Here is a 53,895-nt window from a genome sequence, read left to right as displayed (position 1 = left end):
GCCACGTCGCCCTTGTTCTGCCGCAGCTCGCACGGGTCCATGCCGTCCGGCGCGACCGCGATGTAGGTCTGCGCGGAGAACTGCTGCTCCCCCTCGAACGCCTTCAGCGCGGCCTTCTGGCCCGCCTCGTCGCCGTCGAAGGTGAAGATGACCTCGCCGTTCACGTCGTCGTCGATCAGCAGCCTGCGCAGCACGTTCATGTGGTCCGAGCCGAACGCCGTGCCGCACGACGCGACCGCCGTCGGCACGCCCGCGAGGTGCATCGCCATCACGTCGGTGTAGCCCTCGACGATGACCGCCTGCTTGCGCTTGGCGATCTCCCGCTTGGCCTGGTCGAGCCCGAACAGCACCTGCGACTTCTTGTAGATCATCGACTCGCTGGTGTTGAGGTACTTCGCCTGGATCGGGTCGTCGTCGAAGATCCGGCGGGCACCGAACCCGACGACGTCGCCGCTGATCTCCTTGATGGGCCACAGCAGCCGCCGGTGGAACCGGTCGATCGGCCCCTGCTTGCCCTCCTTGACCAGCTGCGACTTGATCAGCTCCGCCAGCTCGAAACCACGTCCGAGCAGGTGTTTCGTCAGCTTGTCCCAGCCGCCGGGCGCGAAGCCGCAGCCGAACTGGCGCGCTGCCGCCTCGTCGAACCCGCGCTCGGCCAGGAACTCCCGCGCCGCCTGCGCGTCCGGCGTCTTGAGCTGCTCGGCGTAGAACTCCTGGGCCGCCTTGTGCGCCTCGATGAGCCTGCTGCGGGTGCCCCGGTCGCGCTGGATCGTCGCGCCGCCGCCCTCGTAGACGAGCTGGATGCCCGCGCGGTCCGCCAGCCGCTCGACGGCCTCGACGAACGACAGGTGCTCGACCTTCATCACGAAGGCGATCACGTCACCGCCCTCGCCGCAGCCGAAGCAGTGGTACGTGCCGTGCGACGGGCGCACGTTGAAGGACGGCGACTTCTCGTCGTGGAACGGGCACAGCCCCTTGAGTGCGCCGCCGCCCGCCCGTTTCAGCGAAACGTGGTCACCCACGACCTCGTCGATGCGGCTGCGCTCACGCACCAACGCGATGTCGCTCTCCCTGATGCGTCCTGCCACGTCCCCGAGTCTAATCCCCTGGCAAACTGCCGACCGTGACCACCGCTGACGTCTTCGGACTCCACCGGACGCACCTGATCGGCGTCGCGTACCGGCTGACCGGCAGCATCGCCGACGCCGAGGACGCCGTGCAGGAGGCCTGGCCGCGGTTCGCGAAGGCCGAAGGCGTCAACGACGCGCGGGGCTGGCTCACGACCGTCGTCAGCCGCATCTGCCTCGACCGGCTGCGCTCCGCCGCCGTGCGCCGCGAGACGTACGTGGGCTCGTGGCTGCCCGAGCCGTTGCTCACGACCGGCGAGGAGGACGACCCGCTGGCGAGCGTGGTGCGGTCCGACGGCGTGCGTATGGCGGCGCTGGTGGTGCTCGACCGGCTCACCCCCGACCAGCGGGTGGCGTTCGTGCTGCACGACGCGTTCTCGTTGCCGTTCAACGAGATCGCGCAGGTGCTGGGCGTCTCGGAGGCCTCCGCGCGCCAGCACGCGTCCCGGGCGCGCAAGGCCGTCGCGGACGCCGACCCGCCACCCCGCGCGGCGCTGGCCGAGCAGCAGGAGGTGCTGGAGAAGTTCATGCGGGCCATGGCGAGCGGCGACCTCGACGGCGTGCTGGCGTTGCTGCACCCGGACGCGGTGATGATCGGAGACGGCGGCGGCAAGGTGCGCACGGCCGTCAACACGGTCTCCGGCGCGGACAGGGTCGCCCGCTTCTTCTTCGGTCTCATGCAGAAGTACGGCTTCCCGGAGGTGCACCGGCCGGTGTTCGTCAACGGCGAACTCGGTTTCGCGATGCCGGCGTACGGCGAGGTGACCGCGCGTGTGACGACGTTCACCGTGCACGAGGGCAAGGTCGCGGCCGTCTACGACATCGCGAACCCGGACAAGCTGACGCACGTGGCGTTCTGACGCGGGCTTTTGGTCTGGACCGTAACTGGAGCCGGGAACGGCGTGCTGGCTAACGTCACCCGGCGTCGGTCCAGCCCAAGCCCCCTGCCGCGGGTTGCAACCACCACCCGGAGTCCGCTCATGCCCGAACAAGACGTCCCCTCGCGCCGGTCGTTCCTCGCGACCACCGGCGCGGCCGCCGTGGTCGCCCTGACCGCCGCCGGCACCACCACCGCCCGCAGTGCCCCGCTCCCGCTCACCCCGACCTGCGTCGATGACGACGACACCCCGTCGAACATCGAGGGTCCCTACTTCAAGCGGAACTCACCGCAGCGCACGAACCTGCGCACGCCCGGCGTCACCGGGATCGTGCTCAGCATCACCGGCTTCGTCTACACGATGAAGTGCCAGCCGATTCCCGGAGCACTGCTGGACTTCTGGCAGGCGGACGACCGGGGCGTGTACGACAACACGACGTTCAAGATGCGCGGCCACCAGTTCACCAACGCCTCCGGCGCGTACGTGCTGGAGACGATCGTGCCGAAGGACTACCCCGGCCGCACCCCGCACATCCACGTCAAGGCGCAGCCCCGCAACGGCCGGATCCTGACCACGCAGCTGTTCTTCCCGGACAACCTCAGGGCGTACGGGATGAACGTGGCCTACCTGAACCGGCGCGACGCCTACCTCGACCGCGAGTGCGAGATGGAGCTCGGCCCGCTCGTCGGCAACCGCTACACCGCGAGGTTCGACTTCGTGCTGGAAGCCTGACTCACCACCGCATCCGGAGCAGTTTGCCGACGTCGCGGAGCTTCGGCACCGCGCTGACGACCTTCATCTGGATCCTGCCGGACCTGGGCAACGCGTCCAGGTGCGGCAGGTCCACGCTGCGCCAGGAGTCCACTGTGGTCAGTCCGGCGCGCAACTCCTCGATCTCACGTGGATCGTCGACGCCCCAGTGCAACGTCGCGCCCGCGTTCTTCACGGCGGGCACGAGCTTCTGCAGCTTGATCCCCCACGGCCCGTAGACGTCGAACAGCAGCTCACCACTGGCGAACTTGCTCGTGATGCGCCTGATCAGCGCGTGCCCCTCCGCCTGCGTCAGGTACATCGACAGGCCTTCGAACACCGCGGCCACCGGCCGGTCCGCGGGCACCTCGGCGAGCCACGCGTCCTCCGTGACCGACGACGCCACCAGCCGGTAGTCGCCTTGGGGCTCGGGCAAGAGCTTGCGCCGCAACGCAACGACGTCCGGCATGTCGACGTCGACCCACCGCACGGTGTCCGGCCGTTCGAGACGATGCGCGCGCGTGTCCAGGCCACAGGCCAGATGCAGCACGGTGCACGTCGGTTCGCGCTGGAGGAACTCGCGCGTCCAGTCGTCGAGCACCCGGCCGCGGATGGCGACGCCGACCGCGCTGGTCGTGTTCATCCCGGTCTTGCCGAAGTCGTAGTCGATGCGGTCGACGGCGCGCTTGGCCTCGTCGTCGTGCAGCACGGACGCCGGCCGCACGCTGTCGAGGGCCCGCCCGTAGAGCGTGGCGAGCATGGTCTCCTGCGCACCCGTCAGGGTGATCTTCTCCACTCCCCTAGTGTGTCGGGACGCGGCAGGCGTCACCACTGGTGAATCCCTGGTCCTTGATGTCGAACGCGCTGTTGAACCGGGCCCGCTGGTTCTCCAGCGCGATCTGGTAGGTCAGCGCGATGAGCTGCTTGCGTCCCATCAGCTGCTCCAGCTCGGTGACCTGCGCGTCCGTGACAGCGACCGGCGTCTCCGTCATGGCGTCGGCGTAGGCGAGCGCCTTGCGTTCGAGGTCGGTGAACAACGACGAGGTGGCGTACTCGTCGATGTGCTTCAACCGCTCGATGTCCAGGCCGCCGTGCTTCATCAGCATGGCGCCGAAGTCGACGCACCACGAGCACCCGAGCTTCACCGCCGTCCGGTAGACGACGAGCTCGAACAACGGCCCGTGCACGGCCTTCTTGACCGCCAGCTCGTGCCGTCCACTCGCGATGAGCACCTTCGGGTGATGCGCCATCACGGTGAGCGGCTCCGGCACGGCCCCGAACTCACGCCGCGCGAACCAGTACACGGCCCTGAGCAGCAGGCCCGCGTCCTTCTTGGCAACTCCCTGAATCCTCGTCATGCCCACTGGACGAGGCAGCCCGCCAGAACGTGACACCTTTGGGTGACTGGGGCCCGAGCCGCTCTACTCATAGGGTCCCTGCATGAGCAACGACTTCGTGCTGGACATCGACCACGAGTCGGCCGGCCTGCTGGCGGGAACGCTGCTGGCAGGCGACTCGTGTGCGGTTCCGGTGCGACACCAGAACGTCAAACTGCTGCTGTGCGCGCTCCCCGGCGAGGACGGCATGCGCCTCTTCCTCCGCCGCAACACGCCCTAGCGGTCGTACCGCGCCACGTACTCCATGAGCACGTCCCGGGACCGTTCGTTGTCGAGCGCCACGGCGTGCATGCGCTGGAAGATGGCCACGGCCCGTTCGACGGTCTCGGTGTCACTGGCGAGCGTCCAGTTCGCGAGGTAGACGAGCGGCGGCTCGTGCTCGTACTGGATGAGCGCGTAGTCGAGCCCCACCGCGGCCGCCCCACCCGCACTGGCCGGCACGATCCTGATCGACGGCGCGTGGAACAGCAGGTGCAGCACCTGGTCCTCCATCAACCGATCGCCCCCGACCACCGTGTTCAGCGCGTACTCGTGGATGAAGAACACGCACTGCGGCAGCACACCGTCGCGTTGCAGCTCCGGCGACGGCGCGAGCCCCAGCGCCCCTGCCAGCGCCTTCGCGTAGCACTCGGTCCTGAGCAGGACCGGGATGGTGACGCCGCTGAAGCAGGTGATGCGCGTGGCTCCCGCCGCGGCGAGCACGACGAGCTGCTCGCCGGCACCGTGCTGGGTCATGCGCAGAACGGTAAGGCCATGATCATGATCTCGCCGCGCGAAACGCTCGCCCATCAGGGCGAACGGTTCACGGACGGGCGACTTGCGCGAGGAAGTAGATCGCCTTCGAGGTGGTGTGCCGCACGGCCGGCAGGAACGGCCGGTCGACCCGCACGACGACCGGGTCCGGCGAGAGGCCGCCGAGGTCAGCGGCTGCTCCAGCGAGGAGTCCGGTAGCAGCACCAGCGCCTCCGGTCCGCCGTCTCCCAGGCGATCTTGAGGTAGTGGGCGTTGACGATGACCGCGCCCTCGTACCGCAGGCCGGCGGGGAGCAGTTGGGGATCAGGCCGCGAGTCGTGTCGGCGACGTCGGCGTTGATGATCCAGCGCGCCGCGGTGGAGTCCGAGAAGTCCGTCCGGCGCACCGAGGACGCCAGCGCGAAGCCGGGGTCCTTCGTCGGCCCACAACGTGTTCGTGTTCGCGACAGCGAGGTCCCGGAGCCGGCGAGCGGCCGTCGGGTCGAACCCTGCGACCGGCAGGCGTTCACGTCCGGCGCGGGCACGGCGGTTCGGTGCAGGTCGAGCGCGATCGCGGTCTGGTCGGTCACGGGCGGGCGACCTGCGCGAGGAAGTAGATCTCGCCCGACCGCGCGTGCCGCACCGCGAGCAGGAACGGCCGGTCGACGGTCACCACCACCGGGTCCGTCGGGATCTCGAACGACACCGTGCGGAACGTGATGGCCGTGGCCGCCGCGCCTTCGAGGCCCTCCTCGTCGAGGCGCAGCACGGCCTCGTGCACCACGTCGTCGACGAACATCCGCTCGTCCGGCGACAAGCCGCTGAAGTCGGCGTCGCGCCGGAACATGCGCTCGACGCCGAGCCGCCGCAACGTGCTCTTGAGGTTGAAGCGCGCTCGAACGTCCACTGTGGGCAGTGAGAGTTCGAGCCGGGTGAGGGTGCGGGCGTCGAGTGCGGACGGGGGAAGCGGCTGGTCCAGCGAGGTGTCCGGCAGCAGGATCACGGCCTCGACGCCGGAGTCGGCGGGCAGCACGATCGTCTGCCAGCCGTCCTGATGCGCGTAGCGGAACTTCTCGGTGACGGTCATCGTCGGCACGTCGACGTCGCCGCCGGGCGCGTGGAACGGCTTCGGCGCGGTCTCGCCGGCGAGGAAGGGGTTGAGCCAGCCGACCTTGAGGTACAGGGCGTTCACGATGATCGCGGCGGCGTCCGGGGGCGGCGGGTCCGTCAGCAGTTCGGGGATGAGGCCGCGGGTGGTCTCGGCGACGTCGGTGTTGACGAGCTTGCGGACCGTCGCGGGGTCGGAGAACGCCGTGCGGCGCACGGAGGCCGCCAGCGAGAAGTCCGGGTTGATCGTCAGGTCGTCGTCGGCCCACAGCGTGTTCGCGACGGCCAGTTCGGGCACGTCGCGGGCGGCGGTGGGGTCGAAGCCGCCGAGCAGCGCGTCGAGTTCGGCTCTGGTCTCGCCGCGGGCGGCCTCGCGGGCCAGGGCCAGCGCCGAGGCCACGGAGAACGGCGACCAGCACGCGTTCGCGGTGTGGTCCGGGACGGCGACGCGGTGCAGGGTCAGGGCGAAGTCGTGGGCTGCCACGCCCCCGAACCTACGCCGATGCGCGGTGCCAGGCCACGGCTTGCGCGTCGGTGAGCAGAGCCACCTGGTCGACGACGACGCGAAGTCGTGCGGCGTAAGAGGAAGCGGCCGCGAACACCGGGCGGAACGCCGGGTCGAGCAGCGTCGGGCGTTCCATCAGGCGGGTGACGAGGTCGGTGATCAGGTCGCGCTGCCTGGCCTGCATGGCGAGGCGCGCGGGGTCGCTCATGACGTACCGGACGGCCATCGCCTTGAGCAGCGCCACCTCCGCGGCGACCTGCCTCGGGACCTCCAGCGACGCGCTGTACCTGGTCAGCGTGCCGTCGCCGTGCACGGCGCGGGTGGCGGTGACGGCGGCGGAGGCGAAGCGGCCGACCAGTTCGCTGGTGAGGTTCTTCAACGCCACCTGCGCGCCGAGCGAGCCGTCGTACTCGTGGTCGGTCCAGTAGCCGATCACCGGCAGTGCGAGCAGGTCCTCCGCGGTGGCCTCCAGCGTCGCCACGGACTCGTCGGAGAACGTCTTCGCGGCGAGCGAGGCGATGGCGGCGCGTTCGTCGGGACGGGCCAGCGCGCCGAGGCTGATGCGATGGGCCAGCACGCCGTCCTCGACGTCGTGCACCGAGTACGCGACGTCGTCGGCCCAGTCCATCACCTGCGCCTCGATGCACCGCTCACGGTCCGGTGCGCCCGCACGCATCCACTCGAACACTTCGACGTCGTCGTCGTCGTACACGCCGAACTTCACCATGCCCGGCGTGCGCGTCCACGGGTACTTCGTTGACGCGTCCAGCACGGCGCGGGTGAGGTTCAGGCCGTGCGCGGTCTTGGGTTCGAGGCGGGCGAGGATGCGGAACGTCTGCGCGTTGCCCTCGAAACCGCCGCACGGGCCCGCGAGCTCGTTGAGCGCCCTCTCGCCGTTGTGCCCGAACGGCGGGTGGCCGATGTCGTGCGCGAGCCCGGCCGTGTCGACGATGTCCGGGTCGCAGCCGAGCTCCTCGCCGATGCCGCGGCCGATCTGGGCGACCTCCAGCGAGTGCGTCAGACGCGTGCGCGGCACACCGGTGACCTCGGAACCCTCACCGGGACCCACGACCTGGGTCTTGCCCGCGAGCCTGCGCAGCGCCGCCGAGTGCAGCACGCGGGCCCGGTCGCGGGAGAACGGGGTGCGCGCCTCCGTGCGGGAACCCGGCAGCGCGGCGCTCTTGGGTTCCTCGGGGAGCAGGCGCTCCGCGTCGTGGCCGGTGTATCCCATCACCCGATTTTAGGGAGGTTGAGCTCCTCGAACACGCCGGCGTGCGCCTTCATCAGGCGGTAGTAGAGCAGGGCTCCGGTCTCGCGCTTGATGTAGAACCACTGCGTCTCGCGCGTCTGCACGTTCGGGCCGACGCGCGTCGGGGACGTCCAGGCCGTCAGCCCGGCGTCCTCGGCCATCGTGCGGGCGCGCAGCGAGTGCCACGGGTCGCTGACGATCACGGCGGTGCTCAGGCTGCGTTCCTTCGCGACGGACGCGACGGCGCGCAACGACCCGAGCGTGTCCGCGCCCTCGCCGACCTGGAGCACCTTGTCCTCCGGCACCCCGCGCTTGACCAGCCACAACTTGCCGACCTGGCCCTCGGTGAAGTTGTCACCGGGCTGGCGGCCGCCGGTCGTCGCGATGTAGCTGACGACGCCCTCCTGGTAGAGGCCGAGCGCGTGTTCCAGGCGGGCCGCGAGCACGTCGGACGGGACGCCGTTGTACTGCGCGGCGCCGAGGACGATCGCCATGTCGGCCTTCGTCCAGTCGTCCACGCGCGCGACCTGCCACACACGGAACGCGGTGCCGCCGCCGACGAGCACGGCGATGGCCAGCGCCCCGAACACGAGGCGCAACACGATCCGGCGAATCCTGGCGAGTGGTTTGAGGGGCGTGGTGCGCACACCCTGCATGGTTCCAGACCCACCGGGTGCCGCGTTGACGCCCCTGCGAGGATCATCGTCATGCCTGCTGAGCAGCCCACCATCCTCGCCACGTCGGGAGGTCTGCGCTCAGGGCGCAGGACCTACGTCGAGTTCAACAAGCTGATCCACTTCGCACTGGACCTCGCCGGCGTGGACGGCCGCGCACCCCGGTTGTGCCACGTCGGGACAGCGGGCGGCGACCAGCGGGCCATGAACGCGAACATGGCGGAGGCGGGCAGGGTCGCGGGCGTCGAGGTGTCACCGCTGAACCTCTTCACGATGCCGCCGACGGACGACCTGGAGGACTACGTCCTGTCCCACGACGTCGTGTGGGTCGGCGGCGGCTCGGTCGCGAACCTCCTCGCGGTCTGGGACGTGCACGGCCTCGGCGCCGTCTTCCGCAAGGCGTGGGAGTCCGGCGTGGTGCTCAGCGGCGTGTCGGCCGGATCGATCTGCTGGCACGCGGGCGGCGCGACCGACTCGTTCGGCCCCGACCTCCGGATCGTCACCAACGGCCTGGGCTTCCTCCCCTACGGCAACGGCGTGCACTACGACTCCGAGGAGCAGCGCCGCCCGAAGATCCACGAGGCCGTGGCCGCTGGAGTGCTGCCGACGACCTACTGCACCGACGACGGCGCGGGCCTGCTCTACCGCGGCACCGAACTCGTCGAGGCGGTGACGGAACGCCAGGGCGCCGGCGCATACGTGGTGGTCAGAGAGGATTCTTCAGCAACCGCACAGGAGGAAAAGCTCGACACCAGGGCGCTCTGACGCGGACCTTGGAAGTGTGCGCTGGGCCCTGATCGTCTTCCTCGTCGCGGCGGTGTTCGTCATCCCGGACGCGTCGCCGTGCCTCGCGCACGGCAAGCCTTCAGCTGATATATCGCGCGGCCCTGATGTGTTGGATACCGGCGACGGCACCACCTCCGACGCCGCCGTCGACAGCGACGGCGGCGATATATCGGATACGGGATCCAACACATCGGATATCGGTCCGACCTCGGCCATATCCGATATATCAGCCGCTGATATATCGGATATGGCGGCGGCCGGCGGCGCGTCCGACGTCGGGCTCGCGGTGCTCGACCTGCAAACCGACCAGTTGGTGGCTTCCCAAGGCGACAAGCCGTTCTACTCGGCGTCGCTGTCGAAGCTGATCCTCGCCGTCGACGCGTTGCAACAGCCGTTGTCCGACAGCGACGTCAACCTCATCGACCGCGCGCTGAGCCTGAGCGACGACAACGCCATGGACGTGCTGTGGACGAAGTTCGACGGCATGGACGCGATCGGCCGGGTCGCCGCAGAAGCAGGACTTACAGGTACTCACGCACCTGAGGACCCCTCGCAGTGGGGAGAGGTCGTCATCACCGCGAACGACATGGTGCGGCTCTACCACTACATCCTCGGCTCACCGCAGCGCGACGCGATCGTCGGCGCCCTCTCCAAGGCGTCCGCCACCGCGGCCGACGGCTTCGACCAGGCGTTCGGCCTGCTCGGCGTCACCGGCGCGTACGCCAAGCAGGGCTGGATGTACTACCTGCCCTCCGAGGTCTACCTGCACAGCGCGGGCGTGCTCGACGGCCGGTACGCCGTCGCCGTCCTGACGACGAACCCGACCGGGTCGTGGACCACGGCCAGGACCTCGATCAACGCCGTCAGCACGGCCGTCCTCGCGAAGCTGGGCGTCAAGGGCTGACCTTGCGCTCCTGTCCCGCCCGCACGGGCCGGTCCCACACGGCGCTGTACTCCCGCACCACGAGGATGGCGACCACGAGCAGCACGATCGCCCCGAAGACCACCGCGCTGAACAACATCCCGGCGGCACCGCCGATCACGGCGACCTTCGCGGCGGCCCACCCCACGGCCGCGGGCACCACGATGTACGCGACGGCGTTCCGCCGCCGCGCCGTGTAGACGTTCTTCTCGCGCGCCAGCGACAGCCCGAGCGCCACCGGCATGAGCGTCACCAGCAGGCCGGACACCTCGAGGAACAACAACCTCGTCGGCACCGCGAACGCCAGCGCCACCACGGCGACCGTCAGCGCGGCTCCCACCACCACGAGCACGGCGCCGAGCACCCTGATCCGCTGCACCGACTCGGGCTCGGCGGACGCGGGCACGAGCGGCCCGAACTCGTCCACGACGACCTTGTGCACGACGAAGCTGATCCACAACACGAGCACCAGCGCGATCGCCACGGCGACCACGAGCGCCGACGCGACCCCCAGCGCGAAGTCGCCCGGCTTCCCCACGGGTTCGACGCTCGACGCGAACCAGTAGAACGGGAAGAAGATCGCCAGCGCGGTGCCCTCCAGCACCACGACCACGTGCCGCACCCGAGCCGCCGACGCCGCGTCCGTGATCCGCGCCGCCACCAGCCCGGTGACAGCCGCGCACAGGCACACCAGCCCGCCGCTCACCGCCGTCGCCCCGAGCACCTGCGGAGTCCCGACCTCCGCCAGTGCCGCGACGACCGCCACCCACGCCATCAGCACGGCACCGGCCACGGCCGGCACCACACCACGCTTGCGGACCTGCTCCCCCGTCACGTTCTTTACACGCGTGCACGGCCGGGAATGTTGCTCAGGTCAGAGGAACTCGGTACCGGGTTGCCCGGCGGTCCCCACCTTGACGACGCGCTCCACCCGGTGCGCGAGGACCATCGTCAACCCGATCGACGCCACCACCACGAGGGTGAGGACGATCGAGCTCAGGCTCGTCAGCAGGCCGTCGACCTCGGGATAGTCCGTGTAGAGGATGTTCAGCGTGACCACGCCCAGGCTGATCGGGACGCCGAGGCAGTAGCGCAGGAGCTTGTTCACCCGCGCCAGGTCCGGCACCCGGAGCACGAGCAGTCCGCTGAGCACGCACCCGAGCGCCGCCACCGCACCCGGCCACGCCAGCCACGGGCGGACGTAGGAGTACACCGGCAACGTCATGCCCGCCACGAACGCCGCGAGCGCCATCCCCGGCCCTGCCGCCACGAGAGCGACGCCCCACCGCTTGATCTCCTCGGGGATCATCGCCCGGTCCCTGCGCGCATGCCTTCATCACGCACGGGCCGGGCGATCTGTTGCCTGCCGGGCCGAAACCTGGACGGGAAACGGCGCCTCGGCCCTCTCGAACCCGCCCGCCGCGCTGTGACGAACCGACTCACAACGCGGCGGGCGGGCCGAAAGAAGCAACGGCTAGCAGCCCACCAGGCGTGCCGCGAGGTAGGACTCCAGCTGGTCCATCGCCACGCGCTCCTGCGACATCGTGTCGCGTTCCCGCACCGTCACGGCGAGGTCGGTGAGCGTGTCGAAGTCGACCGTCACGCAGAACGGCGTGCCGATCTCGTCCTGGCGGCGGTAGCGGCGGCCGATGGCACCGGCGTCGTCGAAGTCGACGTTCCAGTTGCGGCGCAGGGCCGTCGCGAGGTCGCGGGCCTTGGGCGAGAGGTCGGCGTTGCGCGACAGAGGCAGCACCGCGACCTTGACCGGCGCCAACCGCCTGTCGAGCTTCAGCACGACGCGCTTGTCCACGCCGCCCTTGGCGTTCGGGGCCTCGTCCTCGGTGTAGGCCTCCAGCAGGAACGCCATCATCGGGCGGCCGACGCCGGCCGCCGGTTCGATGACGAACGGCTTGAAGCGCGAGTTCGTCGCCTGGTCGAAGTACGACAGGTCGACACCCGAGTGGTTCGAGTGCGTCGTGAGGTCGAAGTCGGTGCGGTTCGCGATGCCTTCGAGCTCACCCCACTCCTGGCCGCCGAACTGGAAGCGGTACTCGACGTCGACGGTCCGCTTCGAGTAGTGCGACAGCTTCTCCTTCGGGTGCTCGTAGTGGCGCAGGTTCTCCTTGGAGATGCCCAGGTCCGTGTACCAGCGGGTGCGCTCGTCGATCCAGTACTGGTGCCATTCCTCGTCCGTCCCGGGCTCGACGAAGAACTCCATCTCCATCTGCTCGAACTCGCGGGTGCGGAAGATGAAGTTGCCCGGCGTGATCTCGTTGCGGAACGACTTGCCGATCTGACCGATGCCGAACGGCGGCTTCTTGCGCGACGTCGTCTGCACGTTCAGGAAGTTCGTGAAGATGCCCTGCGCGGTCTCGGGGCGCAGGTAGTGCAGGCCCTCCTCGGTCTCGATCGGACCGAGGTGCGTCTTCAAGAGCCCGTTGAACATCTTCGGCTCGGTGTAGGAGCCGCGCACGCCGCAGTTCGGGCACGGCACGTCGGAGACGTCGCCCTCGGCGACCTCCTTGCCGGTGCGCTCCGCGTACTCCTCGGACAGCGTGTCGGCGCGGAACCGCTTGTGGCACGACTCGCACTCGACCAGCGGGTCGACGAACGCCTCGACGTGACCGGAGGCGACCCACACGTCCCGCGGCAGGATGACCGACGAGTCCAGACCCACGACGTCCTCACGGCCGCGGACCATGAAGTTCCACCACTGGCGCTTGATGTTGTCCTTGAGCTCGACGCCGAGAGGTCCGTAGTCCCATGCCGAGCGGGTACCGCCGTAGATCTCCCCGCACGGGTAGACGAACCCCCTGCGCTTGCAGAGGCTGACAACGGTTTCGATGCGATCGGCGGGCAAGGGGAACTCCATCGGGGGAATGAGAATCGGGGGCTCAAGCCTAGCCCGTCACGTTGCGCCCCGAACGGGCGACCGGAGCCTTACCCTGCAGGAATGGAAGACCGGCTGCGAGAGCTGTGGGACTTCGCCGATCTGGACGGCACCGAGGCGAGGTTCCGCGCGTTCCTGGGCGACGTGGAGACGGACGACGAGCGCGCCGAGGTGCTGACGCAGCTCGCCCGCGTCGAGGGCCTGCGCGAGAACTTCGCCGCAGGTCACACGTTGGTCGACGAGGCGGAGGTGCTCGTCGCGCCCGACTCGACGGGCCGGGTGCGGGCGTTGCTCGAACGGGGCAGGCTGCACCGCTCGGCGGGCGATCCCGAGGCCGCGCAACCGCTGTTCGTGGCGGCGTTCATCTTGGCGAAGACGCGCGGTGACCTGTCGCTCGCCGTGGACGCCGCGCACATGGCGTCGCTGGTGGACGACCCGGAGAAGTGGACCAGGCAGGGCCTCGAGATCGTGGTCGCGCACCCGGAGCTGGTGCGCTGGCTCGGCCCGCTGCACAACAACCTCGGCTGGTTCTACTTCGAGAACGGCCGCTTCGAGGAGGCGCTGGACGCCTTCGAGAAGACCCCCGAGGCGTACGCGGAGAGCGGCAAGGCCAAGACGCTGCACGCCCTGGGCCGGTCCGAGGAGGCCGCGGCGGCCGCGCGCAGGGCCCTGGAGCTCCTCCCCCACGACTCGCAGGAGGAGTGGGTCAAGGAGATGGAAGCTATCGCCGCGGGGTCGTAGGCCCGGCGGCCTCGCCGAGCCGCACCGTGAACGCGTCCTCGGCGAGCACGCTCGTGTGCGTCTCGACCTCGCCGCCCTCGCTGGTCAACGCCGGCTCGTACATCGCGGGCTCGTCGGTCAGCGCCTCGGACAGCAACGGGATGACGTGTTCGCGCACGGGGAACGGCGACATCGCGCGCCTGTAGGCCACGACGGACTCGAACTCGACCGTGAGCACCCACCGGTCGTCCTCGTCGGTCGACCGCGCCAGCGTCCCCCTGTGACACCCGGGCTGAGCCGTGAGCAGCCGCAACGCCTGCTCGACGCGCGCGGTGAACATCTCGGGGTCGGACACGCGGAAGCGGCACACCAGCAGCACGGTGCAAGGATGGCACGGTGACCTCCAAGCGTCCCCTCCTGCCCGGCGACGGCCCGCTGGCGCGCGTCCGCCCGGCAGTGGCGTTCGTGCTCGTGCTCGGCCTGTTCATCACCGGCGTCTGGGTCGGCGGAACGGTCGGCGCGGTGCTGCTCGGCGTCCTGATCGTGGCCGCCGCGACCCTGCTGGCGGCCACCTGGAAGGTACTTTCCCCAGCTCAACGCACATTGCGCGTGGTGGTCCTGCTGGTACTGCTCATCATCACCGTAGAATTGGTTGTGAAAATCCCTACCAGGTGAGGTGCGCCGCCATGACCGCTCAGCTGCACGGCGAGCACTCCCCCGAACGCGAGGCCCCCGCGCCGGCGCCACCCCGCCCCGCGCACACCCTCGTCGAGGCGGGCGACCTGCTCCGAGCCCTCGCCGCCCCCGTCCGCATCGCCATCGTGCTGCAACTGCGGGAGCACGACCGCTGCGTGCACGAGCTGGTCGAGGCGCTGGGCGTGGCCCAGCCGCTGATCAGCCAGCACCTGCGGGTGCTGAAGTCGGCGGGCGTGGTGCACGGCGAAAGGCACGGCCGCGAGGTCGTGTACAGACTGGTGGACGAACACCTGGCGCACATCGTGGTGGACGCTGTGACGCACGTCGAGGAGAAGTTGTGACCGGACTGAGGTCCACCAAGCAGCGCACCGCGGTGTCGAACCTGCTCGACCAGCTCGACGACTTCCGCAGCGCCCAGGAGCTGCACGAGGAACTGCGCCGCCGCGGCGAGGGCATCGGCCTGACCACGGTCTACCGCACCCTGCAGTCGCTGGCGGACGCCGGCCAGGTCGACGTCCTGCGCACCGACTCGGGCGAGGCCATCTACCGCCGTTGCTCGGCCCACCACCACCATCACCTCGTGTGCCGCCACTGCGGCCGCACGGTCGAGGTGGAGGGCCCCGCCGTCGAGAAGTGGGCGGACCGGGTCGCGGCCGAGAACGGCTTCTCCCAGGTCAGCCACACCGTCGAGATCTTCGGCACGTGCGCGGAGTGCACGGCCAAGGGCCTGAAGTAGCAGCGAAAGCCGCCGATATCCAATATATCGGCGGCTCGACGCTCAGCTCTCGTAGGGCTCGACCGGTTCGGCCACCGGCGTGAACGACTCCACGGTGAAGCTCGGCACCCACGAGTTCTTCTCGTTGGCCGACTTCGGCACGACCTGCCCGGTCACCTCGACCCACTGCTCGTCCGGCAGCGCGGGCACGTCCCCGCCCAGCCGCACCTTCAACGGCCGCGCGTCCGCCGCGCAGCAGGAGATGGCGAGCCGCGCGACGTAGGTCTCGCCCTCGGCGCGCAGCAGGAAGCCGGTCAGCTTCACCCGCCGGTTGTCGAGCGTGCCCGACTCGTCCCACGCCGTGCGCGTCACGAACTCCGTCATCGACAGCGGGATGACGTCGCCGGACGGCAGTTCGCCGAGCAGGTTGCGGGAGCGCTGGGTCTGGTTGGTGTCGGCGGCCGAGTTCACGACGTCGCCGCCCAGCGCGGGAGGCGAGATCAGGAACACCGCGAGCACCGGCAGCAGCATCAGCCACGTCGAGCGCGACGAGTGCGAGTGCTCGTGGTCGTGCTCGTCGGCGGCCTTGCCGCGGCGGACGTCCTGGACGATCGAGAACAGCGCCAAGCCGATCATGATCACGCCGGCCGCGATGAGCAGCGGCAGCAGCGACTTCTGGACGTACCGCAGGTACAGGCCGGAGAAGCTGATCTTCAGCAGGGCCCCGCCGAGCAGGACCAGCAGGATGTTCTGGGTCTCGCGCCTCACAGCAGCACCACTCCCGACACGACGGCGCACAGGATCGCCACCACGAAGGTGGCGGGTGCGAAGCGGAAGGCGAAGGACTTGCCAAAAGCACCGGCCTGCAGCGCGATGAGCTTCACGTCGACGGCCGGGCCGACGACGAGGAACACCAGGCGCGGCAGCAGCGGCAGTGCGGAGAACGCGACGGCCACGAAGGCGTCGGCCTCCGAGCACAGCGCCAGCACGACGGCGAGCACGGCCATCACGAGGACGCCGAGCACGATCTGACCGCCGAGCGTCTGCATCCACGCGACCGGCACGAACGTCTTGAACGCCGCCGCGAAGAGGCCGCCCAGCACCAGGAACCCGCCGGCGTCGACCAGGTCGTGCCGCGAGCTCTCGGCGAACACGGCCCACTTGGACCGTCCGGTGTGGTCGGCCATGCGCGCCAGCGCGCGTTCGGCGATCCACTCCATCTTGCCGAACCGCACCCACAGCCAGCCCATGACCATCGCGGTCAGCAGCGAGCCGACGAACCGGGCGACGACCATCATCGGGGCGTCGTTGAACGCCACCGCCGTCGACACCAGCACGATCGGGTTCACGGCGGGCGCGGCCAGCAGGAACGTCAACGCGACGGCGGGCGCGACGCCCTGTTGCATCAACCGCCGGGCGACCGGCACCGAAGCGCACTCACACCCCGGCAGCGCGATGCCCGCGACACCCGCCACGGGCACGGCCAGCGCGGTCTTCGAAGGTAGCAACCGACGCAACGCCGAGGCGGGCACGAACGCCGCGATGGCGCCCGAGATCAGCACGCCCAGCACGAGGAACGGCATGGCCTGCACGCAGATCGCCACGAACACGGTCGACGCCGTGCGCAGCTTCGGCACGTCGAGCAGGTCGACCAGCCGGGACTGGAAGAGCAGTGCGAGAACGAGGATCCCGCACAGCACCTCCAACGACGTGATCTTCAGCCGAGGCGGGCCGGTGCGCCGCTTCGGCGAGCGGATCTCGCCGGTGATCGTCATTCCGAGTCCAGGTCCAGGAGACGGCGGTACTGGCGCGCCATGCCCTCGCGGATCTCCTCGGGCGAGGGCGGCTCAGCGAACTCCGCCTCCTCCTCCACGAGGTCGTCGTCGTCGAAGTCGACGGGAGTGCCGTTGACGGTCTCCTCCTCGTCCTCCTCCTCTTCGAGGGCGGCTTCACGCAGCTCCTCGATGGTGGCGGAGACGTCCTCGGCGGACAGCGCGGGCAGCATCGGCTTCACGATCGCCAGCACGCCGCCCTCCTCGTCCTCCAGCGCCACGGCCTCCGCCAGCGCGACGGCGTGGTCACGCTCGTACGGGCCGCAGATGAACGAGTCCCAGTCGTCGCCACCGGACGGCTCGAACGTGACCGTCCAGGGGAACTCGTTGACGTCCGAGTCCTCTTCCGGCTCGTAAATGATCACGCCACCCATCGAAGGGTCCTTTCTCAAGAAAACCGGGAGAGGAGCTCGCCGCGCACCTGCGACGCGGTCGAGACGACGAGCATGAGCAGCGTGCTCAACGGCTCGGGCTTGAGGCCGTCCGCGGGGAACGCGTACCGCAGCATCACGTCCGTGCCGCGCTCGGAGTGGATCACGCCGAGCGTACCGAACAGGCCCTGACCAGCGCGTTCAGCGACCCACCCGGCCGCTTCCGCCGGCAGGTCCCACGCGACCACGACGGTCAGCGACAGGACGGTCAGGCCCTCGGCCAGCTCCATGCCCTGCACCGCGCACGGCACGTCGCCGTGGCGGAAGCTCAGCGCGCCGTCGTCGTCCACCGACACGTCGTGGAACAGCTCCAACGCCTTGCGCGCGGCCTCCAGGGCCTCTCCGCTCGCGTTCACGACGACACCACCTCCTCGCCGGGCTTGTCGACGGCACCACCGAAGCGACGGTCGCGCCCGGCGAACTTCTCGCAGGCGCGCCACAGGTCGCGGCGGTCGAAGTCGGGCCAGAGGATGTCCTGGAACACCATCTCGGCGTACGCGGACTGCCACAGCAGGAAGTTCGAGATCCGCTGCTCACCGGACGGCCTGATGAACAGGTCGACGTCCGGCATCTCCGGCTTGTACATGTACTTCGCGAGCATGCGCTCGTCGACCTTGTCCGGGTTGACCTGCCCGGCGGCGACCAGCCGCGCGATCTCCCGCGCCGCGTCACCGATCTCGGCGCGGCCGCCGTAGTTCACGCACATCACGAGGTTCAGCACGTCGTTCTCGGCCGTGCGGACCTCGGCCTCCTGGAGCTGCTTGATGACGCTGCCCCACAGCTTCGGCGAGCGGCCGGCCCAGTGGATGCGGACGCCCATCTCGTCGAGCTCGTCGGTGCGGCGCGCGATCACGTCGCGGTTGAAGTTCATCAGGAAGCGGACCTCTTCAGGGCTGCGCTTCCAGTTCTCCGTGGAGAACGCGTACAGCGAGAGCCACTTCACGCCCAGCTCGATGGAGCCCTTCGCGACGTCGAGCACGACCTGCTCGCCGCGCTTGTGCCCCTCGACCCGCGACAAGCCGCGCTGGTTCGCCCACCGGCCGTTGCCGTCCATCACGATCGCGATGTGCTTGGGCACCAGGTCGGCGGGGATGTCCGGGGGCGTCGCACCGGACTCGTGCGGCTCCGGCGGGCGCGGGACGCGCTTCTCACGCTCAGAGCGGCGGCGACGCAGCATTAGGCCAGACATCCTTTCGAGCGAAAACCATTGTCGGTACGAGCCACATTAGCCGTCCGCCGGCTGTGCCTTGCGTTCGACCAACGGCAACGAGCGGAGCTGCCGTTCGAGGTGCCACTGCAGATGTGCCGCGACCAGGCCACTCGCATCTCGGCGGGCGAGGTGCGGAATCTCGTCCACCACGTGCCACTGCCCGTGCAGCAACGCCGAGAGCAGCGCCAACGTGTCCTGCGAGGGCGAAGAGGCACCTGCGGGACGGCAATTAGGGCAACAGGAGCCGCCCGCCTGGATGCTGAACGCCCGGTGCGGCCCCGGATCACCGCATTTCGCGCACTCGTTCACCGCGGGAGCCCACCCGGCGAACGCCATCGCACGCATGAGGAACGCGTCCAACAACAACGACGGGTCACGTTCCGCGGCCGCCAACGCCCTGAGTGCCCCCACGACGATCATGTAGAGGCGCAGCACGGGCTCGCCCTCTTCGGCCGCGAGGCGGTCCGCGGTCTCGGCGATCGCGCACGCCGCCGTGTAGCGCTGGTAGTCGCTCACGATCTGCACGCCGAACGCGTCCAGCGTCTGCACCTGCGTGATGATGTCGAGCGTCCGGCCGGGGTAGAACTGCACGTCGACGTGGCAGAACGGCTCGAGCCGTGCGCCGAACTTCGACGACGTCTTGCGCACGCCCTTCGCCACCGCCCGCAGCTTGCCGTGCTTCTGGGTCAGGAAGGTGATGATCCGGTCCGCTTCACCGAGCTTCTGCACGCGAAGCACGATGCCGGTGTCGCGGTACAGGTTCGCCATCTAGAACCCCAGTCGGCGCAGCTGCTTCGGGTCGCGCTGCCAGTCCTTGGCGATCTTGATGTGCAGGTCCAGGTACACGCGGCTGCCCAGCAGGCGTTCGATCTGCTTGCGCGCGGCCATGCCGACCTGCTTGAGCCGCTCGCCCCGGTGCCCCAGGATGATCGCCTTCTGCGACGGCCGCTCCACGAACACGAACGCGTGGATGTCGATCAGGTCGTCCCGGCCCTCACGCGGCGCCATCTCCTCCACCACCACGGCGATGGAGTGCGGCAGCTCGTCGCGCACGCCTTCCAGCGCGGCCTCGCGGATGAGCTCGGCGACCAGGGTCTGCTCCGGCTCGTCGGTGAGGTCGCCGTCCGGGAACAGCTGCGGCCCCTCGGGCAGCTTCTTCAGCAGCAGGTCGCCCAGCGCGCCGACCTGGAAGCCGTTGACCGCGGAGACCGGGATGATCTCCGCGAACTCCATGACCTTCTGCAGCGAGAGCAGCTGTTCCATCACCTGCTGCTGCGAGACCAGGTCCGTCTTGGTGACGATGCCGATCACGGGCGTGCGCTTGGCGACCTTCTCCAGCTCGGCCGCGATGAACTTGTCACCGGGCCCGACCTTCTGGTCCGCGGGCACGCAGAAGCCGACGACGTCGACCTCCGACCACGTCTCGCGCACCAGGTCGTTGAGGCGCTGGCCGAGCAGCGTGCGCGGCCGGTGCAGACCGGGTGTGTCGACCAGCACGAGCTGGCCGTCCTCGCGGTGCACGATGCCGCGGATCGTGTGGCGGGTGGTCTGCGGCTTGCTGGACGTGATGGCGACCTTGGTGCCCACCAGTGCGTTCGTCAGCGTCGACTTCCCTGCGTTCGGGCGGCCGACGAAGCACGCGAACCCGGAGCGGTAACCATCCATCCGTCCATTGTCCCCGGCCGTCGCAAATGGGCTCTTCCAGGTCCCTCAGAACTGCTTGCGCACCTCGCCCGCGGCGTTCGCGAGGTGCACCGGGCCGGACGGCGTGAGGTCGCGGACGGCCGCCAGCGACTCCCCGTCCACGCGCGAGTCCTCGGTCACGACCGCGGCCGCCTCCAGGCCCTCGGCGCCGCTCGCCACCGCCATCGCGACGGCGGCCTGCAACGCCGTCAGCTTCAGCGACGGCAGCGAGACCGTGGACGCGTTGTACGTGCGGCCGTCGAGATCACGCACGGCCGCACCCTCCGCAGCGTTGTTACGCGCACGCACGGACCGTGCGAGCGTCACGAGCTTGGCGTCCTCGGGGTCCAGGTCACTCATCTTCTTCGCTCTCCTTCTGCACAGGGCGCACGAGCACCGTGGTGACCCGGATGCGGCCGCGTTCGTCCTTGCCGCCCTCGGCCCGCATGCGCAGGCCGGCGATCTCCGCCTCGGTGCCCGGCAGCGGCACGCGGCCGAGCCGTTGCGCGAGCAGGCCGCCGACGGTCTCGACCTCGTGGTCGTCGAGCTCGGTGCCGAACAACGCGTCGAGGTCGTCGACCGGCAGGCGCGCGCTGACCCGCACCGCGCCGTCCTCCAGGTGCTCCACCGGCGGGCGGTCGTCGGTGTCGGACTCGTCGGTGATCTCACCGACGATCTCCTCGAGGATGTCCTCGATCGTCAGCAGACCCGCGGTGCCGCCGTACTCGTCGACGACGATCGCCATGTGCCGGCGCGACACCTGCATCTCGCGCAACAGGTCCGCGATGGGCTTCGAGTCCGGGATGAAGCTCATCGGGCGCATCAGCTCGGAGACGCTCTTCGGGTCCTCGTCCTCGGCGAGCGTGGCCCGCATGAGGTCCTTGAGGTTCACCACGCCGAGCACGTCGTCCACGCTCTCGCCGATCACCGGCACGCGGGTGTAGCCGGTGCGCAACGACAGCGCGAGCGCCTGCCGCAGCGACTTCGACTGCTCGATCCACACGATCTCGGTGCGCGGCACCATGACCTCGCGGGTGATCGTGTCGCCCAGCTCGAACACCGAGTGGATCATCTCGCGCTCGCCCTCGTCGACGACGCCGCGTTCCTGCGCCATGTCGACGAGCTCGCGCAGCTCGACCTCGGAGCTGAACGGACCCTCGCGGAAGCCCTTACCAGGGGTGATGGCGTTACCGATGAGGATCAGCAGCTTGCTGAGCGGTCCCAGCACGCGGCCGAGCTGCCGCACCGTTCCCGCCGCGAGCAGGCTCACGGCGTACGGGTGCTGACGGCCGAGCGTGCGCGGTCCGACGCCGACGAGCACGTACGACACGACGAGCATGCTCAGGCACGAGTACAGGACGGCCAGCCAGTCCTGCTCCACGTAGTCCAGGAACACGGTCGTGACCAGCACAGCCGCCGACATCTCGCAGGCCAGGCGCAGCAGCAGCAACAGGTTGACGTGCCGTGGCCGGTCGTTGAGGACCTGCAACAACTGCCCGGTGCCCCAGCGTCCCTGCCGTTGCAGGGCCTCGACCCGTGCGCGCGACACGGTGCCGAGAGCGGCATCCACACACGCGAACAGACCAGCGGCGAGCACGAGCAGAACGGCCAGCACGATCACACTGGCAGGGTTCGCGGTCATGGTCCGTTTTCTCTAGAGGACGTCAGGCTTCGTCGGTCTTCTCGTCCAGGCCGACCGCCCCGAGCACCTTGTCGTCGGTGCTGCGCTGGTGAGCGGCCCGCTCGGCCTCGTCCCGCGCGGTGCGGAAGTCGCCGAGGATGCGGTTCTGCAACGTGAACATCTCACGTTCCTCCGCGGGTTCGGCGTGGTCGTAGCCGAGCAGGTGCAGCACACCGTGCACGGTCAGCAGGTGCAGCTCGTCCAGCAGGCTGTGGCCCGCCTTCTTGGCCTGGTCCTTCGCGAACGCGGGGCACAGCACGATGTCCCCGAGCAGCGCGGGACCGAGCCCGGCCGCGTCGGGACGGCGCGCGGAGTCCAGCTCGTCCATGGGGAAGGCCATGACGTCCGTCGGGCCCGGCAGGTCCATCCAGCGCTCGTGCAGGTCGGCCATCACGTCCAGCTCGACCAGCAGCACGGACAGCTCGGCCAGCGGGCTCACGCCCATGCGGTCCAGCGCGAAGCGGGCGGCGGAGACGATGGAACCCTCGTCGACTCCGACACCCGACTCGTTGGCGATCTCGATGCTCACGGGACCTATCGTCCTCGCCGCTGGTTACCCCGCCGTGCACCGGGTCCGTGGTGCTGCCCGTTCTGGTCGATCGCGTCCTGCTGGACCTGCCACTTGTCGTACGCGTCGACGATGTCCCCGACCAGGCGGTGGCGCACCACGTCCTGGCTGGTCAGCACCGAGAAGTGCACGTCCTCGACGCCTTCGAGGATGTCCCGCACGACCCGCAGGCCGCTGCGCTGGCCACCCGGCAGGTCGACCTGGGTGACGTCACCCGTGACGACCACCTTGGAGCCGAAGCCCAGGCGGGTGAGGAACATCTTCATCTGCTCGGGCGTCGTGTTCTGCGCCTCGTCGAGGATGATGAACGCGTCGTTGAGGGTTCGGCCGCGCATGTAGGCCAGCGGCGCGACCTCGATCGTGCCCGCCTGCGTGAGGCGCGGGATCGACTCCGGGTCGACCATGTCGTGCAGCGCGTCGTAGAGCGGGCGCAGGTACGGGTCGATCTTCTCGTAGAGCGTGCCGGGCAGGTAGCCCAGGCGCTCTCCCGCCTCGACGGCCGGGCGGGTGAGGATGATGCGGTTGACCTGCTTGTTCTGCAGCGCCTGCACGGCCTTGGCCATGGCGAGGTAGGTCTTGCCGGTTCCGGCGGGGCCGATGCCGAACACGATGGTGTTCTTGTCGATCGCGTCGACGTAGTGCTTCTGGTTCAGCGTCTTCGGCCTGATCGTGCGGCCTCGGCGGCTCACGATGTCGAGGCTCAGGACCTCGGCCGGCGACTCGACGTCGTTCGCGCTGAGCATCGCGATGATGCGGCGGACGCTGTTCTGGTCGATGGCCTGACCGCGGCTGGCGAGGGTGATGAGCTCGGAGAAGACGCGTTCGGCGAAGGCCACGTCGGCGGGGTCGCCGGACAAGGTGATCTCGTTCCCGCGCACGTGCACGTCGGCGTCGAGCAGTTCCTCCGCGAGCCGGAGGTTCTCGTCGCGCGACCCGAGCAGCGTGAGCACCGCACCTTCCGGCACGGCGAACCGGGACTGACCTTCCTTGTTGCTCTGCTGTGTTTCTTCGGCCACGTGGCCCCGGCCTGCTTCCTGTCGCTCGGATCTGGTGCCTTCGATGCTAGTCCGGCCGAAAATGAGTGGCTACCGGATTGCTCACCGTGTGTGCTCACGAATCGTGGAGATCCGCAGGCTCGTCGTCGACGACATACCCGAGTGCATGAAGCTGATCACGGACCGGGGTTGGACCTGGACCCCGGAGCAGTGGGAGATGATGCTCGCCCTCGGGCCCGGCTACGGCGCCTTCGACGCGTCCGGCCTGCTCGGGACGGCCCTGACGACGCCGTACCCGGAGATGCAGGCGATCAGCGGCGTGCTGGTCGCGTCCTGGGCGGGACGCCGGGGCATCGGCACTCAGCTGATGTCCAACATATTGGATATCAGTCCATCCTCGCTGTACGCGACGGCGATGGGTCAGCCGCTCTACGAACGGCTCGGCTTTCACCCTGTCGGGCAGACCGTCGCGTACTTCGGCACGTTCGACGGCCCGGCCGCGGGGGTGACGCGGGTGGCGACCACGGCCGACGCGCCGGCGCTCGCCGACCTCGACCGCGAGGTCAGCGGCTTCACCAGGCCCGGTCTGTGGGATCGGCTGGTGAACCCGGCGGGCCCGTACACCGTGCTGATGTCCGGCGACGGCGTCGTCGCGACCCGCCCGAACCCGACCGGCGTCACGATCGGCCCGCTGATCGCGTCGTCCGCGACGGCCGCGTGCGCGTTGATCGCGGACATCGCGGCCGGCCGGAGCGAGGTCCGGGTCGACACCGACAACGCCGACGTTGCCAACTATCTGGTTGGCAGTGGCTTCGAGGAGCGGCCCGGTGGCTGCGTCCTGATGGTGCACGGCGCCGCGGACGTGCCGACCGACCGGTCGCGCTACTTCGCACCGGCCTCGCACGCACTCGGCTGAACTCTCTGGGGGATTTGATGGTGGAACTGCGCAGGCTGACGAAGGACGACATCCCGGCGTGCTCCGACCTGGCCGAGAGCCGGTCGTGGCCGCGTGAGGAGAGCAAGTGGGAGTTCCTGATCGCGCACGGCGAGGGCTGGGGGCTGTTCGACGACGGCCTCGTCGGCACGACGATCGTGACGCGCTACCCGGAGCTCGCCTCCATCAGCATGGTGCTCGTCGCCGAACGCGCCGCCCGCCAGGGCCACGCCCGCCGACTGGTATCCCATGTATTGGATACGGGCGTGCCGGACACGGGCGTGTCGACGTTGTTCGCAACGAAGATGGGCCGCCCGCTCTACGAGCAGCTGGGCTTCCACGCCGTCGGCTTCACCGACATCCACGCGGGCACGTTCACCGGCTCGGCCGCTGATATATCGCATATCGCCACGGCCGACGACCTCGACGAGATCGTCGCGCTCGACACGAAGGTCACCGGCATCACCCGGCCGTACCTGTGGGAGTCGCTGCTCGGCATGGGCACGATCCGGATCTCGGACCACGGCGTCGCGGGCACGTGGCAGGTGCGCGAGGGGCGGATGCTGATCGGCCCGGTCATCGCGGACACGCCCGCCGACACGTGCGCGCTCATCGCCGACTGCGCGGCCGGCGTCCCGAGGGTGCGCGTCGACGTGCACGACCCGGAGGTGATCGCGTTCGTGCGCGAGCACGGCCTGGAGTCGTGGGGTGAGGCGACCTGGATGGTCAGGGGCGCCGACACCCTGCCGGGCGACCGCACCCGCTACCGCGCTCCCCTGCTCCAGGCTCTGGGTTAGGGCGCTTGGCCGCCCACCACACAGGGGTCTACAGACGGGAAAGCCGCTCTCCACCCAACAAGTGCAGATGGGCGTGGAAGACCTCCTGGCCGCTGTCCGGTCCGGTGTTGAACAGCAGCCGGTAGCCGGACTCGGCCACGCCCTCCCCCTCGGCGACCTCCCTGGCCGCGGCGAAGAGGTCGCCGAGCTGGTCGCCGTCGAGGTCGACGGCGTTCGGCACGTGCTCGCGCGGGATGAGCAGCACGTGCACGGGCGCCTTGGGCTGGATGTCGCGGAACGCGAGCGTCGTCTTGGTCTCGTGCACGACCGTCGCGGGGATCTCACCGGCGACGATCCGGCAGAACAAACAGGCCATGCCCCAAGCTAGACGAACATCGCGTCCAGCTGCTCGTCGACGGCCTCGACCATGTCGGCCGCGGTGAGCTCGTCGGGCCCGAGCCCGTGGTGGATGTTGAGGCCGTCGACGAGCACGATGAACCGGCGCGCGGCCTTCATCGGCACCACACCGTCACGCAGCTCGCCGGCTCCTTGCGCCTCAACGAGAACGCGCGCGATCTCGTCGTACAGCGCACGCGTGCCGATGCGCTCCAGCTCGTGCAACGACGGCTCGACCATCGCCCGCGGCAGGAACGACAACAACACCGCGGCCTCGACGCGCCGGTCCTCGTCCAGCGCCAACATCTCGTGCGCGAACGCCCGCAACACCTCCCGGTTGCCCGCCGAGGTGTCGATCTTCTCCAACCGCGCGACGAACCGCCGGTAGGCCAGCTCCATCGCGAACCCCAGCAAGGCGTCCTGCGTGGGGAAGTAGTGGCGCAACGACCCGCTCGACCACCCGGACTCGGCGGCGACCGCACGCACCGACGCGTGGTCTATCCCGTCCCGCCGCACGATGCGCCACACTGCCTCGGCGAGCTCGCGGCGGCGTTCCTCATGGTCGACAACCTTCGGCACCGGCCCTTTCTAGCAGCCGCCCGCAAGCCGGACGACAGCCGCGCGGCACCTCTCCCACGACTCGGTGCCGGGCGTGATCATGTCCATGTGCCCGCCCCCTTCCACCACGACGAGCTCGGCCTGGGGCTCCACGGCGCAGAAGCCGATCGACTGCTCCACCGGCACGTCCTCGTCCCGATCCCCGTGCACGCAGACCACGGGCTTCCCGATGGGCACCAACGCGGCGGGCGAAGCGTCCGCGAACTGCTCCTCGCCGCACAGCTCCAACGCCCGAGGCGTGATGTGCCGGGTGAAGTCCAGCACAGCCGCCTGCGCCACCGCCCCCACCACCCGCGGGCTCCGCTTGGCGGCCCACACGGCGAGGTGCCCGCCGGCACTGTGCCCCAGCGTCACCACCGGCCCGAGATCAACGGCGTCGATGGCGGCCAGCACGTCCTCGCCCGTCTCCGGCCACCCACCACCACCGTCGACGCGCCGGTACTCGATGTTCCACACGCGATACCCATCAGCCACGAGCACCTCGGCCAACGGCCGCCCGAGTTCGAGCCCGTAACGCTGATGCCAAAAACCACCGTGAATGACGACAACAGCACCCTGAGCAACTCCGTCCGGTTCGTAAAGCTCACCGAACTGACTGCTGTGGTCACCGTAAGCAATTCGCTGCACACGCAGAAAGTACAGAAAAAGGCGCCGCCCCGAACTTGTCAGACCCCCCGAGTACGTTGAAACGCAGGGGTTCCCAGCAAGGGGGTACCCCTGCGCAAGCACGCACAAGACCTTGTGTAATCGTTCACAAGGCCCCTGAAAACGTTCACAACCCCAAACAAGAGCCAACGCTCACTTTGGACCGTGAGTTCACAAGCGTGCACACGGAGCGTTCAGACCGTGCGCCGCGAACGTTTGCGGAGAGGCGATGAACACCCAGCCGAGCGAAGGAACGCTTGCGGACGCGACCCCGCAGGCTTGATCCGACACAGGCTTGGCCGTCGCGCGGGGACGCGGACTCGGTTCCGCTGAACGCTTGAAGCGAGCAGGCGTTTCGTCGACCAAGGCAGGATGGGTCACTCGGACACGGTGGTGTTCTTCCTGGGGTTTCCCGAGCTTTCAGCCAGGCAGCGCTGTCTTTTCGTCACCGCCAAGGAAGCGCCACAAGGGGCGAGCGGGAGGCCACCCATGACAGGCCGACGAAGCCGAAGGCGAGGAGGCCGGGGGTCCGGGGGTCCGGGGGCTTGCCCCCGGCGTGGGGGCTTGGGGGCTCGGCCCCCAAAAGACACCCTTTTGGTTGAGGCGGCGAAGGCGCGCCAGCGCCGAGCAGCCTCCACCAAAACCAAAAGGGGCGCCTCGCGGTCCGAAGCCTGGGGGTCGCTTCGCCGCGAGGCGCCGACGCCGGACCGAGGGGGGAGGTGTCCGGCGAGTCTTTTGGTCAGAAGAGCGTAATCGTCTACTCCGTTTCCGGATAGACCAATCAGCCCCTCTGCGAACTAGGGTAACCCCATCGGCCTGGGATTCGCTACAACTTCCGTCAAGCCAATCCATCCGATGTTCATCTGCGCAGTGATCGGGGTCACCAGCGTGCTGTGCGCACCCCGATGGCACCAAGAGCAACGGCCGCGGCGGTAGATGCACGCAAAACGGTTGGACCCAATCGGACCACGCGGGCACCCGATGATCGCAACGCGTCGAGTTCTTCGGGCGCGATTCCGCCTTCGGGACCCACCACGAGCAGCACGTCCCCCGCGGAAGGCAGCGGCACGTCGGCCAGTCGTTCCTCGGCGCTCTCGTGCAACACGAGGGTGAGCGCCGACGACGACACGCGATGAGAAAGCTGAGTGGTGCTCACGGGTTCGTCGACGAACGGCACACGCGAGCGGCGTGCCTGCTTCGCCGCCTCGCGGACGGTGGATCGCCAGCGCCCCAACGCTTTGGCGCCGCGCGGCCCGTCCTCCCACTTGGTGATGCACCGGGAGGCGCGCCACGGCACCACGCCGTCGACGCCGGCCTCGGTGGCGAGCTCGACGGCGAGTTCGCCGCGGTCGCCCTTCACCAGCGCCTGGGCCAGCACGACACGCGGGGTCGCCTCGGGCTCGACCCACCGCTCGACCACGCGCAACGCCAACGCGTCGCGCTCGACCGCCACGACGGCACACCGCACCTGGGCGCCGGACCCGTCGGACAGCACGAGTTCCTCACCCACGCGCAGCCGCCGAACCGTGGCCGCGTGCCGGCCTTCCGGGCCGTCCAGCACGAACTCCTCGCCCGACGGCAACGCCGGAACGAGGAAGACCGGCAGCGTCACCGGTGGCCGCGCGAGGCACGCAGGCGGGAGAACAGCCCGCCGCCGCCCTTGCCGTTGTGCGACAACGACGGTTCGCTCTCGCCGCGCAGGTCGGCGAGGTCGCGCAGCAGTGCGGACTGGGCGGCGTCGAGCTTGGTGGGCACGAGGACCTCGAGGTGCACGTGCAGGTCGCCGCGGCCGTCGACGCGGCCGGTGGACCGCAGCTTCGGCATGCCGCGGCCCGTCATCACGAGCTGCGTGCCGGGCTGGGTGCCGGGGTCGATCTGGAGCTCTTCCTCGCCGTCCAGGGTCTTCAACGGCAACGTGGCGCCCAGGGCCGCCGTCGTCATCGGGATCTGCACGATGCAGTGCAGGTCGGCGCCGTCGCGTTCGAAGATCTCGTGCGGGTGTTCCTCGACCTCGACGTAGAGGTCGCCGGCGGGGCCGCCGCCGGGGCCGACCTCTCCCTGGCCCGCGAGCCGCACGCGCATGCCCTCGGCGACGCCGGCGGGGATGTTCACGGAGATCGTGCGGCGCGAGCGGGTGCGGCCGTCGCCGGCGCACTGCTGGCACGGGTCGGGGATGACCTCGCCGTAGCCGCGGCAGACCGGGCACGGGCGGGACGTCACGACCTGGCCCAGGAACGAGCGCTGCACGGACTGGACCTCGCCGCGGCCGTGGCAGGTGTCGCACTGGACGGGCTTGGAGTTGTTCTGGGTGCCCGCGCCGTGGCAGCGGTCGCACAGGATCGCCGTGTCGACGGTGAGCTCACGGGTGGCGCCCGCCGCGCACTCCTCCAGCGTCATGTCGAGCCGGATCAACGCGTCGGAGCCGGGCTGCACGCGGCTGCGCGGACCCCGGCCACCGCCGGACGAGGCGCCGAAGAAGGCGTCCATGATGTCGCCGAGGCCGAAGCCGGCGAACGGGTCACCGCCCGCGCGGCCACCGCCGCCGGAGTCGAGCGGGTCGCCTCCCAGGTCGACGACGCGGCGCTTCTCGGGGTTCGACAACACCTCGTAGGCGGCCGTCACCTCCTTGAAGCGGGCCTCCTCGTTGGGATTGACGTCCGGGTGCAGCTGCCTGGCGAGCTTGCGATAGGCGCGCTTGATCTCATCCTGTGTCGCGGTCTGCGAGACACCGAGGATGCCGTAGTAATCCCTGGCCACCTTGTTCGCTTTCATCTTCATCGACTAGCAAGTACGTGTTGGTCAACGACCGGTCAGGATCTCACCGACGTAGTTGGCAACCGCGCGGACGGCCGCCATGGTTCCCGGGTAGTCCATCCGCGTCGGTCCCACGACGCCGAGGCCCCCGAGCGGGTTGTCACGGCTGCCGTAGCCGATGGACACCACGGACGTGCTGCGCATCTCCGCGGCCTCGTTCTCCTCGCCGATGCGCACCAGCACGCGGCCGGGGTCGCGGGAGGCGGCGAGCAGCTTGAGCACGACGACCTGCTCCTCCAACGCCTCGAGCACCTGGCGCAGCGAGCCCGGGAAGTCGGTGATGTTGCGCGTGAGGTTCGCGGTGCCACCGAGCACCAGCCGTTCCTCGGGGTGCTCCACCAACGTCTCGATGAGCACAGTAGCGACTCGCAGCATCGGGTCGCGCAGGTTCGACGGAACCTCGTCCGGCAACTCGGCCACCTTCGCCGACGCGTCCGCGAGCCGCTGTCCCGCCATCGCCGTGTTCAGCACGCCGCGCAGCTGCGCCGTGTGCTCCTCGCTGATGACGTCCCCGAGCTCCACGATCCGCTGGTCGACGCGCCCGGTGTCGGTGATCAGCACCAGCATCAGCCGCGACGGCGTGATCGGCAGCACCTCGAGGTGCCGCACGGCCGCCCGCGACAGCGTGGGCACCTGGATGACCGCGACCTGCCGCGTCAGCTGGGCGAGCAGCCGGACGCTGCGGCGCATCACGTCGTCGAGGTCGAGCGCGCCGTCCAGGAAACTCCGGATGGCCCGCTTCTCGGCCTGCGAGAGCGGCTTGATCTCGCTCAGCCGGTCGACGAACAGCCGGTAGCCCTTGTCCGTCGGCACGCGCCCGGCGCTGGTGTGCGGCTGGGCGATGTACCCGTCGTCCTCCAGCGCCGCCATGTCGTTGCGCACGGTCGCGCTCGACACACCCAGGTTGTGCCGCTCGACCAGGGCTTTCGACCCGACGGGCTCCTGGTTGGACACGTAGTCGGCGACGATGGCGCGCAGCACCTCGAACCGACGCTCATCGGCGTTCAACGCTGTTCACCTCCCGTGTCCCCTGTCCCCGAGTTTACCCAGCCGTTTTCCTGCCTGGTGCGCGCTCTGAAGTCGCGCTCGATCGAGGCTCCTGTTTTTGTCGGTGCCGCTCGCTAGGGTCCAAACGTGGGCAACGTGGTGTGGCTGCGGCCACCTGAGCCGGAACCGGGGAGACCGTGCCTGGTCCACAGCGATGACCAGTGGTGGGAGGGGACCGTCGTCTGGGAGGAGGTGCGCAGGGAGGACGGGTTGTGGTGGGGCACCGCGACCTACCTGAAGAACGGCGAGGAGGTCGTCGAGGTGTTCAGCCAGCACGACCTGCGCGCCCGCTAAGGCAGCAGGCGGCGGACGACGGCGTCGGCGAGCAGGCGGCCCCGGTCGGTGAGCACGCAACGGTCGTCGAGCGGTTCCAGCAACCCGTCGGCGATCGCCTGCTTGGCCGCGTCCCGCCCTTCGGCGTCCAGCACGTCGAGAGGCAGGCCCTCGGCCAGCCGCAGCTCCAGCAGGACTCGTTCCACGCGCTGGTCTTCAGGAGTCAGCATCTCGCGGCCCGCGGCGGGTGACTTGCCTTCGGCGAGCAGGGACGAGTAGCGGGCCGGGTGCTTCACGTTCCAGAAGCGGACGCCGCCCACGTGGCTGTGCGCGCCGGGGCCGAAGCCCCACCAGTCGGCGCCCTTCCAGTACAGGACGTTGTGCCGGCACTGGGCTTCGGCGGACGTCGCCCAGTTCGACACCTCGTACCAGGAGAAGCCGGCGCCGGTCAGCACCGAGTCGACCATCTCGTAGGACGAGGCGAGCACGTCGTCGTCCGGCATCGGGAGGTCGCCCCGGCGGATGCGGCGGGCCAGGCCCGTGCCGTCCTCCACGATCAACGCGTAGGCGGACACGTGGTCGACGCCAGCGGCCAGCACGGCGTCCAGCGACGCGGCCAGGTCGGAGGGGCGTTCTCCCGGCGTGCCGTAGATGAGGTCGAGGTTCACGTGGTCGAAGCCGGCGGCGCGGGCCTCGCGCGCGGCTTCACCCGGACGGCCGGGCGTGTGCTTGCGGTCCAGCACGGCCAGGACGTGGCGGGCGGCCGACTGCATGCCCAGCGACACGCGGGTGTAACCGGCGGACCGGATCCCCTCGAAGAACTCGACCGACGTCGACTCCGGGTTCGACTCCGTCGTCACCTCGGCGCCGGGTGCCAGGCCGAACGACGAGCGCACGGCGTCCAGCACGTCCGAAAGACCCGAGGCGCCCAGCAAAGAAGGCGTTCCGCCGCCGACGAACACGGTTTCGGCCAACGGCGGGGAACCCAGCACCGAGGCGGCGAGGTCGAGCTCGCGGCGCAGGCCCTCCAGCCACGACTCGGGCGAGGCGGAGGTGCCCAGCTCACCGGGGGTGTAGGTGTTGAAGTCGCAGTAGCCGCAGCGGGTCGCGCAGAACGGCACGTGCACGTAGATGCCGAAGGGGCGCGAACCGACACCGGCCAACGCGGAAGAGGGCAGCGAACCGTCGGCGGGCGCGGGCTCGCCTTCGGGCAGAGCGGAGGGCATGCCACAAGTGTCCCCCACACGCCCCGAACGGCGGTGTCCGACCAGGGGAAGTGTCTGTCGGTGACAGAACTATCACAGAGTGAAACCGGCAGAAGATGTCAACTTCTCCTCGCGGATCCCACCATGCGGTTGACGGTGGACCACGGTCTGGACGGCATGCACACTGAGGTCATGCATTCGACTGGAGTCCGCCTCGTGGCCCGCCGCCACGTCGACTTCCGTCGTGTCTCCAGCGCGATGTGCCGTCGTTCGGCATAACCCTGCGCTGATTTGTTCCCGTCGGCGCTTGGTGCGCTGACGAGGCCCCCACCACAAGCACCTCTGGGCTCGCATGCGCACGAAGCGCCTCGAAACCCCGGAGGATGGCGATGGTCCCGCCGCAGACGTCACCGCGCGCCAAGCAGCGTCGCGGCGAGGGACAGTGGGCACTCGGCTACCGAGAGCCGCTGAACCCCAACGAGCGGAGCAAGAAGGACGACAACCCGCTCAACGTCCGCGCCCGCATCGAGAACATCTACGCCCACGGCGGCTTCGACTCCATCGATCCGGCCGATCTGCGCGGGCGGTTCCGGTGGTACGGCCTCTACACGCAGCGCAAGCCCGGCATCGACGGCGGCCGCACGGCCACGCTCGAGCCGGAGGAGCTGGACGACGAGTTCTTCATGATGCGCGTCCGCAGCGACGGCGGCGCGCTCACGACCGAGCAGCTGACGGTGCTCGGCGAGATCTCGCAGACCTACGCGCGCGACACCGCGGACATCACCGACCGCCAGAACATCCAGTACCACTGGATCCGCGTCGAGGACGTCCCCACGATCTGGCAGAAGCTCGAAGCGGTGAACCTGACGACGATGGAGGCGTGTGGCGACAGCCCGCGCGTCATCCTCGGTTCGCCGGTCGCGGGCATCTCCGAGGACGAGATCATCAACGGCCAGCCGGCCATCGACACCATCCTCGAGCGCTACATCGGCGACCCGCGCTTCTCGAACCTGCCGCGCAAGTTCAAGACCGCCATCTCGGGCCTGCAGGACGTCGCGCACGAGATCCACGACATCGCGTTCGTCGGCGTGAACCACCCCGAGCACGGGCCGGGCTTCGACCTCTGGGTCGGCGGCGGCCTGTCCACGAACCCCATGCTGGGCAAGCGGTTGGGCGCCTGGGTGCCGCTCGACGAGATCCCGGACGTCTGGGAGGCGGTCATCTCCGTCTTCCGCGACTACGGCTACCGCCGCCTGCGGCACCGCGCCCGCATCAAGTTCCTCGTCGCCGACTGGGGCCCGGAGAAGTTCCGCCAGGTCGTCGAGGACGAGTACCTGGGCCGCAAGATGATCGACGGCCCGGCGCCCGAGCAGCTGGACCAGCCGCTCGACCACATCGGCGTGCACAAGCAGAAGGACGGCCTGAACTACGTCGGCGCCGCGCCCGTCGCGGGCCGCGTCTCGGGCTCGATCCTGGTCGAGGTGGCCAAGTACGCCGAACGGGCGGGCTCCAACCGCGTCCGCTTCACGCCGCAGCAGAAGATCATCGTGCTGGACGTGCCGGACGCCGAGATCGCCACGCTCAAGAGCGACCTCGCCAAGCTGGGCCTGCAGGTCGACCCGTCGCCGTGGCGGCGCGGCATCATGGCGTGCACCGGCATCGAGTTCTGCAAACTCGCGATCGTCGAGACCAAGGCGCGCGCGCTCGACCTCGTCACGCAGCTCGAGGCGAACCTCAAGGACATCGTCGACGGCGTCACGGCCCCGATCACCGTGCACATCAACGGCTGCCCCAACTCCTGCGCCCGCATCCAGACCGCGGACATCGGCCTCAAGGGCCAGATCGTCACGGACGAGCAGGGCAACCAGGTCGAGGGCTTCCAGGTGCACCTCGGCGGCGGCCTCGGCCTCGACGCGGGCTTCGGCCGGAAGCTGCGCGGCCACAAGGTGACGGCGGCCGAGCTGCCCGAGTACGTCGAGCGGGTCGTGCGGAACTTCGTGGCACAGCGGGAGACCGACGAGCGCTTCGCCCAGTGGGTCGCCCGCGCGGAAGAAGGGTCGCTGCGATGACCGAACGCGCGACGCCGTTCTACTGCCCCTACTGCGGTGACGAGGACCTCCGGCCGCAGGAGGAACCCAGCTACGCGTGGCTGTGCACCGGGTGCCGCCGCGTCTTCAAGGTCTCGTTCGTCGGGCTCAACCTGCCGCAGGAGGTGAAGAAGTGAGCGATCTCAAGGAAGACCTCAAGATCGTCGCCGATGCCGCTGAGCTCGAGCTGAAGGACGCGGGCCCCGAAGAGGCGCTGGAGTGGGTCGCGCGGACGTTCGGCGACAACTACATCGTCGCCTCGAACATGCAGGACGCCGTGCTGATCGACCTCGCCGCCAAGGTGAAGCCGAACTTCGACGTGCTGTTCCTGGAGACGGGCTACCACTTCCCGGAGACCATCGGCGTGCGCGACGCCGTCGGGGTCGTCTACCCGGACGTGCGGATCGTCAACGCCGCCGCCGAGCAGTCGGTCGAGGACCAGGAACGCGAGTTCGGCCTGCTGTACCAGTCGGACCCGGCCACGTGCTGCAACCTGCGCAAGGTCGTGCCGCTGCGCCGGGAGCTCGCGAAGTACGACGCGTGGGTCACCGGCGTGCGGCGCGTGGACGCCCCGACGCGGGCGAACACGCCGATCGTGCAGTGGGACGACCGCAACGGCCTGGTCAAGATCAACCCGATCGCGCCGTGGTCCGACGACGAGTTCAACGCCTACCTCCACGAGAAAGGCATCCTCGAGAACCTGTTGGTGCAGGAGGGATATCCCTCGATCGGCTGCCTGCCGTGCACCTCGAAGCCACTGCCCGGCCAGGACGCGCGCAGCGGCCGTTGGGCGGGGCAGTCGAAGACGGAATGCGGGTTGCACGGATGACACTGGCTCTGGACACCCTGGGACGCCTCGAATCCGAGGCGATCCACATCTTCCGCGAGGTCGCGGGCGAGTTCGACCGGCCGGTGATCCTCTTCTCCGGCGGCAAGGACTCGACGCTGCTGCTGCACCTCGCGATCAAGGCGTTCTACCCGGCGCCGGTGCCGTTCCCGTTGCTGCACGTCGACACCGGGCACAACTTCGACGAGGTCATCGAGTTCCGCGACCGCGTCGTGGCCCAGCACGGGCTGCGCCTGGAGGTCGCGAAGGTCCAGGACTGGATCGACGACGGCCGCCTGGAGGAACGCCCCGACGGCACGCGCAACCCGTTGCAGACCGTGCCGCTGCTGGACTCGATCACGCAGCACAAGTTCGACGCGGTCTTCGGCGGCGGCCGCCGGGACGAGGAACGCGCCCGCGCCAAGGAGCGGATCTTCAGCCTGCGCACGGCGTTCGGCCAGTGGGACCCGAAGCGCCAGCGCCCCGAGCTGTGGAACCTCTACAACGGCCGGCACCGCGCCGGTGAGCACGTCCGCGTGTTCCCGCTGTCCAACTGGACCGAGCTCGACGTGTGGAACTACATCGAGCGCGAGGGCATCGAGCTGCCGGACATCTACTACTCGCACCAGCGGGACGTGTTCCTGCGCGACGGCATGTGGCTCGCCGAAGGCCCGTGGGGCACCGCGCGCGACGGGGAAACGTTGCTGCGCAAGACGGTTCGCTACCGCACGGTCGGCGACGGCTCCTGCACGGGCGCCGTCGAGTCCGACGCCGCCGACATCCACGCGGTGATCGCCGAGGTCTCCGCGTCCCGACTCACCGAGCGCGGCGCCACGCGTGCCGACGACCGGTTGTCCGAGGCCGCGATGGAAGACCGCAAGCGGGAGGGCTACTTCTAAATGAGCGACCTGTTGAGGCTGGCTACCGCAGGCAGCGTGGACGACGGAAAGTCCACGCTCGTCGGCAGGTTGCTCTACGACACCAAGTCCGTCCTAGCGGACACCCTGGACGCCGTGCACCGCGCGAGCGCCGACCGCGGTCTGGCCACGCCGGACCTGTCGTTGCTGGTCGACGGCCTGCGTTCGGAACGCGAGCAGGGCATCACGATCGACGTGGCGTACCGGTACTTCGCGACGCCCAAGCGGTCGTTCGTGCTGGCGGACACCCCCGGTCACGTGCAGTACACGCGCAACACCGTCACCGGCGCGTCCACCGCGCAGCTCGCGGTGCTGCTGGTCGACGCGCGCAAGGGCGTCATCGAGCAGACCCGGCGCCACGCGGCCGTGCTCGCGCTGCTGGGCGTGCCGCGACTCGTGCTGGCGGTCAACAAGATCGACCTCGTGGACTTCGACGAGGTGACGTTCTCCCGCATCTCCAAGGAGTTCACCGCGCACGCCACGGCGCTGGGCTACACCGAGGACGCGGTCGTCCAGATCCCGGTGTCGGCGCTCGCGGGCGACAACGTCGTGGAGAAGTCCGCGAACACGCCCTGGTACTCCGGCCCGACGTTGCTGGAGCACCTGGAGACCGTGCCGGTCGAGCCCGACCCGCACGACGCGCCGTTCCGCTTCCCGGTGCAGTACGTGATCCGCCCGCGCACGGCCGAGCACCTCGACTACCGCGGCTACGCGGGCCTGGTCGCGGCGGGCACGGTCAAGCCGGGCGACGAGATCGTCGTGCTGCCGTCGGGCCGTCGCTCGACGGTCACGAAGATCGACACAGCGGACGGCGAACTGGCGGAGGCGGCGGCCGGCCAGTCCGTGACGTTGCTGCTGGCGGACGACATCGACATCTCCCGCGGCGACCTGATCGCCTCCGCGGGCAACGCTCCGACCGTCACCGACGACTTCGAGGCCACGCTGTGCTGGCTCGCGGAGAAGTCGCTGCGGCCGGGCGCCCGCGTCCTCGTCAAGCACGGCACGCGCACCGTGCAGGCGATGGTCACCGAGCTGCGCGACCGCTTCGACGAGCAGAACCTGTCCAGTGTGGACAGCCCGCCGTCGTTGGAGCTCAACGAGATCGGCCGCGTGTCGTTGCGACTCGCGGAGGAAGTACCGCTGGACGACTACAGCTTCAGCCGGCGCACCGGGTCCTTCCTGGTGATCGACGCGAGTGACGGTTCCACGCTCGCCGCCGGACTGGTCGGGGCTCCGCTGCCGCTGCTTGAGGACGGCGTGGAGAGCTGTACCGGGGGTAGCACCGCTACCCCTGACAACCACGCCCTCGTCTCCCCCGGTCCCTGAAAGGCCACACTTCCGTGAACCTCAAGCCCGCCCTTGCCATCGCTCTGATCGCACTGACAGCCATCTCCGGTTGCAGCCGCGCCGGTTCCGGTGACACTCCCGCCGCCGAGTCCAAGGGCGCCGCAGCCGAGGTCCGCCTCGGGTACTTCCCGAACATCACCCACGCCGCCGCGCTCATCGGCGTCGAGAAGGGCTTGTACGCCAAGGAACTCGGCAACACCAAGCTCACGACGCAGACGTTCAACGCGGGCCCCGACGAGGTCAACGCCCTGCTGGGCGAGTCGCTCGACATCGCCTACATCGGCTCCGGCCCGGCGATCAACGCCTACGCGAAGTCCAAGGGCGAGGCCGTGAAGCTGATCGCCGGTGCGACCTCCGGTGGCGCGCAGCTCGTGGTGAAGCCCGAGATCAACTCGATCGAGGACCTCAAGGGCAAGGTCGTCGCCACGCCGCAGCTCGCAAACACGCAGGACGTGTCGCTGAAGAAGTACCTGGCGGAGAAGAACCTGACCGGCCAGGTCACCGTGCAGAACGTGGAGAACGCCGCGTCGCTCGACCTGTTCAAGAAGGGCGACATCCAGGCGGCCTGGGCGCCGCAGCCGTGGTCGGCGCGCATCGTCAACGAGGGCGGCGGCAAGGTGCTGCTCGACGAGAAGACGCTGTGGGAGGGCGGGGCGTTCCCGACCACCGTCGTCATCGTGCGGACGAAGTTCCTGCAGGAGCACCCGGAGACCGTCGAGGCCGTGCTGAAGGGTCACGTCGCCGCCATCGACTGGGCGAAGGCGAACAAGGACGAGGCCAAGAAGACCGCCAACGCGCACCTCGAGAAGCTCACGTCCAAGAAGCTCGGCGACAAGATCCTCGACGCCGCGTGGGACAACATCGAGCTGACCACCGACGCGCAGGCCAAGCACTTCCCGCAGCTCGCGAAGGACGCCGTGACGGCGGGCGTGGCCAAGGAGGCCGCGAACGTCGCCGGGTACGCCGACTTCACGTTGCTGAACAAGGTCCTGCAGGCGCAGGGCAAGCCGCAGGTGCAGGCCGCGGGCCTGGACAAGAAGTAGCACTTCCGACGCGAGGGGAAGACACACCATGACCGCCACGCTCGAATCCGCTCTTCTGTCCACCGCGGACACCGCCGTCGAACTGACGGGCATCCGCAAGGTCTTCGGTCACGGCAGCTCGGCCGTGGTGGCGCTCGACGGGGTGGACCTCAAGGTCAAGCCCGGCGAGTTCGTGTGTCTTCTCGGCGCGTCCGGCTGCGGCAAGAGCACGCTGCTCAACATCGTCGCGGGCCTCGACGGCGCGACGTCCGGCGAGCTGCAGATCAACACCTCGCGCCCGGCCGTGATGTTCCAGGAGCCCGCCCTGATGCCGTGGCTGACCGCGGCCCGCAACGTCGAGCTGGCGTTGCGGTTCGCCGGGGTCGGCCGGTTGGCGCGCAAGCGTCGTGCGTTGGAGCTGCTGGAACTGGTGCGGCTGGGCGACGTCGCGGACAAGCGTCCGCACGAGCTGTCCGGCGGTATGCGTCAGCGCGTGGCTTTGGCTCGTGCGCTGGCGTCCACCACCGTGTCCGCTGACGGTTCGCCTGCCTTGTTGTTGATGGACGAGCCCTTCGCGGCGTTGGACGCCATCACGCGTGACGTGTTGCAGAGCGAACTGCTGCGCGTGTGGGAGACCACCAACACCGCGATCATCTTCGTGACGCACGACGTGCGTGAGGCCGTTCGTCTCGGCCAGCGCGTCGTGCTGCTGTCCTCGCGCCCCGGCCGTGTGGTGCGCGAGTGGGACGTCACCGACTCTTCCGACACGGTGCTCGACGAGATCAACACCCATCTGCGAGAGGTCATCAGTGGCCACGCCTCCTGACACGCTCGACAAGGTCGGCGCCGGCCTGGACGCGCTCGATGTGCCCGTTGAGGCGCAGAAGCCGCCGGTCTGGCGCCGTTTCCTGAAGACGGGCGTGCCGCCGATCATCGCCTTCGCACTGCTCCTGGGCGTGTGGCAGGCGTTGTGGGCTTCGGCGCTGCTGCCCGAGTTCCAGCTGCCGGCTCCGGTGAACGTGTGGAACGAGCTCGTCCGCTCGATCTCGACCGGTGAGGCGTTCGGCATCCTGTGGACCTCGTTGCACCGCGCGGTGCTCGGGTTCCTCGCGGCCGTGCTGATCGCGACACCGCTCGGGTTGCTGGTCGCGAAGGTGCGGGTGGTGCGCGCGGCGATCGGGTCGTTGCTGACCGGTCTGCAGTCGCTGCCGTCCGTGGCCTGGGTGCCCGCCGCGATCCTGTGGTTCGGCGTGACGCCGTCGACGATCTACTTCGTCGTGCTGATGGGCTCCGTCCCGTCGATCGCGAACGGCCTGGTGGCGGGCATCGACCAGATCCCGCCGCTGCTGCCGCGCGTCGGGCGTGCGCTGGGGGCCGGTCGGTTCGCTTCGGCGCGGCACATCCTGCTGCCCGCCGCTCTGCCTGGGTATCTGGCGGGGTTGAAGCAGGGGTGGGCGTTCTCGTGGCGGTCGCTGATGGCCGCGGAGATCATCGCGACCTCGCCCCAGCTCGGGGTGGGGCTCGGGCAGTACCTGCACAACGGGTCGTCGTTGAACGACATCAACATGGTGATCGCGGCGATCTTCCTGATTTTGTTGGTGGGCATCGGGATCGAGCTGCTGCTGTTCCGCCCGTTGGAGCGCGCGGTGCTGCGCGCTCGTGGCCTGACGGGGGCGTTGTGATTCCTCTTGTCGCTGTCGCGCACGGCAGCCGTGACCCTCGTTCGGCCGCGTCGATCCACGCTCTGCTGGACGTCGTGCGGTCGTTGCGGCCCGAGCTGGACGTGCGCGAGTGCTTCCTGGACCTGTGCGCGCCCCGGTTGGGCGACGTGCTGCGCGGGCCTTCGGTCGTCGTGCCTTTGTTGCTGGGCAAGGCTTATCACGCCCGCGTGGACGTTCCGGCCGCCGTGGCCGAGTCGCGGGTTCCGGCTGTGGTGACCGATGTCCTCGGTCCGGATCCCCGGCTGGAGTCGGCCGCCCTGCGCCGGCTGTCCGAGGCCGGGGTTTCCTTCGGGGACCGGTCTTTGGGCGTGGTGCTGGCCGGGGCGGGGTCTTCCCATGCTCCGGCGAACGAGGCCGTGGCCGTGGTGGCTCGTCGTTGGGCTCGTGACTCCGGCTGGGCGGGTGTGGAGCCTGCTTTTGCCTCCATCGCTTCGCCTACCGTTCCTGAGGCCGTTGCGCGGTTGAAGGCCTGTGGGGCTTCGCGCATCGCCGTGGCGTCGTGGTTCCTGGCGCCGGGGTTGTTGCCGGACAAGGTCGCCTCGCTGGCTCCGGACGCCGTGGTGGCGCGGCCGTTGGGGGACGACGTGGAGGTCGCGCAGCTCGTGCTGGACCGCTACGACTCGGCGCTCGCCCGGCAGATCGTGGCCGCCTAGCTCTTCTGGGCGTTCAGGTAGCCGACCGTCGCCCAGCCGATGCCGAGCAGCGCTCCCCCGGCGATCGCGACGGCGGTGAGCGCTGCGGAGTCGGCGACGGCGAGCAGGGCGATGACGGCGGCGTAGACCATCGACAGGATCAGCAGGACCAGGCTCGACTTCTTCTTCATGGCCCGGAATGGTCGTCGTTCCTGTCGTGCGCCGGTATCGATGGACAGGTGGGTTCTGCGATCCGTCGACCGGCTACTGGTGTTTTCGCTGCCGCGGCAGCAGAGTTTGCGGGTGCCCTCCTCCTCGGATGACGCCTGGGACCGCACGTCGGTCGCCTGGCACGTGGCCTTCGCGGTGTTCGCGTCGGTCGGCGTCGTCCTGGTGTTCGCCGAGGACCACTTCCAGCCCGTCGCCCTGGTGCTGCTGGGCCTGCTCTGCGTCTGGTACTGGCGCGTCGGTGCCCCGCTGGCCCGCGACCGGCGCGGTGTCCTCTACCTCGCGATCGCGATCCCGCTGGTGGTCGCGATGTTCGCCCTCGTCCCCGCCTTGTCGGTGCTGTTCTTCGCGCTGTACCCGCACATCTGGGCGTTGCTCGAACCTCGCCTGGCGATCTGGGCGACGCTGCTGACGTCGTTGTCGATCGGTGGCGTAGTGCTGGTCTCGAACGGCTTCTCCGGCGACGCGGTGGGCGCGGCCGTGGTCATCCTGCTGAGCGTGATCCCGGCGGCGATGCTGGGCCTGTGGATAGCGCGGATCATCTCGCAGAGCAGCGAACGCGCCGCGCTGGCTTCGGTGAGCCACGAAGCAGGCGTCCTGACCGAACGCGAACGTCTGGCCCGCGACCTCCACGACACCCTCGCCCAGGGCGCGACCTCCGTCCTGCTGCTGGTGCGCGCGGCCCGATCGGCCACCGATCCCGTTGCCCGCGACCACCACCTGGCCCTGGCCGAGGCCACGACTGCGGAGAACCTGGCCGAGATCCGCGCGCTGGTCGCAGCTTTGACGCCGGCAGCTCTCGACGGCTTCGCGCTACCCGCCGCCTTGGAACGCCTCACCTCCCGGCTGGGTGCCGAGTTGGGGTTGTCGGCCTGTTTTTCTTTGGAGGGCTTGTACCGGCCGTTGCCTCCGGCCCGCGAAGTCGTGCTGCTGCGGGTGACGCAGGAGGCGTTGGCCAACGTCCGCAAGCACGCCTCGGCTTCTTCGGTGACCGTCACGCTCGACTACTCGGCCGGCGTCTCGCTGGTCGTCGCCGATGATGGCCGCGGGTTTTCGGCTGACGCGGCGCGGGGTTACGGCCTCGACGGCCTGCGGGACCGGGTCGCGGCCGCGGGAGGCCTGTTCGAGGTCGAGTCCGTTGCTGGTTCGGGAGTTCGCGTGCGGGTGCGACTGGAGGACGCGTGATCCGGGTGCTGCTCGTCGACGACCACCCGGTGGTGCGCTACGGCCTGCGCACGATCCTGGAGGCTCAGCCCGACCTGGTCGTGGTCGGGGAGTGCGGTTCGGGTGTGGATGGAGTGCGGCTGGCTGGTTCGTTGCTGCCGGACGTGGTGTTGATGGACCTGAAGATGCCTGGGCTGGACGGGGCTGCCGCTACCGCGCAGGTCGTTGCGGCTACTTCGTGCCGGGTGGTGGTGTTGACGACGTTCGACACCGATGGGGACATCCTGCGGGCTGTGGAGGCCGGGGCCACGGCTTACCTGCTGAAGGACGCACCCAGCGTCGAGTTGGTGGAGGCGGTGCGGGCGGCGGCTCGTGGGGAGACCGTGCTGGCTTCGCCCGTCGCCACGAAGTTGGTGAGCGCGGTGCAGCGGCCTGGGCTGAGTGCTCGGGAGGCCGAGGTGTTGTCGTTGGTGGCTCGGGGGTTGTCGAACGGGGCGATCAGTGCGGAGTTGAGCGTCAGCGAGGCGACGGTGAAGAGCCATCTGCTGCACGTGTTCGGGAAGCTCGGGGTGAGTGATCGGACGGCGGCGGTGACCGTTGCGCTGAGCCGGGGGTGGCTGCCGCCGTTGTCCTAGCCCAAGCAAGCTGATCGAGGGCAGGCTGGCGTGCCACTGCTGGTCAAGAACTCCGGAGAGCGCGAAGCCCAGGCAGCGTCCGTCCGGACGCGCACCTGGGCTCACTTCCTCCACCTAGCGGCAGAGGCTTCGCAAACAGCCTAGCGGACATTTGACCCCCAACCGCTTCCCGCCGCCCGCGACGACGAGTGAGGCACCACTTTCTGCCGCCGCCACAAGATCGAATGACCGCAGCCGTTCGGGCGATGTGAAGTGTGAACTGTTGACGTGAAACCTACTCATGAGTAGTCAGGTGGTTACGCCGCGTGCTGAGAAGTGTCCCTCGTCCACTCAACGGGGAGAGGCCATGAAGCTAGCCGGAGTTGCCGCCGTCGCGTTGGTACCGATGCTGCTGTTCGCCACCAACGCCTCTGCGGCTCCGCAGACCATCACCTACAAGCTTCGCGCGAGTGCCGTCGGGCAGACGACGGACTTCACGCTCGACCAAGGCGTTGACGCTTCGGCGCCGGCGACGGTCGCGCCCAACGGGGCCGTCAAGGTCACCATCGATCCCGCGCCCAACAAGGTTCCGGCCGAGGCGGGCGGGCGGCAGGTCCGGGAGATCAAGGGTCTCGCCCTCAAACTCCCCGTCCCCGCCAACTCCAAGTTCACGTCCGCGTCGCTGGCCGGTGGAGCCGGGCTGGGTGGCACGCCGACGATTGCCTTGCAGGGCAACGACGTCGTGCTCAGCGTGCCCGGGCCGATCAAGGGTGGCGCGGACTTCGAGCTGCCCACGGTCACGATCAACCTGCAGGCCGGCGGGACCGGGACGATCACCACGAAGCTGGGTGGCACCAGCTACGACGCGCCCGGCCTCACCTTCACCGCCGTCGTCAGCGTCATCGGGTTCCCGGTCAACGCCGCCGCGAAGGGCTACCCGGACCCCAGCCCTGTCCTCACCACCACCACGATCGGCTGATGCCCTCCCCCCTGCCGGGCATCAGGACGTAGCCGCGACCAGTGCGGTCATCGTGGCGAGCGTCGTGCGCAGGTCTTCCAAGGAGACCTGCGCACTGACGCGGTTCGCCCACTCGTACTGCGCGTCCCGCAACCGTTCCACCGCGGCGAAACCCTCGGCTGTGGGCTGGAGCAGCTTCGCGCGGGCGTGTGCCGGGTTGGGCAGGTATTCGGCCAAACCCTTGTCCACCAACAGGTCTGCGATCCGCTGCACGGACTGGCGCGTCAGGCCCATCTCCCGCGCCACGCCCGAGACCGACAACGGCTGCCGCAGCACGGCGCCGAGCACCTGCCACCAGGCCGCGGTGAGGCCCACCGGCTTCGTCATCACCTCGGCCGCGTCGAGAAACGCGCCGTACAAGCGGAAAGTGCGCATCACGACGTCGGTCAGGACGTCGCCGGACTCACTCCTGGACACTCGCCACCAGCTTTCCGAACGCCTCGGCGGTGTCGTCGCGGTTCCACTCGTACCAAGCCTCCAAAGTGGGCGACGCGAAAGTCTCCAGCTCCGCCAGCACCTCCCGCGCGAACTCCAGCGAAGAGGCACCGCCGGCCGTGATCACGCCCTGGTCGCGCACGACGCGTTCGTCGCGGTAGAGCGCCGCTCCACCGTAAGTGCCAAGCGCGCCGACGAAGTTCGACGTGTGCGCCACGTCGTCGAGCACCCCGGCGCCGGCCAGCGCGACCGTCGCGCCGCAGATCGCGGCCACCGGCTTGCCCGCCGCGCGGAACCGCCGCGCCAGCTCACCGAACGCCGTCGCCACCGCGGCGTCCTCCCAGCCGTCGCCGCCCGGCAGCACGAGCATCGCCGCGTCCTCCACCACCACATCGGCCAGCGCCACGTCCGGCAGCATCCGCACCCCGCCCACCGTGCGGATCGGGTCGAGAGTCAGGCCGACCGTCCGGATCTCGTACCGACCGGGGTTCTGCTGGAAGTGCTGGATGTTCACCTGCGCCGCCACGTGCCCGTACTCCCAGTCGGCGAGCTGGTCGGTCAACGCGAGGTACACCGTCTGTGTCATGACAGTAGACTGTCATAGTTGACAGCATGCTGTCAATCAAGCCGAGCAGTTAAGGTCAGCGGCATGGCAGACGAGCTGGTCCACTACGAGGTGCAGCGTGGCATCGCGACGATCACGCTGGACTCCCCGCACAACCGCAACGCGCTGTCGTCACAGCTGCGCCGCGAGCTCAGGGACCACCTGAGCAACGCGGCGAAGGACGACGACGTGCGGGTGGTCGTGCTGACGCACACGGGGTCGGTGTTCTGTTCCGGCATGGACCTCAAGGAGGCCGCCGGCGCGAGTGCGGGCGACCAGGGCGTCAACGAGTTCCCCGCGATCCTCGAACAGCTCTGGACCAGCCCGAAGCCGGTCGTCGCCGCGCTCAACGGCCCGGCCCGCGCGGGTGGCGTCGGCATCGTCGCGGCGTGCGACATCGCGATCGCCGACACCAAGGCCACCTTCGCGTTCAGCGAGGTCCGGATCGGTGTCGTGCCGGCCGTCATCTCCGTCACAGTGCTGCCGCGGCTGCTCCCCCGCCAGGCGCACGAACTGTTCCTGACCGGCGAGACCTTCGACGCCCAGCGCGCCAAGGAGATCGGCCTGCTCAACGCCGCCACCGACGACGTGACGGCCGAGGTCCGCCGCTACACGGACATGCTCGCGCTCGGCGCCCCCAACGCGCTCGCGGCCACGAAGAACATGCTCCAGCAGGAACGGTCCACGAACCTCGGCGAGGTCTTCGCGGACATGCTCGCGCTGTCGGCCCAGCACTTCGGCGGACCGGAGGGCCAGGAGGGCATCACGGCGTTCAAGGAGAAGCGCAAGCCGTCCTGGGTGCCGACCGAGAGTTAGAACCAGCCCGTGCACTCGATGACGCCCTGAGACGACCCGCAGGCGCGCATCACCCGGCCGTCGTTCTTGAACGCCTCCGTGTACTTCGCGGAACCCGAGTCGATCCTGGTGTACCCGAGGAAGCCCTCGTGCGAGTTCGCCGAGGGCTCCTTGCGGTCGGCCCAGATCTCCTCGCCGGGCGTGCCGTGCGAGATGCGGCCCCACGCGCACTGGGACTTGTTCGACGCGCGCAGCTCGACCACCCGGCCGTTGCGCATGGTCACGGGGTTGTCGCCGTCGATGGTCTCGAACGGCGTGAAGGGCCCCTCCTGCGAGCAGTCGGGGTCACCGGCGAAGGACACCGCCGGGCACAGCATTCCGACCACGACGACAACGCCGAGCGCACAGCTCAGGCGACGGAATTGCGTTCCCATGGAATGGCACTGTCCACTCCGGACGGGAAATGCGCAGGGCACGTCACCTTTCCGTGCGACTCACCCGCACTTTTCGGTCACCCGATTCCGCGGTCTGCTTCACCGCGTCCCGCAGCACCTCCAGCACGGAGGAGTCCAGGTCCGAGGGCACGACCAGCACGTACTCCCCCGCGGGCAGCCACGAGAGGTCCGTCAGGCTGTCGTACAACGCGTCGAGGTTCTGCCCGAACCACGACGGGAAGTCCAATGCCCGCGCAATCGCCGAGATCGCGGCGGACTTTTCCGAAACGAGAATGTGCCGTTTCATTTACCCACATCCACCACGACGAACGACGAATAGTGGTCGCCGGTGTAGAAGACTTCCTTCTCCGACCCGGTCACGATCCGCCGCGCACCCCGGTCGGGGCTTCCCGGCGTCGGCACCGTGTACTCCTTGTAGTACCCGGAGTCCTTGGCCGGCAGCCGCTTCTCGCGGTTCTGGAACGTCACGCCGTCGTTGCGCGGGTACGGGAACGGCCCGTTCGACTCGATCAGCTTCCACGTCTTCACGGCCTCGGCCGGCAGCTTCGACAACGCCTGCACGTCGAGGCCGGAGGTCTTGGCCCCCGGAACGCCCTGAGCGGCGGCACTCGTGGCCGGAGGCTTCGAGGGGTCCGAAGCAGGCGTCGAGGACGTCGTGTCCTTGACGAACCAGCCAACGACGACCAGCGCGATGAGCCCGACCAGTGCGAAGGTCAGGCGACGACCAGGACTCACGCGGCGACCTTCTCCGTTTCGGGCTCCGGCTCGGGCTCGGGCGCGCCGACGGACGCCGGGTTGTTCGCGCCCCAGTCAGCGACCCGGTCGATCAGCCGCGCCACGCCCAGGCACAACGGCAACACCACGATCATCACGACGGGGAACTGCACGGCGACGGGCAGCTGCACGACCCACAGCTCGACCCCGTCCCACCACTGCACCAGCCAGTCCACGCACCCGAGCCTAGCCTCGTGACCCGTGTCACGGCATTTGGCCACGGTCAAGATGGGTATGTTGCGAACCATGTTCGCCGTTTACGCAGCAGAACCCAGTCCCGAGAACCCGCTGGCCTCGCTCCGCGTCGGCGAGCGCCCCGAGCCCGAGGTCCCCGCCGGGTGGGTGCGCGTCGCGGTCAAGGCGGCCAGCCTCAACATGCACGACCTGTGGACGTTGCGCGGCGTCGGCATCAAGCCCGAGCAGTTCCCGATGATCCTCGGCTGCGACGGCGCGGGCGTCCTCGACGACGGCACCGAGGTGGTGCTGCACTCCGTCATCGGCGACCCGAACTGGTCCGGCGAGGAGACGCTCGATCCGAAGCGCACCCTGCTCACCGAGAAGCACCAGGGCACGTTCGCGGACTACGTGACGGTTCCGGCCCGCAACGCGCTGCCCAAGCCCGCGGGCCTGAGCTTCGCCGAGGCCGCCTGCATGGGCACGGCGTGGCTGACGGCGTACCGGATGCTGTTCGTGAAGTCCGGTCTGCGCCCCGGCCAGACGATGCTCGTGCAGGGCGCGTCGGGCGGTGTGTCGACGGCGCTGATCCAGCTCGGACGGGCCGCGGGCTTCCGTGTGTGGGTCACGGGCCGCACGGAGGAGAAGCGCGCGCTCGCCAAGACGCTGGGCGCGCACGAGACGTTCGAGTCCGGCGCACGCCTGCCGGAACGGGTCGACGCGGTGTTCGAGACCGTCGGCAAGGCCACCTGGTCGCACTCGATGAAGGCCCTCAAGCCCGGCGGCATCGTGGTGATCTCCGGCGCCACGTCCGGTGACGCGTCCGCCGCCGAGCTCCAGCGGCTCTTCTTCCTGCAGCTGCGCGTGGTCGGCTCGACCATGGGCACCCGCGAGGAGCTGGGCGACCTCATCCGGTTCTGCGCCCTGAACGACCTCAAGCCGCAGATCGGCGCCGAGCTCAAGTTCGAGGACGCCGAGCAGGGCCTCAGGTCGATGCTCGAAGGCGACACCGCGGGCAAGATCGTCTTCACCCGCCCGTAAAACGCCCAAAACGCCCTGCTGGTCAGCGGGTACGCGCGATCCGCGTGACAGTGTTCCCATGACCACGCAGGGCGTTTTCCGGCGCAAGCCCATCGACCAGATCGCCGAGGACAAGGGCGACGGGCTCACCAGAACGTTGGGCCTGTGGCAGCTCACCGCGATCGGCATCGGCGGCATCATCGGCGCCGGCATCTTCTCGCTCGCGGGCGCGGTCGCGAACAAGACCGCCGGACCGGCCGTGCTGATCTCGTTCCTGGTGGCGGGCATCGCGAGCGCGGCGGCGGCGTTCTCGTACGCGGAGTTCGCGGGCCTGATCCCCAAGGCGGGCAGCGCCTACACCTACGGCTACGCGGTGCTGGGCGAGATCGTCGGCTGGTTCATCGGCTGGGACCTGCTGCTCGAGTACACGGCGATCGTGGCGGTCGTGGCGATCGGCATCTCCGGCTACTTCACCGAACTGCTGAGCCTGCTGAACATCCACCTGCCGCAATGGATGCTCGGCGCGCCAGGAACCGAACCTGATGGCGTCGGCGATGGCACGTACAAGGTGAACCTGTTCGCCGTGCTGCTGTGCCTGCTCATCGCGTACGTGCTGAACATGGGCATGAAGAACGCCGCACGGTTCGAAACGACGTTGGTGTACCTGAAGGTCGCGGTCGTGGCGCTGGTCGTCATCGTCGGCGCGTTCCACATCAACACGGACAACTACAACCCGTTCTTCCCGTTCGGCATCTCGGGTGCGCTCACGGGTGCGGCGACGGTGTTCTTCGCGGTGTTCGGCTACGACGCCATGTCGACGGCCGCGGAGGAGTCGAAGGACTCCCAGAAGCACATGCCCAAGGCGATCATCTACTCGCTCGCGGTGTCGATGGTGCTGTACGTGCTGGCCTGTCTCGTGCTCACCGGAATGGTGAACTACAAGGACGTCGACGCGGAGTCCGCGTTCGCCACGGCGTTCGCCGACATCGGCCTGCCCGCGCTGGGCATCATCATCAGCGTCGGCGCGATCCTCGGCATCACGACGGTGCTGTTCACGTTCATGATGGGCGCCGCCCGCGTCGGCTACTCGATGAGCCGTGACGGCCTGCTGCCGCCGTGGTTCGCGAAGTCGCACCCGGTGAAGCACGTGCCGTCGCGCATCACCTGGGTGCTCGGCGTCGCCTCCGCGGTCATCGCCGGGTTCCTGCCGATCGCGGAGGCCGCCGAGCTCACCAACATCGGCATCCTGCTGGCGTTCGTCGTCGTCTGTATCGCCGTGATCGTGCTCCGGTACAAGCAGCCCGACCTGCCCAGGACCTTCAAGACCCCGGGCATGCCGGTCGTGCCGATCCTGGGCGTGATCTTCTCGATCTGGCTGATCACGTTCCTGACCCCGGAGACCTGGCTGCGGTTCGCGGTCTGGTTCGTGATCGGCCTGATCATCTACTTCACCTACTCGAAGAAGCACTCCGTCATGGAGCGTCGCTCCACTCGGTGACGATCTGGTCGAGGGTGGAGAGCGGCACGGCGCCGCTCCCCACCACCAGGTCGTGGAACGCGCGGACGTCGAACCTCTCGCCCATCCGCTGCTCCGCCTCGCCCCGGATCCGCAGGATCTCCAGGCGTCCCACCATGTACGCGAGCGCCTGGCCGGGCACCTCGATGTACCGGTCGATCTCGGAGATGATCTCCGGCTCGGCCATCACGGTGTTCTCGCGCAGGTAGTCGATGGCCTTCTGCCGCGACCAGCCGAACGCGTGGATGCCCGTGTCGACGACCAGGCGTCCGGCGCGCATCGCGTCGAGGCCCAGCATGCCGAGGCGCTGCTCGTCCGACGAGTACAGGCCCATCTCGTCCGCGAGGCGTTCGGTGTAGAGGCCCCAGCCCTCCAGGTACGCCTCGATGAACGCGAACTTCCGCATCGGGTGCATCTCGGTCTCGGCCGCGATGCTCACCTGGTAGTGGTGGCCGGGAACGGCCTCGTGGAACGCCGTCACCTCGGACAGCGTGCGGCTGCGTTCGGTGGCGCCCAACGGGTTCAGCCAGTAGATGCCCGGTCGTGAACCGTCCTGCGCGGCCGGCATGTAGAACGCGATCGGCGCGGTCGAGCGACCGGCCTCGTCGACGAGCCGCACCTCGCAGTCGGCCTTCGGCATGCGGCCGAACCAGTTCGGCGCCTCGGCCTCGGCGCGGGCGATGGCCTCCTTCGCGTTCTCGACCATCTGGTCTTCGTTGTCCCACAACAGTTCCGTGCGCAACCGGCGGAAGATCTCCGGCACGTCCGAGGTGCCCCACAGCTTGGAGCCGATCTCCGCGTACTCCTCGCGCAGCGACGCGATGACGTCGAGGCCGAGCTGGTGCAGCTCCTCGGGGGTGCGCGAGGTGGTCGTGTAGTTGCGGGCCAGCTTGCGGTAGTTCTCCACGCCCTCGGGCAGCCAGCAGAGACCGGCGTGCTCGTCGCTGCGGCCGTCCGTGATCGACGCCAGCTGGTCGCGGAACTCGACCACGGCCGCGCGGATCTCGGCGGAGTGGTCGCCCTCCCACGGCTGCGCCGGCGAGTCCAGGAACGCCTGCACGCGCTCGACCCCTGCCTCCACGTGGCGCTGCAACGGCTTGCGGTCGGTGTCGCGCAACCGTTGCGCCGCCTGCCGGATGTAGACCGGGAACTTGTCGAGCCGCTGCGACACGTCGACCTTCGTCGCGATCATGAGCAGGCCGTTGACCGGCGCGGTCAGGCCCTGCGCGACGGTGTGCTCGACCAGCCGCGCGTCCGTGCGGTCGATGAGCGCCCGGCCCTGGTGCCTGATCACCGCGAGCGTGACGGGGTCCTCGTCGCTGGTCTCGGCGCGCTCCAGGATGTCGGCGATCCGCGCCCGGACCGCCTGCTCCCCCTCGACGCTGAGGTCCTCGAGCTGGTCGTCCCAGCCGGGCAGGCCGAACATCGCGGCGGACAGCGGCGACGCGTCCATCACCGCCTGGAACATCTCATCCGCCAGTGACATCAGGCCCTCCCAGACCATTCGGTGACAAGAGCGTTCAATGTGGACAACGGTACGATGCCGTTCTCCAGCACCAGGTCGTGGAACGCCCTGATGTCGAAACTCTGCCCCAGAGCGGCCCGCGCCTCGGCCCGGATGCGCAGGATCTCCAGCCGCCCCACCATGTACGCGAGCGCCTGACCTGGGGTTTCGATGTACCGGTCGATCTCGCCCTCGATCTCCGAGTTGTCCATCACGGTGTTCTCGCGCAGGTAGTCGACGGCCTGCTGGCGAGACCAGCCCAGCGCGTGCAGGCCGGTGTCGACGACCAGGCGTCCGGCGCGCATCCCGTCGAGGCCGAGCATGCCGAGGCGTGCCTCGTCGGAGGAGTAGAGACCCATCTCGTCGGCCAGGCGTTCGGTGTAGAGGCCCCAGCCTTCGAGGTAGGAGTCGACGAACGCGAACTTGCGCACGTTCGTCAGCTCGGTCTCGGCGGCGATCGTGATCTGGAAGTGGTGCCCGGGAACGGCCTCGTGGAACGCCGTGACCTCGGAGACCGTGCGGCTGCGCGAGGTGGCGTCGAACGGGTTCAGGAAGTAGATGCCCGGCCGGGAGCCGTCCAGCGCCGCGTCCGCGTAGTAGGCGAACGGCGCGTTGGCGCGGTCCTGCTCCGGCGTGAACCTGACCTCGCACCGGGCCTTCGGCAGCCTGCCGAACCACTTGGGCGCCTCGGCGTTCGCCCGGGCAACGGCCTGCTCCGCGCTGACGAGCATGTCTTCTTCCTTGGCCCACAAGAGTTCCGTGCGCAGCCGACGGAAGATCTCCGGCACGTCCGAGGTGCCCCACAGCCGCGAACCGATCTCCGCGTACTCCTCGCGCAGCCCGGCGATCAGGTCGTGCCCGAGCTGGTGCAGTTCGGCGGGCGTGTAGGACGCCGTGGTGTAGTCCCGCACGAGCTTGCGGTAGTTCTCCTCGCCCTCCGGCAGCCAGCACAGCCCGGCCTGCTCGTCGGACCGGCCCGGGAGGCTCAGCAGCGTCTCGCGGTACCGCGCGAACGCCGGGCGCACGTCCGCGTCGCCCTCCCACGCCTGCCGGGGCGAGGCGAGGAACTTCTCGACGTGGTCGGCACCGCTGCGCACGTGCCGGGCCAGCGGCCTGCGATCGGTGCCGACGAGCCGGCCCGCCACCTGCTCCAGGAACCGCGGGATCGCGGGCAGCCGCTGCGAGAAGTCGACCTGGGAGGTGTAGCGGAGCAGCAGCGAGACCGGCGAGTTCAGCCCGCGCGCCACGCTGTGCTCGACCAGCCGGGCGTCGATCATGGTGATGATCGACGTGGCCTGGTGCCGGATCACGTCCTTCGACACCGGGTCCTCGTCGCTCGCGTCGAGGCGGTCGAGGACGTCCGTCAGCCTGGCCCGCAGGTCGCGGTGGCCCTCCGGACTGGGGTCTTCGAGCCGGTCGTCCCAGCCGGGCACGCCGACGAGCGTGGCGAAGAACGGATACCAGTCCATCATCGCCGCGAAAGTCTTGTCCGAGAGGGAGGTCACGCCCTCCTTCTTAGCCGCGACCGAACCGCTCTGCCAGCGAGTTGATCGCTTCGGCCAGTTCTGCACCGATTCGCCGGACGATCTCCCCCGCGGGTTCGGCGGTCGCGAGCGGGTAGGTCGTCCCGGCCCACAGGGACATGACCTCGACCTCGCCGGTGGCGCGCACGGGCTTGGTGAGGTGGTGGACGTTCGGGTACGCGGCGGGCGCGTGCGGGGTGTTCTCGATGAGGAACCGGTTGACCAGGCCGCGCGCCGGGCGTCCGCTGAACGCCCGCGTGAGGGCGGTGCGCCGGGCTCCTTCGGCGAGCGCTTCCCGTTGGGCCGCATTGGTTCCGGCCTCCGGGCAGCCGAGGAACGCGGTGCCGAGCTGGGCCGCGACCGCTCCCGCGGCGAGCACGGCGGCGACGTCGGCGCCGTTCATCAGGCCACCGGTCGCGATGACGGGCAGGTCGACGGCGGCGCGCACGAGCCGGATCGCCGCGAGGGTGCCGTAGAGCTCGCCGCCGCCGGGTGAGATGCCGTCGTCGGCGAACGTGCCGCGGTGGCCGCCCGCGTCGGAACCCTGGACGCATACGACGTCCGCGCCGATCTGCTGCGCCTGCCGGGCCTCGCTCGGGGTGGTGACCGTCACGACGATCGTGGAACCGGCCGCCCTCAGCCGTTGGACGTCGTCCACGTCGGGCAGGCCGAAGGTGAACGACACCGCGGGCACCCGCAGCGCCAGCACGAGTTCGAGCTTCGCGGCGTAGTTGTCGTCGTCCCAGCGCGGATCGCCGAGGACCGCGCCGACCTTCTCCGCGTAGGACGTGACGCGTTGCACGTACGACGAGATGTCCGCGGTGGGACGTGTGCCCGGCACGAACAGGTTGACCCCGAACGGCTTGCTCGTGAGCTCGCTCGTGCGCACGATCTTCTCCGCGAGCTGCTCGACGGTCAGGTAACCCGCCGCGAGAAACCCCATCCCGCCCGCTTCGTTGACCGCGGCGACCAGTTCGGGGGTGGAGGGGCCACCTGCCATGGGCGCGGCGATAACGGGGACACCCAGCGTGGGGAACATGGAGGACAACCTAGTTGGATCGGGCGAGGAATGCCTGGTGAAGGCCTGTGTTCTTGATGACGCAAGGACTGGTCCGAACGGACGTCGGCGCCCCCGCCCCGGTGGGGGGGGGGCCCGCGGGCCCCCAACCCCTGCCCACCCCGGGGGGGGGGGCCCCCCCCCGGGCCCCCGCCTCGCCGTTTTCAGGCCGTACACGGCGGTCACGAACCACAGGACGGACAGCAC

General features: G+C 69.3%; 67 protein-coding genes (1 of these 67 running past the window's edge). 27 read left to right on the top strand and 40 right to left on the bottom strand.

From position 1 onward, the window contains the following. Positions 1-1,088 carry the 5' portion of a DNA primase gene (dnaG, locus tag ACFWNN_RS10210; protein WP_382439565.1) on the bottom strand. The gene continues 802 nt to the left of window position 1, outside the view, so only the first 1,088 of its 1,890 coding nucleotides appear in the window; the start codon lies at positions 1,086-1,088; the stop codon falls past the left edge of the window. Positions 1,089-1,114: 26 nt separating this feature from the next. Between dnaG and ACFWNN_RS10205 the strand changes: the two genes are divergently transcribed. Together ACFWNN_RS10205 and ACFWNN_RS10200 are read left to right on the top strand one after the other, a co-directional pair. Beyond that, complete coding sequence (locus tag ACFWNN_RS10205) at positions 1,115-1,987, top strand: sigma-70 family RNA polymerase sigma factor (protein ID WP_382439815.1); 873 nt, start codon at positions 1,115-1,117, stop codon at positions 1,985-1,987. 120 nt (positions 1,988-2,107) lie between these two features. Next, positions 2,108-2,737, top strand: a complete 630-nt coding sequence (locus ACFWNN_RS10200; protein ID WP_382439564.1) for a dioxygenase — start codon at positions 2,108-2,110, stop codon at positions 2,735-2,737. A gap of 1 nt (position 2,738) precedes the next feature. Here ACFWNN_RS10200 and ACFWNN_RS10195 read toward each other — a convergent pair whose 3' ends face one another. Together ACFWNN_RS10195 and ACFWNN_RS10190 are read right to left on the bottom strand one after the other, a co-directional pair. Further along, complete coding sequence (locus tag ACFWNN_RS10195; protein ID WP_382439563.1) at positions 2,739-3,551, bottom strand: class I SAM-dependent methyltransferase; 813 nt, start codon at positions 3,549-3,551, stop codon at positions 2,739-2,741. Positions 3,552-3,555: 4 nt separating this feature from the next. After that, a complete protein-coding gene (locus ACFWNN_RS10190; RefSeq protein WP_382439562.1) occupies positions 3,556-4,113 on the bottom strand; it encodes a carboxymuconolactone decarboxylase family protein in 558 nt (185 codons plus the stop codon). An 82-nt stretch (positions 4,114-4,195) separates the two neighbouring features. Here ACFWNN_RS10190 and ACFWNN_RS10185 point away from each other — a divergent pair, with 82 nt between their 5' ends. Next, positions 4,196-4,372, top strand: coding sequence for a hypothetical protein (locus tag ACFWNN_RS10185; RefSeq protein ID WP_157512840.1), 177 nt, complete (start codon positions 4,196-4,198; stop codon positions 4,370-4,372). Here the strand turns inward: ACFWNN_RS10185 and ACFWNN_RS10180 are convergent. The 5 genes from ACFWNN_RS10180 to ACFWNN_RS10160 form a co-directional block, all read right to left on the bottom strand. Continuing rightward, positions 4,369-4,887 (bottom strand): Scr1 family TA system antitoxin-like transcriptional regulator, encoded by a 519-nt coding sequence (locus ACFWNN_RS10180; protein ID WP_382439561.1) that lies wholly within the window; start codon positions 4,885-4,887, stop codon positions 4,369-4,371. The genes ACFWNN_RS10185 and ACFWNN_RS10180 overlap by 4 nt on opposite strands. Positions 4,888-4,954: 67 nt before the next feature. After that, positions 4,955-5,473, bottom strand: coding sequence for a hypothetical protein (locus tag ACFWNN_RS10175; protein WP_382439560.1), 519 nt, complete (start codon positions 5,471-5,473; stop codon positions 4,955-4,957). Then, positions 5,470-6,474 (bottom strand): serpin family protein, encoded by a 1,005-nt coding sequence (locus ACFWNN_RS10170; protein ID WP_382439559.1) that lies wholly within the window; start codon positions 6,472-6,474, stop codon positions 5,470-5,472. The genes ACFWNN_RS10175 and ACFWNN_RS10170 overlap by 4 nt, the downstream gene beginning before the upstream one ends. Before the next feature lie 10 nt (positions 6,475-6,484). After that, positions 6,485-7,726 (bottom strand): deoxyguanosinetriphosphate triphosphohydrolase, encoded by a 1,242-nt coding sequence (locus tag ACFWNN_RS10165; protein WP_382439558.1) that lies wholly within the window; start codon positions 7,724-7,726, stop codon positions 6,485-6,487. Then, positions 7,726-8,391, bottom strand: a complete 666-nt coding sequence (locus tag ACFWNN_RS10160) for a YdcF family protein (protein WP_382439557.1) — start codon at positions 8,389-8,391, stop codon at positions 7,726-7,728. The genes ACFWNN_RS10165 and ACFWNN_RS10160 overlap by 1 nt, the downstream gene beginning before the upstream one ends. A 60-nt stretch (positions 8,392-8,451) precedes the next feature. Here ACFWNN_RS10160 and ACFWNN_RS10155 point away from each other — a divergent pair, with 60 nt between their 5' ends. After that, entirely contained in the window at positions 8,452-9,183 is a 732-nt protein-coding gene (locus ACFWNN_RS10155; protein WP_382439556.1) for a Type 1 glutamine amidotransferase-like domain-containing protein, read from the top strand. A 16-nt stretch (positions 9,184-9,199) separates the two neighbouring features. After that, positions 9,200-10,108: a serine hydrolase gene (locus ACFWNN_RS10150; RefSeq protein WP_382439555.1), complete on the top strand. Its 909-nt coding sequence runs from the start codon at positions 9,200-9,202 to the stop codon at positions 10,106-10,108. Here ACFWNN_RS10150 and ACFWNN_RS10145 read toward each other — a convergent pair. The 3 genes from ACFWNN_RS10145 to ACFWNN_RS10135 all read right to left on the bottom strand — a co-directional run bounded on the left by ACFWNN_RS10145 (position 10,098) and on the right by ACFWNN_RS10135 (position 12,986). Continuing rightward, positions 10,098-10,961 carry a hypothetical protein gene (locus ACFWNN_RS10145; RefSeq protein ID WP_382439554.1) on the bottom strand — a complete coding sequence of 288 codons (864 nt, stop codon included), beginning with the start codon at positions 10,959-10,961 and terminating at the stop codon, positions 10,098-10,100. The genes ACFWNN_RS10150 and ACFWNN_RS10145 overlap by 11 nt on opposite strands. A 39-nt stretch (positions 10,962-11,000) precedes the next feature. After that, complete coding sequence (locus tag ACFWNN_RS10140) at positions 11,001-11,435, bottom strand: hypothetical protein (RefSeq protein ID WP_382439553.1); 435 nt, start codon at positions 11,433-11,435, stop codon at positions 11,001-11,003. Between the two features lie 165 nt (positions 11,436-11,600). Beyond that, positions 11,601-12,986 carry a glycine--tRNA ligase gene (locus ACFWNN_RS10135; protein ID WP_285645374.1) on the bottom strand — a complete coding sequence of 462 codons (1,386 nt, stop codon included), beginning with the start codon at positions 12,984-12,986 and terminating at the stop codon, positions 11,601-11,603. A gap of 93 nt (positions 12,987-13,079) precedes the next feature. Between ACFWNN_RS10135 and ACFWNN_RS10130 the strand changes: the two genes are divergently transcribed. Further along, on the top strand, positions 13,080-13,757 hold the full coding sequence (locus ACFWNN_RS10130) for a tetratricopeptide repeat protein (RefSeq protein ID WP_382439552.1): 678 nt from the start codon (positions 13,080-13,082) through the stop codon (positions 13,755-13,757). Here the strand turns inward: ACFWNN_RS10130 and ACFWNN_RS10125 are convergent. Then, a complete protein-coding gene (locus tag ACFWNN_RS10125; RefSeq protein ID WP_382439551.1) occupies positions 13,738-14,115 on the bottom strand; it encodes an antibiotic biosynthesis monooxygenase in 378 nt (125 codons plus the stop codon). The genes ACFWNN_RS10130 and ACFWNN_RS10125 overlap by 20 nt on opposite strands. 17 nt (positions 14,116-14,132) lie before the next feature. Here ACFWNN_RS10125 and ACFWNN_RS10120 point away from each other — a divergent pair, with 17 nt between their 5' ends. From ACFWNN_RS10120 to ACFWNN_RS10110, 3 genes are read left to right on the top strand one after another with little or no spacing between them, the layout of a single operon-like run. Beyond that, positions 14,133-14,411: a hypothetical protein gene (locus tag ACFWNN_RS10120; RefSeq protein WP_382439550.1), complete on the top strand. Its 279-nt coding sequence runs from the start codon at positions 14,133-14,135 to the stop codon at positions 14,409-14,411. A gap of 11 nt (positions 14,412-14,422) precedes the next feature. After that, positions 14,423-14,773 (top strand): ArsR/SmtB family transcription factor, encoded by a 351-nt coding sequence (locus tag ACFWNN_RS10115; RefSeq protein ID WP_382439549.1) that lies wholly within the window; start codon positions 14,423-14,425, stop codon positions 14,771-14,773. Next, complete coding sequence (locus ACFWNN_RS10110) at positions 14,770-15,168, top strand: Fur family transcriptional regulator (RefSeq protein ID WP_191304953.1); 399 nt, start codon at positions 14,770-14,772, stop codon at positions 15,166-15,168. Before ACFWNN_RS10115 ends, ACFWNN_RS10110 begins: the two co-directional genes overlap by 4 nt. A 42-nt stretch (positions 15,169-15,210) precedes the next feature. Here the strand turns inward: ACFWNN_RS10110 and ACFWNN_RS10105 are convergent, their stop codons facing one another. Genes ACFWNN_RS10105 through ACFWNN_RS10055 form a run of 11 tightly spaced genes read right to left on the bottom strand, consistent with a single transcriptional unit; the run spans position 15,211 to position 23,568 of the window. Next, positions 15,211-15,915: a TIGR03943 family putative permease subunit gene (locus tag ACFWNN_RS10105; RefSeq protein WP_382439548.1), complete on the bottom strand. Its 705-nt coding sequence runs from the start codon at positions 15,913-15,915 to the stop codon at positions 15,211-15,213. Then, on the bottom strand, positions 15,912-16,922 hold the full coding sequence (locus ACFWNN_RS10100; protein WP_382439547.1) for a permease: 1,011 nt from the start codon (positions 16,920-16,922) through the stop codon (positions 15,912-15,914). The genes ACFWNN_RS10105 and ACFWNN_RS10100 overlap by 4 nt, the downstream gene beginning before the upstream one ends. After that, the gene (locus tag ACFWNN_RS10095) at positions 16,919-17,344 is read right to left on the bottom strand and encodes a hypothetical protein (RefSeq protein ID WP_285645285.1); all 426 of its coding nucleotides are present in this window, start codon (positions 17,342-17,344) and stop codon (positions 16,919-16,921) included. The genes ACFWNN_RS10100 and ACFWNN_RS10095 overlap by 4 nt, the downstream gene beginning before the upstream one ends. A 23-nt stretch (positions 17,345-17,367) precedes the next feature. Next, positions 17,368-17,766 carry a YbjN domain-containing protein gene (locus tag ACFWNN_RS10090; protein ID WP_189159908.1) on the bottom strand — a complete coding sequence of 133 codons (399 nt, stop codon included), beginning with the start codon at positions 17,764-17,766 and terminating at the stop codon, positions 17,368-17,370. Continuing rightward, a complete protein-coding gene (locus ACFWNN_RS10085) occupies positions 17,763-18,587 on the bottom strand; it encodes an isoprenyl transferase (protein ID WP_382439546.1) in 825 nt (274 codons plus the stop codon). The genes ACFWNN_RS10090 and ACFWNN_RS10085 overlap by 4 nt, the downstream gene beginning before the upstream one ends. A gap of 48 nt (positions 18,588-18,635) precedes the next feature. Continuing rightward, positions 18,636-19,388, bottom strand: coding sequence for a DNA repair protein RecO (recO, locus tag ACFWNN_RS10080; protein ID WP_382439545.1), 753 nt, complete (start codon positions 19,386-19,388; stop codon positions 18,636-18,638). After that, positions 19,389-20,285 carry a GTPase Era gene (gene era / locus ACFWNN_RS10075; protein WP_382439544.1) on the bottom strand — a complete coding sequence of 299 codons (897 nt, stop codon included), beginning with the start codon at positions 20,283-20,285 and terminating at the stop codon, positions 19,389-19,391. A 45-nt stretch (positions 20,286-20,330) separates the two neighbouring features. Continuing rightward, positions 20,331-20,663 (bottom strand): cytidine deaminase, encoded by a 333-nt coding sequence (locus ACFWNN_RS10070; RefSeq protein ID WP_382439543.1) that lies wholly within the window; start codon positions 20,661-20,663, stop codon positions 20,331-20,333. Then, entirely contained in the window at positions 20,656-21,945 is a 1,290-nt protein-coding gene (locus tag ACFWNN_RS10065) for a hemolysin family protein (RefSeq protein WP_285645294.1), read from the bottom strand. The genes ACFWNN_RS10070 and ACFWNN_RS10065 overlap by 8 nt, the downstream gene beginning before the upstream one ends. A gap of 22 nt (positions 21,946-21,967) precedes the next feature. After that, positions 21,968-22,513: an rRNA maturation RNase YbeY gene (ybeY, locus tag ACFWNN_RS10060; RefSeq protein WP_285645297.1), complete on the bottom strand. Its 546-nt coding sequence runs from the start codon at positions 22,511-22,513 to the stop codon at positions 21,968-21,970. A 5-nt stretch (positions 22,514-22,518) separates the two neighbouring features. Further along, complete coding sequence (locus tag ACFWNN_RS10055) at positions 22,519-23,568, bottom strand: PhoH family protein (protein WP_382439542.1); 1,050 nt, start codon at positions 23,566-23,568, stop codon at positions 22,519-22,521. Between the two features lie 103 nt (positions 23,569-23,671). On the opposite strand from ACFWNN_RS10055, the gene ACFWNN_RS10050 reads away from it, so the two are divergent. Together ACFWNN_RS10050 and ACFWNN_RS10045 are read left to right on the top strand one after the other, a co-directional pair. Continuing rightward, a complete protein-coding gene (locus tag ACFWNN_RS10050) occupies positions 23,672-24,463 on the top strand; it encodes a GNAT family N-acetyltransferase (RefSeq protein WP_382439541.1) in 792 nt (263 codons plus the stop codon). Between the two features lie 20 nt (positions 24,464-24,483). Then, positions 24,484-25,278 carry a GNAT family N-acetyltransferase gene (locus ACFWNN_RS10045; protein ID WP_382439540.1) on the top strand — a complete coding sequence of 265 codons (795 nt, stop codon included), beginning with the start codon at positions 24,484-24,486 and terminating at the stop codon, positions 25,276-25,278. A 28-nt stretch (positions 25,279-25,306) separates the two neighbouring features. On the opposite strand, the gene ACFWNN_RS10040 is transcribed toward ACFWNN_RS10045, so the two are convergent. The 6 genes from ACFWNN_RS10040 to hrcA form a co-directional block, all read right to left on the bottom strand. Next, entirely contained in the window at positions 25,307-25,633 is a 327-nt protein-coding gene (locus ACFWNN_RS10040; protein WP_382439539.1) for a histidine triad nucleotide-binding protein, read from the bottom strand. Positions 25,634-25,641: 8 nt separating this feature from the next. After that, entirely contained in the window at positions 25,642-26,232 is a 591-nt protein-coding gene (locus ACFWNN_RS10035; RefSeq protein ID WP_382439538.1) for a TetR/AcrR family transcriptional regulator, read from the bottom strand. 9 nt (positions 26,233-26,241) lie between these two features. Further along, positions 26,242-26,898: an alpha/beta hydrolase gene (locus tag ACFWNN_RS10030; RefSeq protein ID WP_382439537.1), complete on the bottom strand. Its 657-nt coding sequence runs from the start codon at positions 26,896-26,898 to the stop codon at positions 26,242-26,244. A gap of 898 nt (positions 26,899-27,796) precedes the next feature. Beyond that, a complete protein-coding gene (locus tag ACFWNN_RS10025) occupies positions 27,797-28,528 on the bottom strand; it encodes a 16S rRNA (uracil(1498)-N(3))-methyltransferase (protein WP_382439536.1) in 732 nt (243 codons plus the stop codon). Next, positions 28,525-29,673, bottom strand: a complete 1,149-nt coding sequence (gene dnaJ, locus ACFWNN_RS10020; RefSeq protein ID WP_382439814.1) for a molecular chaperone DnaJ — start codon at positions 29,671-29,673, stop codon at positions 28,525-28,527. The genes ACFWNN_RS10025 and dnaJ overlap by 4 nt, the downstream gene beginning before the upstream one ends. A 42-nt stretch (positions 29,674-29,715) precedes the next feature. Then, complete coding sequence (hrcA, locus tag ACFWNN_RS10015; protein ID WP_382439535.1) at positions 29,716-30,738, bottom strand: heat-inducible transcriptional repressor HrcA; 1,023 nt, start codon at positions 30,736-30,738, stop codon at positions 29,716-29,718. Between the two features lie 126 nt (positions 30,739-30,864). On the opposite strand from hrcA, the gene ACFWNN_RS10010 reads away from it, so the two are divergent. Next, the gene (locus ACFWNN_RS10010; RefSeq protein WP_382439534.1) at positions 30,865-31,071 is read left to right on the top strand and encodes a hypothetical protein; all 207 of its coding nucleotides are present in this window, start codon (positions 30,865-30,867) and stop codon (positions 31,069-31,071) included. On the opposite strand, the gene hemW is transcribed toward ACFWNN_RS10010, so the two are convergent. Further along, positions 31,068-32,276, bottom strand: coding sequence for a radical SAM family heme chaperone HemW (gene hemW, locus ACFWNN_RS10005; RefSeq protein WP_382439533.1), 1,209 nt, complete (start codon positions 32,274-32,276; stop codon positions 31,068-31,070). The genes ACFWNN_RS10010 and hemW overlap by 4 nt on opposite strands. Before the next feature lie 368 nt (positions 32,277-32,644). On the opposite strand from hemW, the gene ACFWNN_RS10000 reads away from it, so the two are divergent. The 9 genes from ACFWNN_RS10000 to ACFWNN_RS09960 are packed head-to-tail and all read left to right on the top strand — an operon-like array spanning position 32,645 to position 40,828. Beyond that, positions 32,645-34,324 (top strand): nitrite/sulfite reductase, encoded by a 1,680-nt coding sequence (locus ACFWNN_RS10000; protein WP_382439532.1) that lies wholly within the window; start codon positions 32,645-32,647, stop codon positions 34,322-34,324. After that, entirely contained in the window at positions 34,321-34,479 is a 159-nt protein-coding gene (locus ACFWNN_RS09995) for an Insertion element protein (RefSeq protein WP_090006108.1), read from the top strand. Before ACFWNN_RS10000 ends, ACFWNN_RS09995 begins: the two co-directional genes overlap by 4 nt. Further along, entirely contained in the window at positions 34,476-35,171 is a 696-nt protein-coding gene (locus tag ACFWNN_RS09990; protein WP_382439531.1) for a phosphoadenylyl-sulfate reductase, read from the top strand. The genes ACFWNN_RS09995 and ACFWNN_RS09990 overlap by 4 nt, the downstream gene beginning before the upstream one ends. Continuing rightward, a complete protein-coding gene (cysD, locus tag ACFWNN_RS09985; RefSeq protein WP_382439530.1) occupies positions 35,168-36,067 on the top strand; it encodes a sulfate adenylyltransferase subunit CysD in 900 nt (299 codons plus the stop codon). Before ACFWNN_RS09990 ends, cysD begins: the two co-directional genes overlap by 4 nt. Then, entirely contained in the window at positions 36,068-37,411 is a 1,344-nt protein-coding gene (locus tag ACFWNN_RS09980) for a sulfate adenylyltransferase subunit 1 (protein WP_382439529.1), read from the top strand. Positions 37,412-37,425: 14 nt separating this feature from the next. Continuing rightward, positions 37,426-38,475 (top strand): ABC transporter substrate-binding protein, encoded by a 1,050-nt coding sequence (locus ACFWNN_RS09975; RefSeq protein WP_382439528.1) that lies wholly within the window; start codon positions 37,426-37,428, stop codon positions 38,473-38,475. 28 nt (positions 38,476-38,503) lie between these two features. Then, positions 38,504-39,280, top strand: coding sequence for an ABC transporter ATP-binding protein (locus ACFWNN_RS09970; protein WP_382439527.1), 777 nt, complete (start codon positions 38,504-38,506; stop codon positions 39,278-39,280). After that, positions 39,264-40,136 carry an ABC transporter permease gene (locus tag ACFWNN_RS09965; protein WP_382439526.1) on the top strand — a complete coding sequence of 291 codons (873 nt, stop codon included), beginning with the start codon at positions 39,264-39,266 and terminating at the stop codon, positions 40,134-40,136. Before ACFWNN_RS09970 ends, ACFWNN_RS09965 begins: the two co-directional genes overlap by 17 nt. Continuing rightward, positions 40,133-40,828, top strand: a complete 696-nt coding sequence (locus tag ACFWNN_RS09960; RefSeq protein WP_382439525.1) for a sirohydrochlorin chelatase — start codon at positions 40,133-40,135, stop codon at positions 40,826-40,828. Before ACFWNN_RS09965 ends, ACFWNN_RS09960 begins: the two co-directional genes overlap by 4 nt. Here ACFWNN_RS09960 and ACFWNN_RS09955 read toward each other — a convergent pair. Continuing rightward, a complete protein-coding gene (locus ACFWNN_RS09955) occupies positions 40,825-40,998 on the bottom strand; it encodes a hypothetical protein (RefSeq protein WP_382439524.1) in 174 nt (57 codons plus the stop codon). The genes ACFWNN_RS09960 and ACFWNN_RS09955 overlap by 4 nt on opposite strands. A gap of 112 nt (positions 40,999-41,110) precedes the next feature. Here ACFWNN_RS09955 and ACFWNN_RS09950 point away from each other — a divergent pair, with 112 nt between their 5' ends. The 3 genes from ACFWNN_RS09950 (at position 41,111) to ACFWNN_RS09940 (ending at position 43,792) form a co-directional block, all read left to right on the top strand. Then, positions 41,111-42,220 (top strand): sensor histidine kinase, encoded by a 1,110-nt coding sequence (locus ACFWNN_RS09950; protein ID WP_382439523.1) that lies wholly within the window; start codon positions 41,111-41,113, stop codon positions 42,218-42,220. Then, positions 42,217-42,834, top strand: coding sequence for a response regulator (locus ACFWNN_RS09945; protein ID WP_382439522.1), 618 nt, complete (start codon positions 42,217-42,219; stop codon positions 42,832-42,834). Before ACFWNN_RS09950 ends, ACFWNN_RS09945 begins: the two co-directional genes overlap by 4 nt. A 346-nt stretch (positions 42,835-43,180) precedes the next feature. After that, the gene (locus ACFWNN_RS09940; RefSeq protein WP_382439521.1) at positions 43,181-43,792 is read left to right on the top strand and encodes a cyclase; all 612 of its coding nucleotides are present in this window, start codon (positions 43,181-43,183) and stop codon (positions 43,790-43,792) included. Between the two features lie 21 nt (positions 43,793-43,813). Here the strand turns inward: ACFWNN_RS09940 and ACFWNN_RS09935 are convergent, their stop codons facing one another. After that, a complete protein-coding gene (locus tag ACFWNN_RS09935) occupies positions 43,814-44,248 on the bottom strand; it encodes a MarR family winged helix-turn-helix transcriptional regulator (RefSeq protein WP_382439520.1) in 435 nt (144 codons plus the stop codon). Continuing rightward, complete coding sequence (locus tag ACFWNN_RS09930; RefSeq protein WP_382439519.1) at positions 44,235-44,852, bottom strand: DJ-1/PfpI family protein; 618 nt, start codon at positions 44,850-44,852, stop codon at positions 44,235-44,237. Before ACFWNN_RS09930 ends, ACFWNN_RS09935 begins: the two co-directional genes overlap by 14 nt. Positions 44,853-44,915: 63 nt before the next feature. Here ACFWNN_RS09930 and ACFWNN_RS09925 point away from each other — a divergent pair, with 63 nt between their 5' ends. Continuing rightward, positions 44,916-45,686 (top strand): enoyl-CoA hydratase family protein, encoded by a 771-nt coding sequence (locus ACFWNN_RS09925; RefSeq protein ID WP_382439518.1) that lies wholly within the window; start codon positions 44,916-44,918, stop codon positions 45,684-45,686. On the opposite strand, the gene ACFWNN_RS09920 is transcribed toward ACFWNN_RS09925, so the two are convergent. Genes ACFWNN_RS09920 through ACFWNN_RS09905 form a run of 4 tightly spaced genes read right to left on the bottom strand, consistent with a single transcriptional unit; the run spans position 45,683 to position 47,070 of the window. Beyond that, complete coding sequence (locus tag ACFWNN_RS09920) at positions 45,683-46,099, bottom strand: hypothetical protein (protein ID WP_382439517.1); 417 nt, start codon at positions 46,097-46,099, stop codon at positions 45,683-45,685. The two genes, ACFWNN_RS09925 and ACFWNN_RS09920, sit on opposite strands and share 4 nt — an antisense overlap. 43 nt (positions 46,100-46,142) lie before the next feature. Further along, positions 46,143-46,406: a barstar family protein gene (locus tag ACFWNN_RS09915; protein ID WP_382439516.1), complete on the bottom strand. Its 264-nt coding sequence runs from the start codon at positions 46,404-46,406 to the stop codon at positions 46,143-46,145. After that, complete coding sequence (locus tag ACFWNN_RS09910; protein ID WP_382439515.1) at positions 46,403-46,855, bottom strand: ribonuclease domain-containing protein; 453 nt, start codon at positions 46,853-46,855, stop codon at positions 46,403-46,405. The genes ACFWNN_RS09915 and ACFWNN_RS09910 overlap by 4 nt, the downstream gene beginning before the upstream one ends. Further along, positions 46,852-47,070, bottom strand: coding sequence for a hypothetical protein (locus ACFWNN_RS09905; RefSeq protein WP_382439514.1), 219 nt, complete (start codon positions 47,068-47,070; stop codon positions 46,852-46,854). Before ACFWNN_RS09905 ends, ACFWNN_RS09910 begins: the two co-directional genes overlap by 4 nt. Before the next feature lie 70 nt (positions 47,071-47,140). On the opposite strand from ACFWNN_RS09905, the gene ACFWNN_RS09900 reads away from it, so the two are divergent. Both ACFWNN_RS09900 and ACFWNN_RS09895 read left to right on the top strand, forming a co-directional pair. Continuing rightward, positions 47,141-48,109 carry a zinc-binding dehydrogenase gene (locus ACFWNN_RS09900; RefSeq protein ID WP_382439513.1) on the top strand — a complete coding sequence of 323 codons (969 nt, stop codon included), beginning with the start codon at positions 47,141-47,143 and terminating at the stop codon, positions 48,107-48,109. Between the two features lie 58 nt (positions 48,110-48,167). Beyond that, positions 48,168-49,586 carry an amino acid permease gene (locus tag ACFWNN_RS09895; RefSeq protein ID WP_382439512.1) on the top strand — a complete coding sequence of 473 codons (1,419 nt, stop codon included), beginning with the start codon at positions 48,168-48,170 and terminating at the stop codon, positions 49,584-49,586. On the opposite strand, the gene ACFWNN_RS09890 is transcribed toward ACFWNN_RS09895, so the two are convergent. Genes ACFWNN_RS09890 through ACFWNN_RS09880 form a run of 3 tightly spaced genes read right to left on the bottom strand, consistent with a single transcriptional unit; the run spans position 49,561 to position 53,670 of the window. Continuing rightward, on the bottom strand, positions 49,561-51,090 hold the full coding sequence (locus tag ACFWNN_RS09890) for a DUF885 domain-containing protein (RefSeq protein ID WP_382439511.1): 1,530 nt from the start codon (positions 51,088-51,090) through the stop codon (positions 49,561-49,563). The two genes, ACFWNN_RS09895 and ACFWNN_RS09890, sit on opposite strands and share 26 nt — an antisense overlap. Next, on the bottom strand, positions 51,090-52,613 hold the full coding sequence (locus ACFWNN_RS09885; protein WP_382439510.1) for a DUF885 domain-containing protein: 1,524 nt from the start codon (positions 52,611-52,613) through the stop codon (positions 51,090-51,092). Before ACFWNN_RS09885 ends, ACFWNN_RS09890 begins: the two co-directional genes overlap by 1 nt. A 10-nt stretch (positions 52,614-52,623) precedes the next feature. Next, positions 52,624-53,670: an NAD(P)H-dependent flavin oxidoreductase gene (locus ACFWNN_RS09880; RefSeq protein ID WP_382439509.1), complete on the bottom strand. Its 1,047-nt coding sequence runs from the start codon at positions 53,668-53,670 to the stop codon at positions 52,624-52,626. Positions 53,671-53,895 lie beyond the last annotated feature (225 nt).

This window comes from Lentzea sp. NPDC058450, from assembly GCF_042721395.1.
Lineage (GTDB): Bacteria > Actinomycetota > Actinomycetes > Mycobacteriales > Pseudonocardiaceae > Lentzea.
This window is presented reverse-complemented; position numbering and strand designations above follow the sequence as displayed.

What these genes read in the sequence shown, in the direction of transcription:
- ACFWNN_RS10200 (WP_382439564.1), top strand. Translation starts at nt 2,108, where the DNA reads ATGCCCGAACAAGACGTCCCCTCGCGCCGGTCGTTCCTCGCGACCACC.
- ACFWNN_RS10190 (WP_382439562.1), bottom strand. Translation starts at nt 4,113, where the DNA reads ATGACGAGGATTCAGGGAGTTGCCAAGAAGGACGCGGGCCTGCTGCTC.
- ACFWNN_RS10185 (WP_157512840.1), top strand. Translation starts at nt 4,196, where the DNA reads ATGAGCAACGACTTCGTGCTGGACATCGACCACGAGTCGGCCGGCCTG.
- ACFWNN_RS10180 (WP_382439561.1), bottom strand. Translation starts at nt 4,887, where the DNA reads ATGACCCAGCACGGTGCCGGCGAGCAGCTCGTCGTGCTCGCCGCGGCG.
- ACFWNN_RS10165 (WP_382439558.1), bottom strand. Translation starts at nt 7,726, where the DNA reads ATGGGATACACCGGCCACGACGCGGAGCGCCTGCTCCCCGAGGAACCC.
- ACFWNN_RS10155 (WP_382439556.1), top strand. Translation starts at nt 8,452, where the DNA reads ATGCCTGCTGAGCAGCCCACCATCCTCGCCACGTCGGGAGGTCTGCGC.
- ACFWNN_RS10140 (WP_382439553.1), bottom strand. Translation starts at nt 11,435, where the DNA reads ATGATCCCCGAGGAGATCAAGCGGTGGGGCGTCGCTCTCGTGGCGGCA.
- ACFWNN_RS10130 (WP_382439552.1), top strand. Translation starts at nt 13,080, where the DNA reads ATGGAAGACCGGCTGCGAGAGCTGTGGGACTTCGCCGATCTGGACGGC.
- ACFWNN_RS10115 (WP_382439549.1), top strand. Translation starts at nt 14,423, where the DNA reads ATGACCGCTCAGCTGCACGGCGAGCACTCCCCCGAACGCGAGGCCCCC.
- ACFWNN_RS10100 (WP_382439547.1), bottom strand. Translation starts at nt 16,922, where the DNA reads ATGACGATCACCGGCGAGATCCGCTCGCCGAAGCGGCGCACCGGCCCG.
- ACFWNN_RS10085 (WP_382439546.1), bottom strand. Translation starts at nt 18,587, where the DNA reads ATGCTGCGTCGCCGCCGCTCTGAGCGTGAGAAGCGCGTCCCGCGCCCG.
- recO (WP_382439545.1), bottom strand. Translation starts at nt 19,388, where the DNA reads ATGGCGAACCTGTACCGCGACACCGGCATCGTGCTTCGCGTGCAGAAG.
- era (WP_382439544.1), bottom strand. Translation starts at nt 20,285, where the DNA reads ATGGATGGTTACCGCTCCGGGTTCGCGTGCTTCGTCGGCCGCCCGAAC.
- ACFWNN_RS10070 (WP_382439543.1), bottom strand. Translation starts at nt 20,663, where the DNA reads ATGAGTGACCTGGACCCCGAGGACGCCAAGCTCGTGACGCTCGCACGG.
- ACFWNN_RS10065 (WP_285645294.1), bottom strand. Translation starts at nt 21,945, where the DNA reads ATGACCGCGAACCCTGCCAGTGTGATCGTGCTGGCCGTTCTGCTCGTG.
- ACFWNN_RS10040 (WP_382439539.1), bottom strand. Translation starts at nt 25,633, where the DNA reads ATGGCCTGTTTGTTCTGCCGGATCGTCGCCGGTGAGATCCCCGCGACG.
- hemW (WP_382439533.1), bottom strand. Translation starts at nt 32,276, where the DNA reads ATGCCCTCCGCTCTGCCCGAAGGCGAGCCCGCGCCCGCCGACGGTTCG.
- ACFWNN_RS10000 (WP_382439532.1), top strand. Translation starts at nt 32,645, where the DNA reads ATGGTCCCGCCGCAGACGTCACCGCGCGCCAAGCAGCGTCGCGGCGAG.
- ACFWNN_RS09995 (WP_090006108.1), top strand. Translation starts at nt 34,321, where the DNA reads ATGACCGAACGCGCGACGCCGTTCTACTGCCCCTACTGCGGTGACGAG.
- cysD (WP_382439530.1), top strand. Translation starts at nt 35,168, where the DNA reads ATGACACTGGCTCTGGACACCCTGGGACGCCTCGAATCCGAGGCGATC.
- ACFWNN_RS09980 (WP_382439529.1), top strand. Translation starts at nt 36,068, where the DNA reads ATGAGCGACCTGTTGAGGCTGGCTACCGCAGGCAGCGTGGACGACGGA.
- ACFWNN_RS09970 (WP_382439527.1), top strand. Translation starts at nt 38,504, where the DNA reads ATGACCGCCACGCTCGAATCCGCTCTTCTGTCCACCGCGGACACCGCC.
- ACFWNN_RS09955 (WP_382439524.1), bottom strand. Translation starts at nt 40,998, where the DNA reads ATGAAGAAGAAGTCGAGCCTGGTCCTGCTGATCCTGTCGATGGTCTAC.
- ACFWNN_RS09940 (WP_382439521.1), top strand. Translation starts at nt 43,181, where the DNA reads ATGAAGCTAGCCGGAGTTGCCGCCGTCGCGTTGGTACCGATGCTGCTG.
- ACFWNN_RS09930 (WP_382439519.1), bottom strand. Translation starts at nt 44,852, where the DNA reads ATGACACAGACGGTGTACCTCGCGTTGACCGACCAGCTCGCCGACTGG.
- ACFWNN_RS09925 (WP_382439518.1), top strand. Translation starts at nt 44,916, where the DNA reads ATGGCAGACGAGCTGGTCCACTACGAGGTGCAGCGTGGCATCGCGACG.
- ACFWNN_RS09920 (WP_382439517.1), bottom strand. Translation starts at nt 46,099, where the DNA reads ATGGGAACGCAATTCCGTCGCCTGAGCTGTGCGCTCGGCGTTGTCGTC.
- ACFWNN_RS09915 (WP_382439516.1), bottom strand. Translation starts at nt 46,406, where the DNA reads ATGAAACGGCACATTCTCGTTTCGGAAAAGTCCGCCGCGATCTCGGCG.
- ACFWNN_RS09900 (WP_382439513.1), top strand. Translation starts at nt 47,141, where the DNA reads ATGTTCGCCGTTTACGCAGCAGAACCCAGTCCCGAGAACCCGCTGGCC.
- ACFWNN_RS09895 (WP_382439512.1), top strand. Translation starts at nt 48,168, where the DNA reads ATGACCACGCAGGGCGTTTTCCGGCGCAAGCCCATCGACCAGATCGCC.
- ACFWNN_RS09890 (WP_382439511.1), bottom strand. Translation starts at nt 51,090, where the DNA reads ATGTCACTGGCGGATGAGATGTTCCAGGCGGTGATGGACGCGTCGCCG.
- ACFWNN_RS09880 (WP_382439509.1), bottom strand. Translation starts at nt 53,670, where the DNA reads ATGTTCCCCACGCTGGGTGTCCCCGTTATCGCCGCGCCCATGGCAGGT.